We start from the raw sequence: 53,149 nt of genomic DNA, 5'->3' as shown, positions 1-53,149 counted from the left end.
ACCGCGGTGATCACCAATGCGGTGCCGCCGAAGCCGAGACCGGAATCGTCGGCGAGGAAGTCCCCGAGCGATGTGCCAAGGGTGTTGGAGAGCAGGATCGCCGTCCAGTACAGCAGTTCGCCCTTGAAGGTAGCGATGGTCTGCACGTCGAACGAGTATCCGGTGGACTTCCAGATCGCGAACACGGTCAGCGACGCGGTCACCAGGACGACCGCGCCGGCGGCGTAACCGAGGCCGGCGGTCCGGTTCATGAAGTCGGACATCGTCGTTCCGGCGGTGCTGGTCGCGAGGATGACCGTCCAGTAGAGCGCCGGGCGGAAGGTCTTCACTGCCAGCTGTGTCGCCAGGCTGGCGACGAAGACCGTGACGAGGATGGCCGAGCTTGCCAGGTAGCCGACCCGCAGGGTCTGGGCGAGCAGATCGCCCGCGGTCTCGCCCAGCGTCGTGGCCGCGATCTTCATGATCCAGAAGACCGCGGTGATGGGGGGAAGCTTGTTCATGATCTTCAGTGAAGCGTGCCGCCGACCGGTTGTGCCGGTGCGTCAGCCCATCTGATGAAGGGTCCGGCGCGAGATTTTGCCGTGGTCTAACGAAATTCCGACACTAAGGCCGACTGCGCGGGACGCGGTGTCAGAGTTCGCGGAGCACCGCGATCGGGGACCGCCGGGCGATTCTGACCGTGACGGCGGCGACCGCGGCGAGCGCCGCGACCGTGGTCGCGCCGACCGCGGCGAGGTAGCTCCACGGCACCGTGAGTGCGGCCGGAGGCGGGTCGAACACCCCGGTCAGCACTGTCACCAGCATGTGCGAAAGGGCCCAGCCGGCGAGGCCGCCGGTGACGAGACCGCCGGCACCGAGTACGAGCACTTCGCCGAGCACGAACGAGCGCAGTTGGCGAGGAGTCGCGCCGAGTGCGCCCGCGATCGCGAAGGAGCGGCGTCGTTCGGCGAGCCCGAGCGCGAGGACCAGGCCGCCCGCGGCGGCGGCGAGCACGAGCGCGAAGCCGAGTTCGACTCGGGTCAGGCCGGCGAGGTCGACCGCGGTCAGGCTGGAGCCGACGGTGGCGCGCGTATGCGCGATGTCGGTCACGGTCGTGGCCGGACCGAGCCGGGCCTGGAGCCGGCTGGCCACCGCGGTGGTGTTCTGTCCGCCGGTGTCGACCAGGAACGCTCCCACGGCGTCGCTGCCGGTGCGCTGGGCGACATAGGCGGCGTTGGCGACGAAGAAGCTGTCCTTGGGCGCGGTCGGGAATTCCTTGACCACGCCCGCGTAGTGGAAGGCCACCGTGGTGAACTGCTTGGTTCGTCCGTCCTGCAGCCGGAGGTTGAGCAGATCGCCGGGGCTCAGCTGGAAGTCCTTGACGGTCTCGGCGCTCACGAGGATGGCGTCGGGCTGCGCGGCGAGCCGCTGCATCAGTGCGCGGGCGGTGCCGCCCTGGAAGTAGGCGTCCTGGAGGGCGGTCGCGCTGGTGATGCTGTCCGGTCGTACGCCGTAGAGGTCTTGCAGGTCTGCTCCGACATAGGCGAAGCGATGTTGGACGGGTTCGACGCTGCGAACGCCGGGGGTGGCGGCGATCGTGCCGGCCGCGGCGGGACCGACCGAAGTTCCGGGCGATTCGGTGACGGTGACGTCGGCGCCATTGGTCAGTTGTGCGTCGGCCTCGGCCTGCGTCCGGTAGGTCGCGTTGAACGTGGCGGTGGACGCGGCGAACGAGAGCGCCAGCGCCAGCAGCACGATGGCGTGCGCGAGCAGCCGTCGCTGGCGCGACAGCGAGCCGGCCACGACGTTCGCCAGCGAGCCGGCGAAGGGCCGGAGACCGCGGCCAAGGAGGCGGCGGCCGGGGCCGAGCAGGAGATCGGCCAATCGCCACGCGAGCAGCCCGGAGCCGAGCCAGAACAGCGCTGGTGAGGCGAACGCCCAGTACGACACCGAAATGGCAGGCACGCCTTCCGGTGCCAGCACCAGTTGGTAGCCGGTACGGCTCGTCAGCCAGAACACGACCGCGGCGGCGGCAAGGAGGAGCACATCGAGGCCGTACCGGCTCCAGGCCGGCCGCGCGCGGCGCGTCAGGGCGGCCCGTCCCGAGGCCACTGTGGTCCCGCGCAGGTCACGCCAGGCCGGAGCAAGCACCGTCAGTCCGGCGATCGCCAGCCCGGCGAGAACGGCGGCGACGGTCCAGCCGGTCGCGTCCGCCCCGCTCGCCCCGAACCGCGCCGACCCGAACGCCGTGACCCCGATCAAGGCGGCAGCGACGGCGCCGACGATTGTGCCGGCGGCGCCGACGAGGAGGGCCTCCGCCGCGGCCAAGCGCAGCAGTTGGCGGCCGGTAGCGCCACGAGCACGCAGAAGAGCCTGTTCGCGTCGGCGGCGAGGGGCGCCTGCGGCTACCGCCACGGCCGTCAGCAGGCTGGCGAGGACTGCCCCCGGCAGCCCGAGAAACAGGAACAGCACCCGGGCATAGGCGGCGTCGGAGCGCGCCGCGTCCAGGGCGGCGCCGAGGTTGTTGCCTACTACGGCAGTGCCAGCGGAGCGGGCCTCGACATTGTGCGCCGCGCCCACGACCTGGGTGTAGGCGGTCGCCGGGTCTGCCGGGAGCGAGCGGTTCAGCGCGGCGTGGATCTGGGTGGTTACCAGGTCCGGGCGGGCCGCGGAGAGCGGGTCGAACAGGGCGTGCCAGGCTCGGCTGTCGAGGATGAGGACGTTGTCCGGGGGCGCGGAGGGCTGCGCACCGGCCGGGGCGCCGACCTTCTGGAACAACGAGTCCGCTTGCGGCAGGTCGACGACCTCGGTGACGCGGACGCTGACCGGGGGCAGTCCCGCCCGTCCGATCTGGACGAGGTCGCCTGGTTTCGCGTGCAGGTTCGCGGCGGTTTGCTGGGCCAGTGCGACGCCGTGATCGGATCCGGCCAGCGTGCGCACCGCACCGGGGAAGTCGCCGCGGTAGGTGCTGGGCAGCCCGAGCACCACCCCGGGGCCGGTCGTCTGAGCGCTGCCGCCGCCGGATGCCGACATGCCGGTTGTCCGCGCGAATCCCACCGCGTCCGAACGCAGCACCCCCGGCCCGTTCCGGACGAGGTCGCGGACGGACGCCGGCTTCGCGCCGGGTTGCACCTCGACCTGCCAGTCCACGGCGACGCTGCGGGCCGCGCGGGCGGTCATCGAACCTTGTGCGGCGGCAAGGAAACTGCCGAGAGACACCAGGAGGGCGACGGCGATCGCGATGCCGCCTGCTGTCGCGCCGAGCCGGACCCCTCGGTGGCGCACCAAGCCGGAAATCCAGCGCCAGATCATTTCGCCTCTCCGTTTCGCTCTGCCCGGTCGGGATCAGCCGCGCCGTGGAGCCGGCCGTCGCGCATCGTCCATTCCTGCCCGAGCCGGGCGGCCACGAACGGGTCGTGCGTCGCGACGACCAGCGCGGCGCCCAGTTCGTCGGCCGTGGCGGTCAGGACCGTCATGACCCGTTCGGCGGACTCGTGATCGAGCTGGCCGGTGGGTTCGTCGGCGACGATCAGCAGCGGGCGGGCAGCCAGCACCCGCGCGACCGCGACCCGCTGCGCCTGCCCGCCGGACAGCTCGTCCGGCAGCTTGCCTGCCAGGTCGTCGATCGCCAGCCGGCTCAACGCGGACCGGGCCCGGCGGAAGGCCTCGTCCTCGGGCTCTCCGGCCAGCAGCAGTGGCAGCGCCACGTTCTCGGTCACGTCCAGCGCGGGCAGCAAACTGGGACCCTGGAAGACGACGCCGACCTCGGTGGCCCGGTCGCGCAGATCCGGCCACTCCACGGTGCCCGCGGTGGGCCGGTCGATCCCGGCGAGCAGGTGCAGCAGGGTGGATTTGCCAGATCCGGACGGTCCGGTGACCGCCAGCCGTATGCCCCGACGGATCCGGCACGTGACGCCGTGCACCGCCACGACGGCGGTCGGTCCCCTTCCGTAGGTGCGGGCGACATCCCGGCATTCGGCCAGCATGCCCGGTTCGTGTTCGGCGCGGCCGAGTCGCACTGCGGGTGCGGTGTCGCCGGTCATTCGCATACCTTTCCGTCGTCGAGCCGGACCGTCCGGTGCGCGAACGCGCTCACCGCTGGGCTGTGACTGGCGACCACCACCGCCGTCCCCTCGCGTGCCGTCTCGGCAAGCAGTTCGAGGATCCGGTGTTCCGTCGTGCTGTCCAGTTCGCCGGTGGGCTCGTCGGCCAGCACCACGGCCGGCGTGTTGGCCAGCGCGACCGCGAGGCCCGCCCGGGCGAGTTCGCCGCCGGAAAGCTGGCTGGGGTAGGCACTGTCCCGATCCGCGATGCCCAATGCGGACAGCAGGTTGCCCGGGTCGCGCGCGGCGCGCTGGCCGGCGAGGCGCTGTGCCACCACCACGTTGCCTATTACGGTGAGGTGCTCCAGGAGATTGCCGTTCTGGAACAGCATCCCGATCCGGCGGGATCGCAGTCTGGCCCGTACCGGCTCCGGCTGGTGGCTGATCCGGCTGCCGTCGACGTGGACGCTGCCGCCGTCCGGATCGTCCATGCCGGCCAGGCAGGAAAGCAGGGTGGACTTTCCTGATCCGGACGGACCCGTCACCGCGACGATCTCGCCGCTTTCGACGGCGAGGGAAACCCCTTTGAGGGCGAGGGTTTCCTCCTCGCCCGAGCGGTAGAAGCGATACAACTGGCGCGCGTGCAGCGGCGCTGTCATCACATCCACCGCACTGAGTCGGTGATCGTGCGCCACGGGTCGACGTTGTCCGCCCCTTTGGGGCCGCTCAGGGTGAGGATCAATTCCTCGCCGTTGTTCCAGAATTCGTATCGCTCCACCGAGTCGACGACCGTTTTACCGGTGACCGGGTCGGGCGGCGAGTCGGCTTGATAGGTGATCAGGACCGCGTTCCCCGCCTTGCGCGCGACGGCGCTGACTGATCCCGCGACGTAGCCACGGCTGCCGGTCCGGATGGCGGGCAAGTCCTTCGCGGTCGCCGACCCAGTGGTGGGGGCTTGCGGGCGGGCTGTGGTTTCGACGCGGACGCTGTTGAATTTGTCGGTGAACAACGAGGCGTTTCCTGCTGCGCTTCGTGCCCAGCCCTCCGGAACGGACACGGTGAAACGGCGGTCGGGCGTGGTGAACGGTACGTATACCTGGTTGTCGGGAATGTCGCCCGCCGGATTGACTTCCGGGGCGTTCGGGGCGGCGGGCGAAGCGCCCTGGGATGTCGGGCTGTTCGATGCGGAGCAGGCACTCAGTCCCAGCGCCACGGCGACCGACGCGACAACGATTCCGGCGGGACCGGTCGTGCGTTTCATTGCGGTGTCCCTCCCACGGCGACTGGTGCAAAGACGACGCTAGAGAGAGGCGCGAAAAGCCTTCGGCTCGTTTCGGCCAGCGCACGGCAAATTCCACGGGGCGGCGGACTCCCGTTTCCCGCCGGAGCGGCCGACGGTTAGCAGACGGCAAACGAACCGCTTCGCGAACGCACGATGGCCGGGGCGGCTGCACACTGGACGCCGAGGGCGCGAGCCCGCCGCCGAAGGAGCCGTTGTGCGCAAACGAATCATCCTGTTGACCGTGCTGGCCGGCGTGCTGGCGATCAGCTTGTTCGGCTTGCCGCTCGCTATCGGCGTCGCCCGCTACTACCTCGACGACGAGCGCGCCGAGCTGGAACGGCTGGCCGACTCGGCGGCTTTGTCCGTGTCGGCGCAGGTGATCCGGCACGATCTGCCTGACCGGCTTCCGGCCGCCGAGGCGAATACCTCGCTGGCTCTCTACAACCCGGCTGGCAGCCTTTTGACCGGCAGCGGACCCGCGCGGCTGGAGGCGGCGGGCGCGGCGATCCGGGCGAACGAGGTGATCGCCGACGACACCGGGACGGACCTGGTCGCCACCGTTCCGATCACCGATGCCGGGGCGGTCGTCGGCATGGTGCGCGCCGCGACCCCGCACAGCGAGGTGGACCGGCGCACGGCACTGACCTGGCTGGGCATGGGCGGCCTGGCGGTGGTGGCGCTGGCTGCCACCTGGCTCGTTGCGCACCGCCTGTCGGTCCGGCTGGCCGCGCCGCTCGAAGAGCTGTCCACCAGCGCCGCGCGGCTCGGCGAAGGGGACTTCACCGTGCGGACTCGTCGTTCCCGCATTCCCGAGATCGACCGGGCGGGCATCGCACTGGACACGACTGCCGGGCGAATCGGGGAAGTCCTCGCCCGTGAGCGGGCGTTCTCCGCGGACGCTTCGCACCAGCTGCGGACCCCGCTCGCCGGTCTGCAGCTGCAACTCGAGGTTGCGCTGGAGAGCCCGGACACGGCGTTGCGTCCGGCCGTCACTGCTGCGCTGGAGACGACCTACCGGCTCGACCGCACCATCCGCGACCTCCTGGCCCTCGCCCGCGACGCGCATCCCGGCACCGAACTTGTCGAGGTGAAGACTGTGCTCGCCGAGATCCGGCAGGACTGGCACGGTCTGCTCGCCGCGCAAGGCCGGGTCTTGCTGTTACCGGATCCGCTCGACGTCGCGGAGACCCGCGTCTCGGCTCTCGCGACCCGTCAAGCCATGACCGTGTTGCTGGACAACGCTTCTCGGCACGGCCGTGGCACGGTCACGGTCACGGTCCGCGACATGGGCGACACGGCCGCCTTTGACGTGACCGACGAAGGACCAGGTCTTGCCTCGGATGCTGATCCGTTCCGGCGCCGGTCCGATTCCGCCGCCGGGCACGGGATCGGCCTCGCTCTCGCACGCAGCCTGGCGGAAGCTGAGGGGGGCCGGCTTCGGCTGGGGCGGTCGGTGCCGCCAACCTTCACCCTGCTGCTGCCGATACGGCAGGACGATGCGCGCGGTGTGCAGGACGACGACCGGCATGGCCGCGCCGCCGTGGACGAGGACCGCTGACGCTGGCAACACGGAGAAATCCCTGCCGCTGCCGCCGCATTCGGCTGGACCCCGTCCCGGCCCGCCACCTTGCCAGGCAACGGTTCGTCACGGCCTGGCGGCTCGCTCCACGCCCGGAGGCTTGTCCTTCAGCCAAAGATCCGCAATTGCTCGTCATCGGTGACCAGACCGATTCGCCGCAGGCGCCGACCGCACCGCTGCGCTCGGCGAACCGGACCGGTCGAGCAGGCTGCTGAACTGCGGTCAAGGGCTCGGCGGCCGCACCGGGATCCGCTTCGTGCGTCGAGGGGCTACCCGGTTCCGATGTCCAGGGTGAGTTGCCGGACGTGGTGGTCGAAGTGCTGGGTCGGGAAGCGGTAGACGTCGGCGAGGTCATGCGGTCGTGGAAGAAGGGGTCCCAGCGGGTCGGAAAATGCATCGCCCGGGCGAGGTCGGCGTCCGTTTCGCGGTCGAGGCTCCGGTGCAGGCGCGCTATCGCCCGGTCCGCCAGCGCCGCCATCCGCCGCGGGCTCAGGAGAGCGCCGCCGAGGCGGGAGCCGGCGTAGTTGACGGCGTCGAATGGCACTGTCGCTGCGTTCAGGATTCGCGCGTAGCACTGGCTCGCCCTGTCGGGCAGCCGGCTGAGCAGCCGGACCAGGTTCCGCAATGCCCACACGATCAGGTAGCCGAGCAGCAGGTGGAACAACAGTTCGCGATTGGTCCAGCGGGTTCCGTCGCTCGCGCGGCGCAGGTCGGCGTCAGTCGCCTGGTCGAGGAATTGGTGAAACCGAGCGCGAGCGAGTTCCATCTCGTCGTGAACCGCCTGTCTGTCCACCTTCCCAGTGTCCGTCACGGCGGGCGCGAAAACCAGACGCCGGCGGTGCCGGGCTTGAACCGGGCGCTGGCGAAAAAGCGGACGCGGCTGCGGAACACGGCGCAGGCCGACGGCACGCATGGCCGGGACGCTAGTCGTGGTCAGGGATGCTGTGCAGGTGGTGGTCGGCTGCGTTCATGACCTCGGTCAGGAGGCGTCGCACGTGGCCGCCGCGGGCGCGGTAGAGGGCGCGTCGCCCGTCCCGGCGCAGGCTGACGAGCCCGGCCAAGCGGAGCTTGGCCAGGTGCTGGGAAACCGACGGCCGGGCAATGCCGACTGCCGCGGCCAGCGACGCGACGTCGTACTCCTCGCCGCTGAGCAACCACAGCATCCGCAGCCGGCCGGGCTCGGCGAGCATCCGCAGCGCGGTCGACGCGGTTTCGACCAGGTCGGGCGGCGGCAGCTGGGCCCACTGGGCACCTTGTTCGTCATGTGCGTACATATGCACCTATCATGGAGGCAGTCCTCGTCGGGTAGTAGGAGTGTGCCGCTGTGTTGTCGTTGTTCGGCCGCCGGGACTATCGGCACCTGTTCGGGGCGCAGCTGGTGGCGTTGTTCGGGACCGGGTTGACCACGGTCGCGCTCGGGCTGCTGGCGTATGAACTGGCGGGTGCGGACGCGGGCGCGGTGCTGGGCACCGCGCTGACGATCAAGATGGTCGCCTATGTGACGGTGGCGCCGGTCGCTGGCGCGTATGCGGACCGGGTCCCGCGGCGGGTGCTGCTGGTTTGCCTGGATCTGGTGCGAGCGTCGGTGGTGCTGGCGTTGCCGTTCGTCGACCAGGTATGGCAGATCTACGTGCTGATCGTCGTGCTGCAGTCCGCGTCGGCCGCGTTCACTCCGACGTTCCAGGCCGTGCTGCCGGACATCCTGCCCGACGAACGCGATTACACGCGGGCGCTGTCGGCGTCGCAGCTGGCCTCGACGATGGAAAGCCTGCTGTCTCCGGTGCTGGCCGCGGCTCTGTTGAGCGTGGTGTCGTTCCATTGGCTGTTCACTGGCACGTCGGTGGGGTTTCTGGCGTCCGCCGCGCTGGTCGTGACCACGCGGATCCCGGATGCGGCTCGCAGCCGGCGCGACGGTGTGTGGGAGCGGACCCTGGCCGGGGTGCGGATTTACGCCGCGACGCCGCGGCTGCGGGGCGTGCTCGGGCTGAATCTGGTCGTAGCGGCGGTCGGGGCGATCGTGATGGTCAACACCGTCAACTACGTCCAGAGCGAGCTCGGCCGGTCGCAGGCCGACGTGGCCTGGCTGCTGGCAGGCAACGGCGTCGGGACAATGGCGGTCGCGCTGCTGGTGCCGAGGTTGCTGGGCCGGGCCGGTGAGCGCACTGTCATGTTCGCCGGTGCCGCCGGGCTTCTGGCCGGGGTCGCCGGTGCGGTCGCGCTGTCCACCGCGGACAGCGGCGGCTGGCGCTGGCCGGCCGCACTGGTCGTGTGGGCGGTCGTCGGCGCGGGGACCGGGCTGGTTCTGACGCCGGCGGGCCGGGTGTTGCGGCGTTCGAGCGCGCCGGTTGATCGCCCGGCTGTCTTCGCCGCGCAGTTCTCGCTGTCGCACGCGTGCTGGCTGCTTGCCTATCCGATCGCGGGATGGCTGGCCACGGGCTCGGGGTTCACCGCGGCCTGGATCGTGCTCGCGGCTCTGGCCGCAGTGGGCGCGGTGGCTGCGGCCCGCGTGTGGCCGCGGAGAGATCCTGCGCTGGTCGAGCACACGCACGACGCGAGTACGGACCCCGAGCACCTCGCCGATGCGGTCGAGGGCTAGGACGGGCTGTGGCGGCACTGCCACGAGTTCGTCATCGACGGTCGGCATCGCCGCTGGCCTGTCTCGGCCGGCCGGCCGGATCGGGCGTGAACGGCGGGACGCGCCGATAGCGGCGAATGTCGATCAGCAGCGCACCAAGCGCGCCGAGGCGGGGCGAACGCGGAGCCCGGTTCGGCGCGGCGGGGTGCCGCGCACTACGGGCTGGACATCGCCGAAGTGGCGGCGACCCCCGGTGCGGGAACCGATGGGCGGCGTCGTGATCGAGGGCGCACCAGCGAGCAGATCCGTGCTTGTGGGTACGGATTCGTGATGAGGACGGGACGATCGCCGGCTACGGCCGCGGCAACAGCGTTTCCGTTGGCGCGGGGGGACCGGTCGCGGCGGGGGAGTTGATCGCCGAGATCGGCAACCGGGGGATCCAGACCGGGCCGCACCTGCACTTCGCGGGTGTGGTCGGAAGGTGAATCCGCTGGCGTGGTTGCGGGCGCGCGGAGCAGACGTCGAGAACTGCTTCACTGAACGCAGTCGTTCAGTGAAGTGCGCTGCCGGCTTGCCATTGCGGCCAGGACGCGGCCCAGTCGCCGTAAGTGTCCCAGACGGGCAATGCCGAGCCGCCGGAGTTGGTGATCTCGACGACGTCGCCGAGTCCGAAGCGGTCGTAGAACCACTGGGCGTCGGCCGGGGCGAGGTTCACGCAGCCGTGCGACACGTTGCTGTTTCCCTGCTGTCCGACTGACCATGGTGCGGAGTGGACGAACTCGCCGTCGTTGGAGATCCGCTCGTCGAGGGCGACTTGCTCCCGGTAGTAGCCGGATTGTCCTTTGCAGACGCCGTAGGTGCAGGAATCCATGATGATGCTGGGCTGCTTGTCCGAGACGACGTGCGTGCCCTCGTGCGTCGGGAAGCCCGGCGAGCCCAGGCTCATCGGCATCGTGTTGACCAGCTGTCCATTGTGGAATATCTGCAGCTTCTCGGTCTTGCCGTCGGCCTTGGCGATCCAGGAGTCGTGGATCTTCAGCGTCTCGGTGCGGTCGGTCTGGCCGTACACCCCGTTGCCGAGGTTCACGCCGTACACCTTGGCGGTCAGGGTGACGGTGCTGCCGGGCCGCCAGTAGTTTTGCGGCCGGTAGTGGACTTCCCGCTTGGAAAGCCAGTACCAGCCACCGGCCTGGGGCGGGTTCGCGTTGACCTGCAACGCTTTCTCGGCGGCTGCTTTGTCGGCGACGTCCTGGTCGAATTTCACCACCAGAGGCTGGCCGACGCCGACGTCCGGGACGTTCGGGGCCGGGATGAAGGACGGGAACGCCTGGACCCTGGGCTGAAGGGTGCGCACCGAACCGGTCTGCTCCACCGGCTTGCCGTCCGGGGTGGTTGCGTATGCCTTTACCTGGTAGGAGATGCCGTAGGCGAGCGGTTCGGACGCGGTCCAGGTTCGCTTGTCCGGCGTCATGCGGCCGGACACTTGCTTGCCGGTCGTGGTGTTGGTCACCGTGACACCCGTCAGCGCCGCGTCCGTCGCGCGCACGACGACCGGAGTCGCCGGGCTCACCGGATCCGCGCTGACTGGCTCGATGGCGATCGACGCCGCTTTGGCCGGAGCGGCCGACGTTCCGGCCGTCGCGGGTTGCCGGTCTGTCGCGGAGGTACATGCGGCTGCGCCGAGGGCCGCCACTGCCAGGAGCGCCGCAATGCGGTGCCGCCGGGCCGCGTCCCGCTGCTGTGCAGTGACTCGTGCCACGGCTGCTCCCTCGCTCCGAAACGGACCCGCTCATCTCTACGAAGAAGGATAGTAGCCCCGCCTCGGGTGTGCGGCGTCTTGACCTAAGGCAGATCGGTCGGGTCCAGGCATGCCCGAGGCGGGGAAGCGACTGCGCGTTCCCCGATCGCGCGGCGCGGCAAGGCGGATCTGCCGAGCGACGGGCAGTCGGCGACCGCTCGCTCGAATCGTTGCCCCGTCGTTGTCGACACGGCTGACGCGCGTCGCGTTCGCGGCCGCGTCCGGATTTCCGCTCTTCCTCGGTTTGCGCCGCGCCCCCTGCTGCCAGCTGCTCGATGGCGCGGCACGGGTGCCGCGAAGCGGGCGGTCATCAACTAAGAGAGGTAGTACTATTGTTTTTAGTTGATAGTGCGGCAGGGAGCGTGACGTGGGAAAGAAGGCACACAGGAGCGCGGCCGGCGCGGGAACCGGAAGTGCTTCTGCGACCCGGAAGCCGGCCGGAGCCGCGGCGGGCGGCCCGGCGTCGGCGGGGAAGCGGCAGGCGCACGGCGGTGTCCCGCCTGCCCTCGCCGGCCGGCCGAGGCCGGAGGCGAACGTCCGCGCGCCGACGCCGACGAGTGCCGGGGCTGAGGAGGAGCTGCAGGTCGAGCAGGGCCGCAGGGAATCCCTGGGGTGTCTTGACCGCGTCACGGCCGACACCGGACCGCAGGTCGTGGCTGCGACGTACTGGTTCGATGCCGCCCCGGCCGGGCAGCCCTACTCGGTCGACATCCGCTTCACCGGGGTACGCGACGGCGTGCGCGGCAAGCGCACCTCGCAGGACCGGTTCGACGTCGTCGAGCGTGTGGCCGACGTCCTGCCCGGCAGCGGCCGGATCGGGGTCACGTCGCGGGTCGAGGGGCTGAATCCGGGCGCGTGGCGGGTCACCGCCGGGCCGGCGCCGCGGGGCGGCTCGCCCGGCGTGCGGCTGCCGCGACGGGCCAGCACGGCGAACAGCCGGTTCGGGGTGCTGGCGCAGGGACCGAACGTCAGCCTGCTCTCCTGGCCGGTGCTGGTCGGGCTCGGTGCGGTGCTGGCGCTGGTCCTCCAGGCGGTGCTGTCCGCGCGCTGGGGGATGAACTTCGGCGTTGTGCTGGCGATTTCCGCGATCGGCTGCCTGCTCGGTTTCGTCGGCGGCAAGGTCTGGTACCTCGTGCTCCACCGCAAACATCCGCGGGAACTGCTCACTTCGGGCGCGTGCATCCAGGGTTTTCTGCTCGTCGCGCTCGGCGTGGTGGCGGGCGGATCGCTGCTGGCGGGCTATCCCGTCGGGACAGTGCTGGACGCCACGGCTCCGGGGATCTTCCTGGGCATGGCCGTGGGCAGGCCGGGGTGTTTCCTCACCGGGTGCTGTGCGGGCAGGCCGACGTCGTCGCGGTGGGGCCTGGTCTCTTCCGACCGCCGCCTGACCCTTCGCCGGTTCCCGGTCCAGCTGGCCGAAGCGGCCGCAGCGCTGGTGATCGGCGTGGTGTCGCTGGTGCTGGTTCTCTCTGCCGAACCGTCGGTGCACGGCGCGATCTTCGCGGGCGCGCTCGCCGCGTACACCTTCGCTCGGCAACTGCTGTTCCCGTTGCGCCGTGACCCGCACACCGCCACGGGCCGCGCGGTGACGATGGCAGGGTGCGGGCTGGTCCTGATCGGCGCGGTGGCGGTGCAGGCGTTCGGCTAGGGCTCCGCCCCCGTTCATCGCTGCTGGTGCGCGTTGTCCTTGTCGTCACCGGAGACGTCCACGAGCCTCTGCGACGGGGCCGCGACGTGCTTGGCCTTGCCGAAGAAGCCGATCTCGCCTTCCGCGTGGAGGCGTTCGACCATGTGCGGGTAGTGCAGCTCGAACGCGGGCCGCTCGGAGCGGATCCGGGGCAGCTCGGTGAAGTTGTGCCGCGGCGGCGGGCAGGACGTGGCCCACTCGAGCGAGTTGCCGTAGCCCCACGGGTCGTCGACCGTGACGATCTCGCCGTACCGGTAGCTCTTGAACACGTTCCAGATGAACGGCAGCGTGGACGCCCCGAGGATGTACGCGCCGATCGTGGAAATCGTGTTCAGCGTGGTGAACCCGTCGCTGGCCAGGTAGTCCGCGTAACGCCGCGGCATGCCTTCCGCGCCCAGCCAGTGCTGCACCAGGAACGTGGTGTGGAAGCCGATGAACGTGGTCCAGAAGTGCCACTTCCCGAGCTTCTCGTCCATCATCCGGCCGGTGATCTTCGGGAACCAGAAGTAGATCCCGGCGAAGGTCGCGAACACGATCGTGCCGTAGAGGACGTAGTGGAAGTGCGCCACCACGAAGTAGCTGTCCGACACCTGGAAGTCCAGTGCCGGGGCGGCGAGCAGGACTCCCGAAAGGCCGCCGAAAAGGAAGGTCACCATGAAGCCCATGCAAAAAATCATCGGCGTTTCGAACGTCAGGCGGCCCTTCCACATCGTGCCGATCCAGTTGAAGAACTTCACGCCGGTCGGGACCGCGATGAGGAACGTCATGAAGGAGAAGAACGGCAGCAGTACCGCGCCGGTCGCGTACATGTGGTGCGCCCACACCGCCACCGACAATGCGGCGATCGACAGTGTCGCGAAGACCAGGCCTTTGTAGCCGAAGACCGGTTTGCGGCTGAACACGGGAATGATCTCGGAGACGATCCCGAAGAACGGCAGGGCGAGGATGTACACCTCCGGGTGGCCGAAGAACCAGAACAGGTGCTGCCACAGGATCACCCCGCCGTTGGCCGGGTCGAACACGTGGGCGCCGAGCTGACGGTCGGCGAGCAGGCCGAACAGCGCGGCGGTGAGGATGGGGAACGCGATCAGGACGAGGATACTGGTGACCAGGATGTTCCAGGTGAAGATCGGCATCCGGTACATGGTCATGCCGGGAGCGCGGAGGCAGACCACGGTGGTGACCATGTTGACCGCGCCGAGGATCGTGCCCAGGCCGGAGATCAGGAGCCCGGTGATCCACAGGTCGGCGCCAGCGCCGGGTGAGTGGATGGCGTCCGACAGCGGGGTGTAGGCGAACCAGCCGAAGTCGGCCGCGCCTCCGGGTGTCACGAACCCTGACACGACCAGCAGGCTGCCGAACAGGTAGAGCCAGTACGACAGCGCGTTCAGCCGCGGGAACGCCACGTCGGGCGAGCCGATCTGCAGCGGCAGGATGAAGTTCGCGAACCCGAACACGCTGGGCGTCGCGTACAACAGCAGCATGATCGTTCCGTGCATGGTGAACATCTGGTTGTACTGCTCCTGCGACAGGAACTGCTGCCCCGGCTGGGCCAGTTCCGTACGCATCAGCATCGCCAGCGCGCCGCCGATCATGAAGAAGCCGAACGAGGTGACCAGGTACATCACCCCGATCTGCTTGTGGTCCGTCGTCCGGAACAACCGCAGCAGGAGCGACCCTCTGGCCGGCGGCGGGGAGGCCGGTGACGGTCGGACCTCGACCGGGCTGGGGGTGACGACCATGGACGACTCCGTTCGGCTTGTCCGCGCCGCGCAAGGAACCTCGGCACTGTCTACTATTGCCGATAGTACAATGGCCGATCGGTGCACTCGGAGGTTCTCGCGCGCGGCGCGGCAAGGCAGGCGACGGGAGGGTACGACGGCACTGTCGCAGTAATCCGCAAAACAGCGCGGTGAATTCTCGTCGGCGGGGCCGCGGTCAGGAGTGCGGGGAAGCAGATGGACCGCGGAGGCGGGGAATCGCGCGGGAGCGTGCCGTCAGCTCGGGATCGGGCGCTCGCCGTGCGGCGACGAGATAGCCGGTGCCGAGCCATCCGCGGCGGCCGCGGCTCGTGGTGGTCTCCAAATGGCTGCGCCACCGCCGGGTCCATCGCCGGGCAACCTTGTCGAACGGCGGCACCAAGGCGGTGATGTCATAGAACACGACGTCCTCGGGCCGCAGTCGCGCGGTGCGCAAGGCTCCGCTGAGCCGGCGGGAGGTCAAGGCGCGGATTCCGGATCTGCGCACACCGTGGCGCCGATCGGGCCGGATGCCCAGCAGCCGCTCGGCCCGGCCCAGCAGCCGTAATGCGGGCCAGTAGAGGAACCATTCGAAGGCGCGATACGGGCTCAGCGGGTTGAGCATTGTCGCCACGACCAGTCCGCCCGGCCGGGTCACCCGCGCGATCTCGTCCAGCGCCCGGCGCACGTCCACGTACTCGAGAACTCCGGTCGCGAGGACGACATCGAAGCTCGCGTCCGGAAACGGCAGCTCTTCGATGCGTGCCACCGAGAGACGCAGATCGCGGTGCCGTCCGGTCTGCCGGCCGACAGCGTCGATCATGGCCGGCGACCGGTCGCAGGCGGTGATCCGGAAGTCGCCCGGCCGCGCGTCGAGCAGGTGGCGTACCAGCATGCCCGGCCCGCAGCCGACATCCAGCAGATCGCCGCCGCGGCACTGTCCGAGCACCTCGTCGACGACATGGAGACGCGAGCGGAAATACCGGGCCGGCGGACCCCACCCGTCGTGCGAGGTGGCATATCCGGACACCAGGGCGGTATCGGCATATTGTGCCCCGACGCGATCGTTGCGTGCCTCGTGCCTGGTTTGCTTGACCTGGCCGCTGGTGCCGGCGAGCGCCATCCTTGCCTCCGTAGTCCTGTGGTCTGGTCGCGAGTGGCGACTACGCCGTCTAAGACTATTTTGGATAGTAGATCGTTACAGTCATGTCGCGGGATGCCGGGAATGCGCGGATATTCCGCGGTGTCCGCTGCCTGCGGCCGGGTGTTCGCGGAGGCTGGACGGCAGGGCCGTCGCGACCGTCGGCGGCACCGCGTGTTTCGGTTTTGGCTGTCGCGCGGAGATCTTGGCATGTGTACCCTACGGGGGTAATGTAATTCGGTGGGCGGACTGGTTCACCGCAAGGCAACAGTCAACGGAAGGATCCAGGGATGGCTACCACTGTCTTCACGGTGAAGGGCATGACGTGCTCGGGTTGCTCGGCCAAGGTGACGTCTGCGGTTCAGGGCGTCGAGGGCGTTTCGGAAGTCGCCACCGACGTCTCCAGCGGAGAGCTGACCGTGGTGAGCGACGGGCTCGTCGACGCCGCCGTGGTGCGGTCCGCGGTGGCTGAGGCGGGGTACGAAGTGGCCTGAGCCGTGAAAACAGGTTCAGACGGCCGGTTGCGCGTGCGGAAGGGGAGACCCGTGACGGCGTCAGGTTCGAATCGGATGCGGCAGGTGTTCGCCTCGGAGGTCGGCCGCGCTGTGCTGGTGTGCCTGCTGGGTTGTGCGGTGCGCGCGCTCAGACACAACGGCGAGGCGGCAGCGGCGCAGCGCGGCCGGCCCCTCGCGGCTCACTCGCCGGACGGGAAGTCGTAGCGCGACGGCACGTTCTCGCCGGGCTGCGGGGTGCCGTAAAGCACTGCGACCTCGTCGTGTGCGGAGAACGTGACGGCGGCGGGATTTCCGTTCTGCTGCTTGCCGTTGACGAATACGCGCACCGTTTTGCCGTCTCCGGAGCGGAGGCTGCCGATGTTGTTCGCGGACAGGCTGAGGTCCCATTCGCTGAACAGTTCGCCGAGGCTGAAGCGGCGGGCGACCGGTGATTCGATGTGCACGACGCCGCTGGGGTCGTGGGTGTGCAGCGGGCTGATGCTGGCCCGGTTCTGGTCGATGCCCAGGAACGCCGGAACCTCGATTGCCCGGCCGTCGACGCGGACGTCGAGATGGGCGTGGATGTGCTCGACGGCGCCTTCCTCGGTGAGCATCGGCAGCCCGGCCGCGCGTACGGCGGCAGTCGCGTCGGCGGGTGCGGGCCACGGCGGCGGGGTGGCGCGGCCCACCGCCGTGGTCGCCGGCGGGCTGTTCAGATTGGTCGCGGTGGCGTTGTCCTGAGGCTTGGATGTGTTCGCCACCACGACAATGACGACGACCAGCAGCGCGACGACCGCCACGACGCCGCCGATCAGCAAGGGGGTGCTGCGTCCCTGGCCTTTCCGTGCTCGAAGCACCGGGTTGCGGTCGGTCTTCTTGCCTGCCATGAGCACTCCTAGCGTCAAAGGGGAACGGAGAATCCGGCGATCGGGCCGCGCAGCCAGGCGATGATCTCGCCCCACAGGCCGGTGACCAGTGCGATGCCGACGAGGAGGAGAAGCGCGCCGCCGACCTGCTGGACGCGGCGGATGTGGCGGCGCACCCACGCGGTCGCGTGGACTGCCCAGCGGGCGCCGAGCGCGAGCAGGATGAACGGAAGGCCGAGCCCGAGGCAGTACGCGGCGATCAGCAGCAGGCCGCGGCCGGTGGTCGGCCCCGCCTCGGTTCCGCTGGCGAGCGCGATGACGCCGGCCAGCGTCGGGCCGAGGCACGGGGTCCAGCCAAGGCCGTACACCGCGCCCAGCAACGGGGCGCCCCAGAGTCCGTCGCGGGGCTTGTGCCGAAGCTTCATCCCGCGCTGCAGCGGCGGGAACAATCCGAGGAAGACCAGTCCCATGGCGATGGTGACGACACCGCCGAGCCGTTGCAGGACTTCCTCGTTGGCCAGCAAGGCATCCGAGACCCCGAGCACCGCCACGGTCGTCGCGGCGAAGACGACGGTGAACCCCAGTACGAACAGCAGCGCCGCCCCGGCGACGCGCCACCGCCCGTGGGCGGGCAGCGACGTCTCGCCCGGCCCGGCCAGCGGTGGTTCGGCGCCGACGAGGCCGGCGAGGTAGCCGAGATACCCGGGCACCAGGGGCAGGCAGCACGGCGACGCGAAGGACACCGCTCCGGCGGCCAGGGCGAGGAGGGCGGCAAGGAGCAGCGGGCCGGAGACGGCGAGGTCGGTGAGGTTCACGCGCCCGGACCTCCGTCGGCGGGTTCGGCGGCCAGCCGCTGGACGACCGGGCGGAGGTCGGTGTCCAGCAGGGAGGTGAGGAAGACCGCGGCGACGCGGTGGCGGCGGTCGAGCACGATGGTGGACGGCACGACGTTGCGCGGGTATCCCTTCAGCGCCAGCAGGGACCGGCCCGGCGGGTCGTAGATCGAGGGGTAGGTGACGTGCCGGTCGCGGACGAAGTCCTGCGGCGCGGTCCGCGGCTCGTCGCGTACGTCGATGCCGAGGAACTGGACGCCGGACGCTTTGGTCTCGTCGTAGACCTGCTGCAACTGCGGCATTTCGGCGCGGCACGGCCCGCACCAGGATCCCCAGATGTTCAGGACGACGACAGTGCCCGGATATCCGGAGACGCGGAGCTGTTTTCCCGGATCGGCCAGGTCGTCCCCGGCCAGTTCCGGGCTGGTGCCGCGGGTGTGCGGCGGGTCGTAGAAGATCGAGGTCCGGCCGCCGGGGGAGACGAACTCGAACGTGCCGCCCTGCGCCACCGCGTCCTTCCCGGTGCCGCACGCGGTCAGCAGCACCAGTCCGGCGACGGCGAGCGTGCACCAGCGGCTGCGCGTTGCCCGCATCGTCCCACCTCCTACGTATCTACTTCGTAGGTTAGTAGGTGGGGGCGGTCACGGGTGCATCGGGCCCATGTTGCCCATCATCGACCCCATGAGGACGACTGCGAGCACGCCTAAAGCGATGAGGGCGACAATGGCGACGAGTGCGACGATCAGGACGGTGTTCGGCTTGCGCGCGGGTGAACGAGGCGGCGAGGGGCGGGGCAGGTCGCCGGTCAGCGCGGTCAGTTCGCCTGCTGTCTTCGCGTCGTACGCGCGGGCGGCGCGTTCGGAGAACTCGTCCATGGAGAGGCGGCCCGCGGCGACCTGGTGGCTCAGGCGCTCCACGGTCTCCTCTCGGTCTGCGTCAGACGCGCGGATTTTCGGGTCCGCCATTGTCATCTCCCGGGCGAGTGTTGCGGCGTAGATGCGGCCGTAGGCAAGAAAAGTACGTCGCGGTGACGGCGCACACGGCGAACAGTGCGGCGAGCCAGACCGGCATCAGCGGCCGGTGTGGGCGCGGTCGGCTTTGAGCTGGTCGATTTCCGCTCGCAACTGCTCGACCTGGTGCGTGCTGTCGTCGCGGTCCTTGTGCTGGCCGCGCGACATCATCCACATCATGAAGCCCATCCCGACCGGGCAGGCCAGTGCTGCGATGCCCAGGAACAGTGACTGCATGAGAACCTCCAGGGCTGGTATCTACGTACTTTGATAGTAGACGACGATCCGGTCGGGCGCACACTCGTCGATTACGGTGTAATGACAACGGTTTCACGCCTTTCGTGCCAAGGTCGGCGGATGGTGATGCGAGTCGAGTGGAGCGTCCGCGACTCACAGCGGCCATGGACGCTCTCCGCTGTCGTGGCGAGTGCTGCGGCGGCTGGCTTGCGCGTGGCGGGGCTTCCGCCGGTCGACGTCCACGGCCCGTTGCACTACCTCGGCGTCATGGACCCGTTCTGCGGCGGGACGCGGGCAGCGTTTCTTCTGCTGTCCGGCGATGTTGCCGGGGCCGCGCGGTACAACCCGATGGTGTTTCCGCTCGCGGCGATCGTGGCCGGTCTGCTGCTCCGCGCGGGAATCGGCATCGCCCGCCGGCGGTGGCTGAAGGTCCGGTTGCCGACCGGCTGGCGACGGGCGCTGCTGGTCGCGCTCGCGGTGGCCGTCGCCATTCTGTGGATTCGCCAGCAGGCTGAGGCCGGTTTGCTCGCTCGCGGGTGGACAGGCGCCGGGGTCAGCTGAACGACAGGTCGCACACGCCGAGGCCGCTGGCCGCCAGCAGCCCGGTCAGGACGGGACCGCCGGCCGCCGCGAGCGTGACGAGCGCGAGGACGAGGCGGGACTGCCACCGCGTCCACGGCGCCGCGGGAAGGGTCAGGCGTTCGGCGCGGGCCAGCACGCTCGCACCGGTGGCGCCCATGGCTCTGGCCGGGAGCGGAGGCTGGCCGGTGAGCGCCAGCAGGGCGTCCAGGAGAGCGTCCGGTCCGTGCCTGCGCGCGGCCGCGTCGTCGGCGCACATCTCCAGCGTCCGGGCGACTTCGGCGGCGCCGATCGTGAACAAGGCGGCCCGCGGCAGGATCGCCGCCAGCCCGCGGGTGAACGCGAGGATCTGGTGATGCCGGCCGTCGAGATGGGCGTGTTCGTGGGCCAGGACGGCGGCGAGGTTCCGCCGGTCGAGGACGTCGAGCGCGGAGCTCGTGACGACGATGGTGCCCGGGCGTCCGGCGACGCAGTAGGCGGCACGCTCGGGGGCGTCCAAGACGACCGCGTCCACGCCCTCGACCCGATGGCCGACGATGCGAGCGGTGGAGGCGTGCTCGTGAGTGCGGGCGCGCGCCGTGCACAAGGCGCGTCCGAGCCGGCAGGCCAGCGCGACGAGAGCGGCTGCGGCGGCCGTGGCCAGCGCGATGAGCCCGATCTGCAGGAATATGCCGTAGCGACCGGTGGCCACGGCCTGCACAGCGGCGAAACACGTGCTGGCCAGCTGGGCAGGGCGTCCCCAGTCGTCGACGGCCTCGACGGCGAGCGACCCGGCCGCGGTCGCCCACGAGCCCACCACGCTGACCATGACCGCCAGCCATGCCAGCACGCCGAGCCGGGGAGCGGTTCCGCGGCGGGTCAGCCGGCGCAGGGGGCGCGGCGCGAGCACCGCGACGGCGAAGCTGTAGAGCAGGAGGCAGGCGGCGACGCTCATCGGGCGCCTCGCGTCCGCTTCAGCCGCCGCAGGGCCTGGCCCAGTTCGGTCGACTCCTGGTCGGTGAGCTGTTCGACCAGGTGCGTGAGTACGGCGCCGGGGTCGCCGCCCGCGTCGAGCGCGTCCCGCATCAGCCGGGCGCTGTACTCGTCTCGGCTCAAGGTGGCCCAGTACACGAAGGCTTTTCCCCGGCGTTCGCGGGAGAGCCAGCCCTTGCCGTGCAGATTGTCCATCGTGGACATCACGGTGGTGTAGGCGATTTCCCGCTCCTGCAGCAGGTCCTCGAAAACGGCGCGGACCGTCATCGTTCCGCCGCGGCGCCAGACGCGGTCCATGATCACCGCTTCCAGATCCCCGAATCCGCGCATCCGACCTCCTCCGCCGTCATCTCCAGGGTAGCCGGGGCCGCTACGCGGACCTCACGCCAGCTAAGTACTATCTCCGTACGTAGATCGTAGGATGCAGGGAGGCGGCCGTGGGCGAGGTGCTGTTCGGCTCGACGCTGCTCGCGTCGTTCCTCGGCGGCGTAGTGGCGCTGCTCGCGCCCTGCTGCGTGTCGGTGATGCTGCCCGCCTACCTGGCGACCGGGTTCCGCCATCGGGGCGGAGTGGTCCCCGCGACGCTGGTGTTCGGCGCGGGCGTAGCGACGGTCATCTTGCCGATCGGTCTTGGCGCGACGTTCCTGAGCAGCCTGTTGCTCACCCAGCACGGCTGGATCTTCTCGATCGGCGGTGCGCTGATGATCGCCGGCGGGCTCGCGACGCTGGCGGGCTGGAAGCCGCGGCTGCCGATGCCCGGAGGCCGCGCGGTGCGCGAGGGCAGCTTCGGCTCGGCGTACGTGCTCGGTGCCTTCTCCGGTGCGGCCAGCGCCTGCTGCGCGCCGGTGCTGGCCGGAGTGGCGGTGCTGTCCGGCGCGGCCGCGTCGTTCCCGGCGGCGCTGGCGATCGGCGCGGCCTACGTCGCGGGCATGGTGGTCCCGCTCGCGGTCGTGGCGTTGCTGTGGGACAAGCGCCGCGAACACGCGACCCGGCTGCTCACCGACCGGAAGGTGCGCCTGCGGCAGCGAGAGATCGCGCTCGGCACGCTGGTCAGCGGGGCGTTGATGATGCTCATGGGCGTCCTCGCGGTGGTGCTGGCGTTCACCGGGCCGGGCATGAGCGGCGGCGGGTGGCAGGTCGAACTGTCCGCCTGGCTGCAGCACCTGAGCAGCGTCGCGGCCGGCCGGCTGTCCTGGCTTCCCGGATGGGGCCTCGCGGTGCTGCTCGCACTCGGCTTCGCGCTGCTCCTGCGCCGTGTCCTGCGAACGAGATCCGCCGACCGTACTCGACCTTCCGAGGAGAATTCCCGTGAGCAGCAGCGTTAAGACCCGGCGGACGACGATCATCGGCGTGGCGGCGGTCGTGGTGGTCGCAGTCGTCGTGTTGTTCGTCGTTTACCGGAACTCGCAGGGCGGCAGTTCGGCCGATGCCGCCGGCTCCGGCTACAAGCACGTTTCGGGTGCGCCCGGAGCCGGGGCCGCGGCGCCCGCGTTCACTCTCGCGTCCGACCGCGGCGCCCGGGTCGGCCTGGCGGACTTCCGCGGCAAGAACGTGCTGCTGTACTTCCAGGAAGGGCTGTCCTGCCAGCCGTGCTGGGACCAGATCAAAGACCTCGAAAAGAACCAGGCCGCGCTCAAGACGGCAGGCGTCGACAGCGTCGTGTCCATCACCACCGACCCGGCGGAACTCATCGGGCAGAAGGCCGCCGACGAGAAGCTGGCCACTCCGGTGCTGTCCGATCCGGACCTGCGGGTGTCGCAGGCCTACCACGCCAACAAGTACGGCATGATGGGCGAAACGCGCGACGGGCACACCTTCGTCCTGGTCGGTCCGGACGGCACGATCCGCTGGCGCGCGGACTACGGCGGCGCGCCGGACTACACGATGTTCCTGCCGACCGAGAAGCTGCTCACCGACCTGAAGGCCGAGCGCGCCTCGTGACCGACCGGTTCGACATCACCCTGCTGACCCAGGACGACTGCGCCTTCTGCGCCGACGCCCAACGCGTGCTCGATCGAGTCGGCGCTGAATTCCCGTTACAGGTCAAGGAAATCGCTCTCGCGACCGACGAGGGCCGCGCACTTGCCACGACAGCGGGCGTCCTGTTCGCCCCGGGAGTCCTGATCGACGGGGAACCGTTCTCCTACGGCCGGCTGTCGGAGCGGAAGTTGCGCCGTGCGCTGGAAAAGCGCCGGACGAACGGATGACCGCCGCGCGCTCTGCGCGGCGGTCGGCCGCACGGGCCGCGGTGCTGCTGGTGCTCTCGCTCGGCGCCTTGCTCGCCGCCGTGACTCCGGCCAGCGCGCATCCGACACTGCTGTTCACCGATCCGGCCCCGGACACCGCGGTGCCCACGGCGCCGACTCTGATCACGTTGGCGTTCAACGAACCCGTGACCGTCGGCCAGCGGGCCGTCACCCTCCTCGACGGCTCCGGCCGGGAGGTTCCGCTCGGCGCGCCGACGCTCGCGCGTGGCGGGCAGAACCTCAGCGCACGCCCGGCCGGGCCTCTCGCGCCCGGTGTCTACAGCGTGCGCTGGCGGGTCACCGGATCCGACGGCGACCAGGTCGAGGAGGAATTCCGGTTCGCGATCGGCACCACGATCACCGGGTCGGGGACGAGCGGCAGCAGCTCGATCTCCTGGCTCGAAGCCGCGCTTCGCTGGCTGCTGTTCGCGGGAGTGGCCGTCGCGCTCGGCGGACTCGTCGGCGAACGCTTCACCGCGTCGGCGCGCGCGGAGAATCCGGCGTTGCGCGCGCCCAGGTCCCAGCTGGCACCCGGGACGCTCGTCGCGCTCGCCGGGTCTGCCGGACTGGTGGCGGTGTTGCTCGCCGGAACCGGGGCAGATGCGTGGCGCAGCCGGGTCGGGCTGCTGCTGCTTGCGGAATCCGCCGGGCTGGTCGTCGCGCTCGCGCTCGGAATTGCCGCGAGCGGACGGTTCCGCCGAACGAGCGTGCTACCGCTGCTGGCCGTGGTGGTCGCCGACGGCCTCCGCTCGCACGCGAACCAGGCGATCCCCGGCTGGGGGGCAGCGCTGACCACCGTGCACTTGGCCGCGGTCGCGGTCTGGGCCGGCACGCTGGTGTACGTGGTGCGGACGGCGTTCGCCTGGCGTGCGCGGCCTCCTGCGGTCCGGTGGGTGCTGGCGGGATACTTGCGGCTCGCGGGATGGGTGTTCGCCGCGGTGGTCGCGACGGGCGCGCTGAGCGCCGTGGTCCTGATTCCGCTGTCGGACCTCTTCGACACGGCCTACGGCCAGGTCCTGCTGGTCAAAATCGGTCTCGTCGCGGTCGCCGCCGCAGCCGCGCTGGCCGGCCGGTTCGCGGCGCGCGGGAACCGGCTCGGCGGCGTCCGGGCGGTGGCCCGGGTCGAGGCCGTCGTGCTGATCGGCGTGCTCGCGGCGAGCGCGGTCCTGGTCTCCACTCCGCCTGCCGGGTCCCAGCAGTCCGGCCCGCCGCCGGCGAGGGGCCCGGTCGTGCCGCTCGGTACCTTGGCCGGGCAGGTCGGCGTGGGCGCCGCGGCCAGCGAGGGGCAGCTCGTGGTGCGCCTGAGCACGCCACGACGCGGCGACTACTACAGTCCGCGAGCGGCGCAGGACTTCTCGCTTTCGGGCCGGCTCAGCGCAGGCGACTCCGATCTGTCCTTCCGCGGCTGCGGGGAAGGCTGCTTCGTGTCCACTGTGGACTGGCGGAGCGGGGACAATGTCCTGACCCTGAATGCCGGGGCGGCCGGGTGGCACGGCGGCGCGGTCAGCCTGATCGTGCCCTGGCTCGCCCGTCCCGGGAACGGAGATCTTTCCCGAGCGGTCGAGAAGCTGCAGTCCGCGGGAAAACTGACAGTCTACGAATCCGTCACGAGCGACACGTCCGCGGCCGCCCCGCCGCCGCAGCGGCTGGATTTGACCGGGTCGTTCTTCGCCGCGCAGGAGCCCTACGCCTCCGGGGTCGCGCCGCTCGCCGCCCGGATCTCCCCGGACGGCCGCCCGGTGCGGCTGGCGCTCGGGTACCCGGCGGCGTCCACCGATGTCGTCCTCGCTCTCGACGGCCGGGGGCGGATCAGCGAGGAAACGCTCTCCGACGACACCCACCTGATCCACCGGCGGTTCGTCTATCCCGGCTGACGCAGCCCGGCGAGCGTGACGGCGACCAGCCGCTCTGCGGCGGCCTCCGACGGCAGGCCGCCGAGCAGTCCGGACCAGCTCTACGCGCGCCGGCCGCCCTGGGACATCGGCCGGCCGCAGGCGGCGTTCCGCCAGCTCGCCGACGCCGGGAAGATCCAGGGCCGGATCCTCGACGTCGGCTGCGGGACCGGCGAACACGTGCTGATGGCTGCTTCGCTCGGCCTGGACGCCACGGGGGTCGACCTGGCTGAGACGGCGCTGCGCGCGGCCGAGGAGAAGGCTCGCGCCCGCGAGCTGACCGCCGAGTTCCGGCAGCACGATGCACGCCGTCTCGGCGACCTCGGCCGGACGTTCGACACGGTGCTCGACTGCGGGCTGTTCCACATCTTCGGCGCCGACGACCGCGCCGCCTTCGCCCAGAGCCTTCGCGCCGCAGTGGCGCCGGGCGGGCGGTACTTCATGCTGTGCTTCAGCGACCGGGAAACCGGCGACGACTGGTCGCACGTGCATCGGGTCCGCCGCAACGAGATCGTCGCCGCCTTCGCCGAGGGCTGGCGGATCGACGCGATCGAACCGGCCGCCATCGAGATCGTTCCCGACCCGGACGGCATTCGCGCCTGGCTGTCCGCCCTGACGAGGATCTGACCGATGCCGGTGTCCGAAGCCCGCATCCGGACCTCGCGCGCGAGCCGGTACCTCGTCCAGCTCTGCCGGCACGCCAAGGCGATGGGCGGGAAGGCGCATGGACTGCATGCCCGCGGTGCACGGCCCGAGGTCGGCGCCGTCGAATGGACCGGCACCGCCGGGAAGATCGAGTTCAGCTGGGGGCGGTGCATTCTGCGTGCGACCGAGGACACGTTGATTGTCCGGCTCGACATCGACGACGAGGACCGCCTGCGCGCGGCCGAAAAAGTCCTCGCCGCCACCCTCGAGCGGTTCGGGCGGCGGGACGGCCTGCGCGTCGCCTGGGATCGCGTCGACTCCGTCGGGCCCGTGTCCCAGAACCCCGGACGTCCGCGGAAACGGCGGACCACCGCGGCGCTCGCTGTCGCAGTCGTGCTGGCGGTGGCCGCGCACCTGGTGGTCGGCGGGCTCGCGCTGGCGTCCTGGGAATGGACGAGCGTACTCGCCGACATTCTGCTCGGCCTGGTCGTCCTGAAGATCGTCGTGGTGGCGGTGCTCTCCCGGCATCGGCTCCGCAACGGCCACGCGCGTCTGCGGGCGCTACACCGCCGACAGCGGGCAGGTCGCGATCGCGACGCCGAACAAGAGCGTCGCGCCCATCAGCACCGGTAGCGAGGTCGCCGCCGTCGCGGCGAAACCGCAGGACAGCGCTCGGCGCAGCCGACCGGGCGGCGCCGTGCCCGCGTCCAGCCGTGCCAGCCGGACGGCCACGCCGTCCCGTGCCATCGCCAGAGACCCGTCAGGCGCACCGTGCCCAGCGACGGCGAGCAAGGCCGCGCGCACCGCTTCGGCGCCGTGACGGCGGACGGCGGCCGCGTCCGCGGTCAGCTCGACCAGCTCGCGGACGGCGGCCGGAGCCCGGCGGAACAGGGGAACGAACGGCAGCGCCTGGCCCATCGCCTCGACCCAGCCGGCCAGGAGATGATGCCGGCCGCGAAGATGCGCCTTCTCGTGGGTCAACACGGCGGCCACCTCGCGGGCGGGCAGCTGCCGGCGCAGTCCTTCGGTGGCGACGATGACACCGCGGCCGCGGGCCACGCTGAACGCCAGCGGCCGGTCGTGGTCGAGCCACCAGATCGCCGGTGCACCGCCTTCGCACCGCGCGGCGATCCGCAGCAGCGCCAGATGCTCGCGTCGTGTTCGGGCTCGGCGGCGGGCGATCCGCAGCCCGATCACCGCGAACCGGACTGCCAGCGCGGCCATCAGCACGGCACCGGCCAGCCCCGCGAGTTCCTCGGCCCGCGGAGACGTGCCGTGCGAGATCGCCGCCAGGCAGCCGTGGACGGCGGACACCACGCTCGTTCCGGTGCCGTGGCCGGGAAACAGCAGCAGCACGATGCCGGACACCGCCGCCGCCAGCACGCCCGCCGTGGCCAGGAGCCACGCGGTGAGCAGGGCGGACGGATCGGTGCGGGTCAAGTCGGCCCGGCCGAGCAGCCCGGGAACGGCGCGGCCCGCGAGGAAAGCGCCCAGCAGCAACGCGAGGGCTGCCGTCATCGGGGCGGTCGCAGACCCTGCCGGAGCGCTTCGGACTCCTCGGCCGACGCGGAGCGGGCGAAGTGCAGCAGGACCGCCTCCGCGTCCCCGGACTCGGCGAGAACCTCGCGCAGAGACCGCGCCGCCGCCTCCGCGCGGCTGATCGACGGCCGGTACAGGTACGCCTTCCCGGCGCGCTCGCGGACCGCCCAGTCCTTGCGGTGCAGGTTGTCCAGCACCGTCATCACCGTGGTGTAGGCGAGATCCTTGCCGGTGTCGAGCCGGTCGAGCACGTCGCGCACCTTCACCGGGCAACCGGTCTCCCACAGGACGTCCATCACCGCCCGTTCCAGCTCACCGAGACCGCGCACCGGACCTCCAACGGGCAGCTCGCCGCCGACTACTATGACTTCTAGTATAGCTGGCCGGAGCCGCCCCCTCGCGCCACGCCAATCACGCGCCCACCCGGGTCAAAGACGGGGAGAAGTCCATGCTGAGCCCATTGAGGAGCCCCAAGCAGATTTCCCCAAGGGGTCTTCACGGTTCGAGCCCGGCGACGAGGTTGAAGGCGCCGGTGAGGTGGTTGAGCGACACCAGGCCGACGACGTCGGCGAGCGCCCGGTCGGTCCAGCCGTGCGCACGCAGATCCGCGATGTCTCCGTGGGAGATCGAGGCCGGTTCGGCGAGCACGCGGACCGCGTAGGTGATCAGTGCCGCCTCTCGGGCGTCGGCCGACGTGCCTTGCCGGGCTAGGGAGATGTCCAGGTCAGACAGTCCCGCGGCGCGCGCCGCCTCGGTGTGCGCGGCGAGGCACAGCGCGCAGCCGAGCCATTCCTGGACGGCGAGGGAGATCTTCTCGCTGAGCGCTCGGGGGAGCTTGACCCGTTTGATCGCCCGGGAGAGTTCGAGATAACCCTGCAGCAGCGCGGGCGAGTGCGCCATCGTCGCGACCATCGCCCCGGCCTCGCCGGTGCGGGCGGTGATCTCGTCGAGCAGTTGCCGGGATTTCTCCGGTGCGGCGGACGTCGCGGGCGGGGTGAGGCGGGTCATGTCGGCTCCTGTCGTCGGGTCCTTTGACTACGGTACCCCCCTAGGGTATAAAGGTGCCATGAGCGAGTCACCCGCGGCCACCGGGCCCCACGGCTACAGCGAAGGCAAAGAGGACTACCTCAGGCGGCTGCGCCGGATCGAGGGCCAGATCCGGGGGCTGCAGAGGATGGTCGAGGACGACAAGTACTGCATCGACATCCTGACTCAGGTGTCGGCGGCCACGAAGGCGCTGCAGGCGGTGTCGCTCGGGCTGATGGACGAGCACCTGCACCACTGCGTCGCCGACGCGGTCGCCGAGGGCGGAGCGGCCGCCGACGACAAGATCCGCGAGGCGAGCGACGCCATCGCCCGTCTCGTCCGTTCCTGAAAACCGTTGTCCCAGAAGGAGAGAACCGTGAGCGAGCAGACCTACACCGTGACCGGCATGACCTGCGAGCACTGCGTGCGTTCGGTCACCGAGGAGGTCAGCGGGATCGACGGCGTCACCGGCGTCGACGTCGACCTGCCGACCGGCAAGGTGACTGTGCGCACCGTCAAGGACATCGACGTCGCGGACGTGCGCGGCGCGGTCGAAGAAGCCGGTTACCAGCTGACCGCCTGAGCGGCGGCTCTTCGGACTGCGGGCCAAGCCCGCGGTGAGGACTGAGGACATGAACACAGCAGCGAAGCTCTCCGCCTACGGTGTGGCGCTTGCTCTGGTCGCCGGCGGCGGCTGGGGCATCGGCACCGCTGTCGGTCCCTTCTCCGGTGCGGCCGGGGTGCACGGCGAAGAGGACGCCGGGCACGGGGACGCTCACAGCGGCACCGTCGCGGAGGCCGCGAACACCGACCAGCCCGGCGGGCTGGCGTCGTCCAGGGGCGCTTACACCCTCACGCCCACCAGCACGACGCTCACCCCCGGCACGACGAACCCCTTCGCGTTCCGGATCACCGGGCCCGACGGCGCGGCAGTGACCGCGTTCGACGTCGAGCACGAGAAACGCATGCACTTCATCGTGGTGCGCCGCGACACCGCCGGATATCAGCACCTGCATCCGCAACTCGGGCCGGACGGCACCTGGACGGTGCCGTTGCCGGTCAAGGAGGCGGGCAGCTACCGCGCGTTCGCCGACTACACCCCGGCGGGCGGGAGCGGGACGACGCTCGGCGTCGATCTGGTGGCCCCCGGCGACTTCCGGCCGGTGGCGCATCCCGGATCGCGACTGGCCACTGTGGACGGTTATCAGGTCCGGCTGACCGGGGACCTGGTTCCCGGCCGCGCGTCGAAGGTGACTGCGACGGTCACGCGCAACGGCGCGGAGATCACCGACCTGCAGCCCTATCTGGGCGCCTACGGCCATCTGGTGGCGTTGCGGCAGGGCGATCTCGCCTACTTGCACGTCCACCCGGACGGCGCTCCCGGCGACGGGAAGACCGCGGCCGGACCGGCGGTGAACTTCTTCGCGGAAGTTCCGTCCGCAGGCGGCTACCGGTTGTTCCTGGACTTCCGGCACGGCGGCGCCGTGCACACCGCGGAGTTCACCGTCAGCACCACCGCACAGGAAAGGAACGGGTCATGACCGCCGAAGTGGAAAACCTGCCCGCGACCGGCGAGGTCGAGCTGGCCATCACCGGGATGACGTGCGCGTCGTGCGCGATGCGGATCGAGCGGAAGCTGAACAAGCTCGACGGCGTCACCGCCACCGTCAATTACGCGACGGAGAAGGCAAAAGTCGTCTACTCCGGTGACGTGGCGCCGGAGCAGCTGGTCGAGCAGGTCGAGGCGGCCGGTTACGGCGCGACCGTGCCCAAGGCGGCGAAGGCGGCGAGCGAAGACGGCGCCGAGGAGGAGGACGCCACTCGCCCGTTGCGGCAGCGGCTGATCGTTTCGACGACGCTGTCGGTGCCGGTGATCCTGCTCGCGATGGTGCCTGCGCTGCAGTTCACGTATTGGCAGTGGATCTCGCTGGTGCTGGCCGCGCCGGTGATCGTGTGGGGCGCGTTGCCGTTCCACCGTGCCGCGTGGGCGAATCTGCGCCACGGTGCGGCCACAATGGACACTCTGATCTCGATGGGGACCATCGCGGCGGCACTGTGGTCGCTCTACGCGCTGCTGTTCGGCACCGCGGGCGTGCCGGGGATGACGCACGCGTTCGAGCTGACCGTGCAGCGGATGTCCGGCGACGGGAACATCTACCTCGAGGTCGCGGCCGGGGTGACGACGTTCATTCTCGCCGGTCGCTACTTCGAGGCGAAATCGAAGCGGCGCGCCGGTGCCGCGTTGCGGGCGCTGCTGGAACTGGGCGCGAAGGACGTCGCGGTGCTGCGGGACGGCCGGGAGCAGCGGATCCCGGTCGAGCAGCTGCAGGTCGGCGACCTGTTCGTCGTGCGGCCGGGGGAGAAGGTGGCCACCGACGGCGTGATCGAAGAGGGCAGCTCGGCGGTCGACGCGAGCATGCTCACCGGCGAGAGCGTCCCGGTCGAGGTGGGTTCAGGCGACTCGGTGGTCGGGGCCACGGTGAACGCCGGGGGACGGCTGGTCGTGCGGGCCACCCGGGTCGGCTCGGACACCCAGCTGGCGCAGATGGCGAAGCTGGTCGAGGACGCGCAAACCGGCAAGGCGCAGGTGCAGCGGCTGGCGGACCGGGTCTCGGCGGTGTTCGTGCCGATCGTGATCGCGCTCGCCGTCGGGACGTTGGCGTTCTGGCTCGGTGCCGGGGACACCGCTTCGGCGGCGTTCACCGCGGCGGTGGCGGTGCTGATCATCGCCTGCCCCTGCGCGCTGGGCCTGGCGACGCCGACCGCGCTGCTGGTCGGCACCGGCCGGGGCGCGCAGCTCGGCATCCTGATCAAGGGCCCGGAGGTGCTGGAGTCGACCCGGCGCGTGGACACCGTGGTGCTGGACAAGACCGGCACGGTCACCAGCGGGCAGATGGCGCTGGTCGAGGTGCACACCGCGGACGGCGTCGAAGCCGAAGAGGTGCTGCGGCTGGCCGGTGCGCTGGAGGACGCTTCCGAGCACCCGATCGCGAAGGCGATCGCACGGGGCGCCCGGGAGAAAGTCGGCGAGCTGCCCGCGGTCGAGGATTTCACCAATGTCGAGGGACTCGGCGTGCAGGGCGTCGTGGCCGGGGCTGCGGTGCTCGTCGGCCGTGCGGCCTTGCTGGCGGAGTGGAGCCAGCACCTGCCTGCCGAGCTGGTTTCGGCCAAAGCCGAGGCCGAGCGGCACGGCCGGACCGCGGTCGGGGTCGGCTGGGACGGGCAGGCTCGCGCGGTGCTGGTCGTCGCGGACACGGTCAAGCCCACCTCGGCCGAGGCGATCGCCCGGTTGCGGGCGCTCGGCCTGACCCCGGTCCTGCTCACCGGCGACAACGAGGCGGTCGCCCGCTCGGTGGCCGCCGAGGTCGGCATCGAGGAGGTCATCGCCGAGGTCATGCCCAAGGACAAGGTCGACGTGGTCCGGCGGCTGCAGGACGAGGGCAAGGTCGTCACGATGGTCGGCGACGGCGTGAACGACGCCGCCGCCCTGGCTCAGGCCGACCTGGGCCTGGCCATGGGCACCGGCACCGACGCGGCGATCGAGGCGGCCGATCTCACCCTGGTCCGCGGTGACCTGCGGGCCGCTGTGGACGCGATCCGGTTGTCGCGGCGCACTTTGCGGACGATCAAGGGCAACCTGTTCTGGGCGTTCGCCTACAACGTGGCGGCGCTCCCGCTGGCCGCGGCGGGACTGCTGAACCCGATGATCGCCGGTGCGGCGATGGCGTTCAGCTCGGTCTTCGTGGTCAGCAACAGCCTGCGGCTGCGCGGATTCCGGGCGGCCGGCTGAGCGCAGCGTCCCGGGACCCGCTCCCGTAGTCGTCCGTGAAGGACTCCTTGAGGGAATCAGATTCCCTCAAGGAGTCCTTCACGGACATCGTGCGACAGTCCTCAGTGGACGGCCTCAGGCGAGGGTACGGCTGGTGCCGAGAAACTCGTTGAGCGCGGTGCAGGGCGGCAACCTCCGTCACGAGCAGGACACCAGGCTGGTGAGGAGCACCAGCGCGCCCGCGACCAGCGGCGGGGCCAGGAACGCGGTAAGCCCGCCGGCTGCGGCGGCGAGGCGGGCAGCCGCCCGGTTGGTGCGGGGCGGCGGTTCCCGCAGCCGGTCGAGCCGGATGGCGGTGTCGCCGCCGGCCATGGCCAGCGCACGCCGGGGACCGCCCTCGGCGCGGATCGAGAGCAGTGCCGAGCGCAGCGGTCCGGCGCCGCACTGGGCGGCTGCCGCGTGGTCGGCTGACAGTTCGGCGAGCAGCCGGACGGCGGCGGGCAGCTCACGCATCAGCGGGATGAACCGTGCTGTGCGGCCGAGAATGTCCGCACCGGCGGTGAGCAGGTGGTGATGGCCGCGGACGTGGGCACGCTCGTGGGCCAGGACGGCGTCGAGTTCCGGTGCCGACAGCCGGGCGGCGAGCCCTTCGCTGGCCACGATCATCGCGCGCCGCCCGCCGAGGCTGTAGGCGACCGGTTCGTCGTGCGGCAGCCAGAGCGTCGGCACCGGCCGGGCGTCGGCCGGACCGCACACCCGCAGCGCGGCCAGATGGCGGCGGTACTGGCGGTTGCGATGGCGGTGCCGCCCGGCCGACGCCACGGCCAGCCGGACGGCGCCGACGAGGGCGAAGGCTCCGGCGCTCCCGCCGACGACCGGGTCCAGCAGCGGCACTTCGCCGTGGCTGAGCGCGGCCCAGCAGTCGTGCAGTGCCCGCAGCACGGCGTCGGCCGGGCCGTGCCCGGGCAGCACGAGGAGCAGCACTCCCGCGGCAGCGCCCGCCAGGACCCCGGCGGCGCTCAGCAGCCACCAGGCGATCGCCGTGCCCGGGGAGATCCGCCCGGCGGTCAGCCTGCTCAGCGGGCGCGGCGACCACCAGCCCACGATCAGGGCCCCGAACAGGAGCGCCGCCGCGACGATCACCGCTTCCGCGACTTCCGGCGCAGCGCCCGGCGGAGGATGTCCGACTCCTCCTCGGACGCCGTCTGGACGAAGTGCAGCAGGACCGATTCCCGGTCGTCGGTGGAGTCCAGCAGCTCGCGCACCGTCTGCGCGGTCGCTTCCTCGCGGGAGGTGACCGCCTGGTAGTGGTACGCGCGGTTCTGCATCTCGCGCTCGACCCAGCCCTTACGGTGCAGGTTGTCCAGCACCGTCATGACCGTGGTGTAGGCGAGATTGCGGTCCTGGTTGAGCTCGTCGAGCACTTCCCGGACCCGCATGGGTTCCGCCGCGTTCCAGAGCACGTCCATCACCGACGCCTCGAGCTCGCCCAGTTTCAGCATGGCACCTCCGGGGCACAGGATACTTGCTCCGCCGGGGTCACCCGACGATGCGCCGCGCTCCCGTCAAGTGCCCGTCCCCGCGGATCGGCCTCACGTCGACCAGCTGGCCTTCGGTGGGCGCGTCGACCATCTTGCCGCTGCCGACGTACATGCCGACATGATGGATCGCACCTGCGTCGCCGGAGCCGTCGTCGTAGAACAGCAGATCGCCCGGGACGAGCTGGTCCAGGGACACGGCTTTGCCTGAGGAGAACTGCTGCCGGCTCGTGCGCGGCAGGGTGATGCCGGCTTGTTTGTAGGCCCACGACGTCAGCCCGGAGCAGTCGAATTGGCTGGGACCGGTGGCGCCCCACTGGTATTCGGAGCCGCGTTTGGACAGCGCCGCCTGCAGCGCGTCGTTCGCCGCGCCAGGAGGGCCGAGATAGGAACCGTCGTCCTGCACCTGCCCGAGCTTCGTGCGGTCGGCCGACGGCAGCTGGGTCAGCGCCTTGCGGACCTCGGAGATCTGCTTGTCGAGGTCGGCCTTGCGGCCCTGGACTTCTTCCAGCGCGGTGGCGGCGTCGTCCGCGGCCAGCTGCGCCGACTTCTGCGCGTTCACCGCCGCTGCCTTGGCCTTGCCCGCGGCGGCGACCGCCCGCTGCAGACCGGCCACGGTTTCGTTCTTGCGCTCCGCGAGCAGGGAAAGGACGGCGGCCCGGTCGAGGAACTCCTGCCGGTTCCGGCTGTCGAGCAGCATCGCCGCGTTGTTCAGAGAACCGCCTTCGAGCGCCGCGTTCGCGACCTGGTTCGCTTGCGGACGGAGCCGGTCGATCGCCGATTGCGCGCCGGAGACCTCGCCGTTGGCCTTGGCTACGGCCGCGTCGGCAGCGGCGCGGTCGTTCTGCCGGGCGGTGAGCTGTTCCTGGGCACCTAGGAGATCCTCGTCGGCCTTGGCCGCCTGCGCGCCGAGTTCCTGGTAGCGCTGCATCGGGTCCTGGCTGCCGCTCGGGGGCGGTGCTGCCTGCGCGGCCGCGGGCAAGGTGGCCAGCCCGAGGACGACGAGTGCGGCGGTGGCGGCTATCGGATGTCGGAAGGCACGACGCCGTTGCGGTGTCACGGGTACGGAATCTCCTGTCGTGGGGACCTGCGTTCGGGGTTGGACCGCCCCGCCGGCCCGCGGTCACCGTAAGGTAACGCGCGGATCTTGTCCACTATCGCATCTAGTACTAGCGAAGTAGTTGTCGGTATCCCGTGAACAGGAAGGGAAACGGCGTGCGGGAACGCACGAACCCGGTGGAGATCCGAAGAACGGGAAGCGGTGCGCCGGGGCCACGGCGGCCGTGACCCCGGCGGCCCGGATCAGCCCTGCGAGAGCAGTCCCTGCATTTCGGCGATCTCGGCCTGCTGGCCGTCGATGATCTTCTGCGCGAGCGCCTTGGCGTCGGCGTTGCCGCCCTTGGCGAGTTCCGTCTTGGCCATGTCGACCGCGCCCTGGTGGTGCTTGATCATCATGCCGAGCCACATCTTGTCGAACTCGGCGCCCTTCATCGTGTCGAGCTTGGCCATGTCCGCGTCGGACATCATGCCGGGCATCGATCCGCCCGGCATCGGCATCGAGGACGAGCCCATGCCCGGCATGGACGACGGGCTCATGCCCGGCATGTTGTGGCCGCTCATGTCCGGCATGGCCGAGGAGGAGGCGACGCCCCACGTGTTCAGCCAGCCCTGCATCTGCTGGATTTCCGGGTCCTGGGCCTTGTCGATCCGGTTCGCGAGGTCGACGACCTTCGGGTTGGTGCTGCGCGAGGACACCATCTTCGCCATGTCCAGCGCCTGCTTGTGGTGCGGGATCATCTGCTGGGCGAAGGCGACGTCGTCGTTGTTGTGGCCCGCGGCCTGCTGGTTCGACGCGGGCGCGGGGGCGGACGACGAGCCCGGCTGCGTCCCGGACGGCTGATCGCCGCTGTTGCACGCGCTGAGCGCGAGGGCCGAAGCCACCGCGATGCCGCTGATCACCAGAGTTTTGCGCACGACAAATCCTTCTCTCGAAAAGTGGTTGCTGAGACGACCGGCGGGGACCAGGCAGGTCCGGCCGGTCAGATCCGCAGCACGCAGAGAGAAGCGAGGACCAGACGGCCGCGTCTGTCCGGCGGCCGCCCGGGCGAGGGCGAGCCGCGCGGACCGGCGGGGACCGGGAGCTGTGCGGCGGTACGCCGGCGGAAAGCCAGCAGCGCCAGGAACAGCGCGCCGACCGCGTACAGCACGGCCAGGCAGAGGTGCAGCATCGTGTGCGCGCCGTCCGGCATACCGGGGTGTTCCTCGCCCGAGCCGGCGGCGGCCGCGCTTGCCATCGCGGTGTGCGCGGCGCCTGCCTCCGCCATCGCGGCGGGCACGGCGGCCGGAGCCATCGGGTCCGCGGAACCGCCGGGGAGGCTGACGTGATGCATGACGGCGACGCACAGCGCCAGCGCACCCAGCAGAAGGATCTGCCGGATGCTGCCGAGCCGGTTCGCCGCCATGCCCCAACCGTACTCAAGCGCCGGGCCGCCGACGCCCCGAGCCCATCTGAGCGCTACGTCACCCAGTACGAGCCCGGGTAGTCGACGGCCCTGTCCTAGGCTGCCGCCGGGACCAGCCGGTTCGCCGCGCCGAGGGTCCGGATGCCCCAGGCGCAGGCCGCGCCGAGCAGGGCCAGGATCAGCCACGGCGCGGCGGGGACCCCGGCATCCCGGGCCAGGTCCAGCACCGTCCCGGTGAAGAGGTTGCCGAGCAGGATCCCGACGCCCACCACCGTGTTGTACAGCCCGTAGTGGGTGGCGACGAGCCGGTTGCCCGACAGCGCGACGATGGTGTCCATTTCGAACGGGAACACCACCAGCGTGCCCAGGGCCAGCAGCGCCGCGGACAGGATCAGCGGGAGCCACGTCAGGACGGCGGGGCCCCCGGCGACTCCGGCGGTCATGGCGGGCGGCAGGAACGCCGCGGCCATGAGCAGCAGGCCGGTGGCCAGGCAGCGGCCCGGGCTCCACCGCTCGCGGCACCAGGCGGTGATCCGGAGCTGCCCGGCGATCGCGAGGGCCCCGGACAGGCCGAAGAGGATCGCGACCAGTGCCGTGCCGGAGAAGCCGGGTCCGGCGATCCGGCGTGCCTCGAGCGGGAGCGCGAGGTACACCTGGAACGACAGCACGTACGAGCCGATCATGGCGAGCGAGAACAGCACGAACGAACGGTTCCGGAACACCCCGGCCCAGTCCTGCCGGATCGAGCGCGGTTGCGCGGGACGTTCCGCCGAGTGCGCCGGCAGCGCGCGGATCTGCAGGACCGTGAGCACCGCGAAGACCGCCGCGGCGGCCAGGCAGGTGAGCTTGAACGCCACACTGGTCAGTACGAGCCCGACGACCGGGCCCAGCAGGATGCCGGTCTGGTAGAAGACGTTGAACAGCGCGAACGCCTCGACCCGCCGTTCGCCGGCGTCCGCGGCCAGGTATGCCCGCACGGCCGGATTGAACAGCGCGCCGGCGAACCCGGTGGCGGCCGAGGCGATGATCAGCGCCGGGACCGAATCGACCAGGCCCAGCAAGGCAAAACCGCCCGTGCGCAGGGCACAGCCGGCGATGATGAGCGGTTTGTAGCCCAGCCGGTCGGCCAGCGTGCCGCCGATGAGGAACATGCCCTGCTGCGAGAAGTTCCGCACGCCCATCACCAGCCCGACGACCCAGCCTGCCAGCGCGAGGTCCGCCGACAGGTGCGAAGCCAGATACGGCATCAGCATGTAGAAGCCGAGGTTGATGGTCAGCTGGTTGAGCATGAGCAGCCGGGCGGGCCGGTCGAAGGACCGGTACCGGGCGATGAGCGACGTCACCGGGCCACCGCCAGGGTCGGGTCGACGACCTGCGCGCACCGGGTCCAGCGCCGCACGACCCGGTCGGCGGGCGTGCCGATGCGGTCGGGTTCCGCGGCGGGCGGCGTGTCGAGGAGACCGTGCTGCCGGCAGTAGTCGTCGTTGTAGACGGTGTCGAAGTAGCGGTGCGGTCCGTCCGGGAACACGGCGGCGATCCGAGCGTCGGCGGGTTCGGTGCGGGCCAGCCAGCCGGCGACGTGCGCGACCGCGCCGACGCTCCAGCCACCGGTGGCGTGATGCGACGCGGCGAGCCTGCGGCAGGTCCAGGCCGCCTCCGCCGGGGAGACCCAGTGAACCTCGTCGAACCCTGCGTAGTCGACGTTGCGCGGGTAGATGCTGGAGCCGAGCCCGCGCATCAGCCGCGGTGCCGCCGGCTGGCCGAAGATGGTCGAGCCCACCGTGTCCACGCCGACGACCTTCAGCTGCGGGAAGTAGTCGCGCAGCACTCGCGAGACCCCGGCGGAATGGCCGCCGGTGCCGACCGAGCAGACGAGAACGTCGACCCGGCCGAGCTGGGCGACCAGTTCCAGGGCGAGCGGTGCGTAGGCCGCGACGTTGTCAGGGTTGTGGTACTGGTCCGGGCAGTAGGCGCCCGGCTGCTCGCCGAGCAGCTGCCGCACTCGTTCCCGCCGGGCTTCCTGCCAGCCGCCGGCCGGGTGCGGTTCGGTGACGAGCTCGACCCGGGCGCCGTAGGCGGAGAGCATCCGGTGCACGATCGGCTCGAGACCCGGGTCGGTCACCACCGTGACGGGGTGGCCGTGCACGATGCCCGCCAGCGCGAGGCCGAGGCCCAGCGTGCCGCTCGTCGATTCGACGATCGGGGCGCCGGGCGCCAGCTCGCCGCGGGCGCGGGCCTGCTCCACCATGTGCAGCGCAGGCCGGTCCTTCATGCCGCCGGGGTTGAATCCTTCGAGCTTCGCCCAGAAACCGCGTCCTCCGGCGGCGAAGGGCTGATCGACCCAGAGCACCGGGGTGTTGCCGACCGCGCGGGCCGGGTTGTGGCACCGCGGTGCGGCGGTGAGCAGTTGCGGGGGAGAATTCGTTGCAGCGTCGGTCAATGCGGTGTTCATCGAGTCTCTCTTTTCGCGTGGGCGCGGCGGAACGGGGTGACGGCCGGGGGTTTCCGGCGCCTGTCAGGTCCGCGAGACGCAGAGCTCGATCATGAGTGCCGGGCCGGAGGGTCTCCGGGGCGGCGGCCGGACTGCCCACCGGCGCGAGAGCGGCCGGGCCGCGAGGACCAGGAAGGCCAGGGCGGCTGCAGCGAGCATGGCGAGCCACAGGAAGTCGTTGGCGCTGCGAAGGAATCGACAGAGCGTGTCGCTGCCGGCGTGGCCGTGGTGTCCTGATCCGCATCCGGGGTCGCTCGGTGCGGCGGCGTCGCTCCCGGCCGCGGCATGCACGACGGCCGACTCGGCATGTCCGGTCTCGCAGCAGCGTTCCGCGTGCAGGAACAGGAAACCGAAGAGCACGGCGAAGACAGCCAGAGTGCGCCAGTACGCGCGACGCTTCGTGGCGGAATGACACCTCACAGTCAGCGGACCGTATCAGTGATGATCTTGATCTCGCCATGTTCTGGGGTGCCGATCACCGTGCCATGCCTGGGTTTCACTCGTTCGATGCGACTACTACGGACCGTAGTTGAAATCCGCGTGACGGGAATCCGACGAACGGCCGGAGCCGGTCGGGTCAGCGGCAGGCCGCCGACTGGCGCAGGTGACTACTACTCTACTAAGTAGAGAAGTAGCAGTCGGCCCCATTGCGACTTTCGTAGCTGTGCCGCCGGATCGCGCCGGGCTACCTTCATGCGCACTGTCCGCACTCCCGGACGGGTCCCCACGGAAATCGCAAGGAGTTTGCCATGCGCAAATGGCGGCTGCTTTTCCTCACGTCGTTCGCGGTCGCGGCTCTCGCGGCCACGACAGCGGAGGCCTCGGCAAGCAACAGCTGGAACGGATACCACTGGGCTCGTTCGTCCCCCTCCAGCACGGTGCGGCTCACCGTGCTGGACAGCGTCACGTCGAGCTGGGACGCCAACCTCAGCAAGGCCAACGCGGACTGGAACCGGTCGCCGGTGTTCGAGAACACCCTGTCCTCGAGCGACAGCAGTGCGACGACCCGGCGCAGCTGCCCGGCCGCGGCCGGGAAAGTCCGGGTGTGCAACTACGCCTACGGCAGCACCGGCTGGCTCGGCGTCGCCGAAATCGATCTGTCGAGCGGCACGCACATCGCGTGGGGAACCACGAAAGTCAACGATTCCTATTCGATGGGCACCTACGCCAAACAGCACGTGATGTGCCAGGAGGTGGGCCACGACTTCGGCCTTGACCACCAGTTCACCAACGCGGGTTCGTGCATGGACTACGCCGGGCAGAGCGACCCGGCCTACGTTTCCCCGAACTCGCACGACTACAGCGAACTGCTCTCCATTTACAACCACGGAGACGGTTCGGCCGCGGCTTCGAACGGCTCGCAGTCGAAGATCGTCGCCGGGGGCGTCGTGACCTCGATCTTCTGGAAGGACTGACCGTCCGCACCGGCCGGCCCGGCACGTCCGGACCGGCCGGCGCCCGCTGTGCGAGGAGATTCCATGAAACGGTCAGTGCCGGCGGCGTTGCTGGGAATGCTGGCGGTCGCGGTGGGCGGCTGCAGTTCGGCGGCGCCTCAGGGCGGCTCGATCCCTTCGCATCAGCCGTCCGTGGTCAAGGGCCCGTCCGGGACGGTCGACATCGTCGTGGCGGAGCCGGCGAGCCGCGCGGACCGCGCCGTCCGCTATTTCCGGCTCGAAGACGACCAAGGAAAAACGTTGCTGGAGCGCGAATTCCGGACCGCCCCGGCAGAGTTGTCCGCGCCGTTGGCGGTCGGCCGCTACCGGACGGTCACCTGGACCAGGGACTGCGCCGGCGCCTGCCGGGGCGTCACGGACGCGACCCTCGGCCGGGCGACCGGCATCTGCGGAACCCGCATCACCATCTCGAATGCCGCGGCTACACGGGTTTCCGTCAGTGCACCGTCCGGCGTGGACTGTTCGATGCGGGCAGGCTAGGACGCCGCCGCGGTCCGGCCAGGCTGGCCGAGCAGGACCACGAGCACCGAAACCAGCGCGGAGACAGCGACGACTCCGCCGACCAGTTCGGCAGACCAGCGAACACCGTAGGACAGCTGCACCGCGGTGAGCACCCCCGGCCACAACAGGACCGGCACAATCCCCGCGGCCGCCAGTGATTGCGCGCGGCGCGACGCTCCCGCTCGTCGCAAACCGTAGAGCGCGGCATCGGCCACGAGGCCGGCTACGGCGGCGGCGAGAACGACCCGCCCGCCGGTGAAGCCGAAGTCGACGAGCGTGGACGCGAGAGCCGCGTGTGCGGTCAGGAACAGCGTGGCGGTGCCGAACGGCAGCCGCCACGTCCGGGCGAGGTAGGCCAACGGGGCGACGATCACCAGCGAGGTCAGCACGTAACTGCCCAGTCCGGCCTCGGCCCTGGTCTCCGCTGCGATGTGGGCCGGGGTGCCTTCGGGGAAGTGGCCGACCGCGTAGACCGGAGCATCGCTGAAGAATCCGGACAGGAAACTCAACGCGAACGCCGCGACCGCGGACAACGCCAGCAGCGCCAGCACTGTCGCCGCCAGCGACGGTTCGCCTTTCACTCGAGCGGAGAGGACCGGCCCTGACAACAGGAACCCGGCGCCGACGAACAGCAGCAGATGAGAGGGGCTCAGCAAGGCGTCGATCCCTGCCTCGACGCCGAACACCTCGTGCCACGCCAGGTCGGCAGCGCCTCCCGCGGCGAAGATCCCGGCGCCCACGAGCGACCAGCCGTATCCCGTCGGAGGGGCGAGGGCCGCCCTCCATGGCGGTGCCGTTCCGCGCCGCCGCCAGCCCATCGCCAGCAACCAGAGACCGAGCAGGAGCAAGCCGCCGTAGAGCAATCCGTGCCACGGCGTGAAGAACGAGTCCGGCAGGCCCAGCCAGTGCGCCCGCCCGTCGAGGAACACCGCGACGACGATCCACAGGCCCAGCAGCGCGGCTCCGACGTCCTCCCAGCGGGTGCTGAACGCGCGACCTGCCGGTGCGGGGTCGAACCGGCTCGCGGTCGTTGCTGCTTCCCGATGCGTGACCATTACGCCCTCCTATACCGCTCAGGGGTATCGAATAGACTGAATTTATACCCCCTGAGGGTATCAGGCAAGAGGGGTGCGCGCCGCCGCGACGAACAGGGGGACCGCGACGAACATGCGGTCACGGGCGGCTCGCTGTTCCTGTTCGGCGAGCCAGGCGTCCAGCGCTTCCGGAGGGACCGTCGCAGGGGCCGCGTGGACCGTCCTGGCGAGCATCGGGAACAGGGCCGCGTCCGTGAAGACCGCGGTCTGGACTTCGACCGACACGCCGGTGAATCCCGCGTCCAGGAGAAGGGACCGGTAGGCGCGCGCGGCACGCGGACTCGCCAAGGTGTCGGCTCGGGCCTGGGCGAGGGTGCGGGTGAGCGCGGGATCGCCGGAGTCGATCACGACCGTGTCCCAGTCCTGTCCGAGGAGCACGATCCGGCCGCCGGGGGCGAGGACGCGGCGGGCTTCGGCGAGAGCGGCGGCCGGGTCGGCGAGCGCGTGGAAGACTTTGTCCGCGCGGTACCCGCCCAGCGCGCCGGCGCCGAAGGGCAGTCTGGCGGCGTTGCCTTCGCGGAACCGTTGGCCGGGATGCCGCTGCCGCGCTGCCGCGACCATGAGCGGATCGAGGTCGACACCGACCGCGGACGCGCCGCGCCCGGCCAGCTCGGCGACGGCTCGCCCGGAACCGCTGCCGACATCGACGACGACAGATCCTGGTCGCACGTCGAGCAATTCGTAGGTGCGGGTGCGCAGTTCGGCGGCCCCGGGCAGGGCGTCGGCGGCGTCGAGCAGGGCGAGAAGATCGGCGGTTTCCGCGGAGTTCGTGGACATGGCCGCCATCGTGGGACTTAATGTCGGCATGAAGTCAACTCTTCTGCCCATCGGGGAGGTCGCCGACCGCTTCGGCCTGCCGGCGCATGTGCTGCGCCACTGGGAATCCGTCGGCCTTCTGGCTCCTTCGCGCGTCGAGGGGCGTCAGCGCCGCTACGGCGCAGACGATCTGTATCGGGTGGCGGTTATCCTGCGCGCCAAAGAGGCTGGGCTCGGCCTGGACGACATCCGGTCGATGATCGCGACCTCGAACCCGGGCGAGCGCCGATCCGTGCTGCTGCGGCAGCGGGAGGAACTTCGGCTCCGGATGGCCGGCTTGAGCGCGTCGCTGGAACTGATCGAGTGCGCGTTGGACTGCGATCACGAGGATTTCACGCAGTGCGCCCGTTTCCGTGCGGTCGTGGCCGACCGGCTCGGGATCGAGGCGGGTGCGGCTCCGCCGGCGGGCACGGACGCGGGCCTCGGCGGAACGAGGCCCGCGTCCGCGTTACGCGCCGGCCGAGGGGGAGGGGACCGGCGCGGCCGCGAGACAGCATGCGGGAAGCTCGCGACATAACCGACATACTAGGCAACTTAGTAATTAATGGCAAGACGAGATTCCGGGAAGTCCCTTCTCGTACTACGATCCATATTAGTAGAGATGACGGGTGCGAGGAGCTGGTGGCATGCCGAAGGTGTCGGCGAGGGGGCGTGACCGCCGTGCGCGGCAGCGCAAGCACGAGGCCGGGGTCCGCCGTGCAGCCGTCAAGCCCGGGAAGGCCGGCTACACCGGCGCGTACCGGACGTGGCTCGTCGTGCGGGTCGCCGGTTTCGTGCTGATGGGTGCCGGGGTCGTGATGGCGATCGTCCACATCGGAGCGCACCTGGGGAAGTTCTCCTTGCTGCCGACGGTCGGCTTGCAGGACCTGCTGATCGGCTGGCCGATGGCTGGTGTGCTGTTCCTCATCGGCGGCGTGTTCGCGGGCCGGCGGTTTCGCGCCTGACCGTCCCGCGCCGCAGGAGCACCGAGCCGAGCAGGGCTCCGGCGAGCGCGCCCGCGACGTTGGCGAGCACGTCCGCGAGGCTGCACCATCTGCCGGGGATCTGCGATTGGGCCAGTTCGATCGCCGGCGGCAGCGCGAGGGCGAGCACGACTGCCGGTGCGGTGCGGCCGATCGTGAGCACTGCCGACGCGGTCAGCGGCAGGAAAAGGAGCAGGTTGAGCACGTTGCCGGCGACCCCGCCGCCGGAGTTCAGCACCGTGCGCACCAGGTCGGGGAAGTCCTCGGGCAGGCAGGCGTGCAGGCCGTTGGTGTGCCGCTCGCTGCCGGGTGGCAGAGTGAGCGCGAGAACCGACGACAACAGCACGACGGCGACCAGGATTCCGCGCGCCGGCCACCCGGTCCGCTTGGCCAGCCGGCGGGCCGCAGAGAGGCCGACGAGCGCGCCGACGGCCGGCACGGCGATGGTCCAGGCGGACACGGGCACGACGGCGCCGAACACCAGCACGGCTGCTCCTTGCTGCGGTCCGGCCGGGAAGCCGGGCGGGACACCGGGCCCGGCATCGTACTAAGTGACATAGTATCAACGAGGTGAGTTCATTGCGTCGATCATGCTGTGGAACGGATCCGCTGCCGCCGCGGCGGTGCGGAGGGAGCACGGCCGGCCGGGTGGTGCCGTCCCGGGAACCGGTGTGACCGAGACAGCGGAGGAAACCGCTCCGGTCCGGACGCGCTCGCGGGTGCGGCTGCACCCGGTGCTGGTGGCCGTCCCGATCGGGTGCTGGTTCGCGAGCACGGTGCTGGACCTGGCGGCGCGCTCGCACGATCCGCGGGAATTCACTACGGCGGCGACCTGGCTGGTCGGGATCGGGCTGCTCGGCGCGGCGGTCGCCGGGTTCGCGGGTTTTGTCGACGGGTTGCCGATCCGCCCGGGCACTGCCGCCTACCGGAGCCTGCTGGTGCATCTGAGCCTGGCGATGGCGCTCATCCTGGCTTACCTGGTCGAGTACGTGCTCCGGCTGGGCACTCCGCCCGACCGGACGGTTCCGGTGGGCGTGCTGGTCTTCGCGCTCGCCAACGCGGCGGCGCTCGTGGCGACAGTGGTGTGGGGCGCGTTGGTCGCGCACCGGCTCGGGGACGCGGAAGCGAGCTGACCGCCGGGGGTCAGCGGCTCTGGCCGGGTGCGGGCTGGACGGAGCCGTCGGTGCGGGACTGCGGTTTTCGCCCGGCGACGATGTCGTCGAGGGCGGACTTCAGCAGCGGCGGGTCCACCGGGCCGGTGACCTTGGCGACGATGGTTCCGGAGCGGTCGAGGAAGAAGGTTTCCGGGATGCCGTAGATCCCGAATTCCATGGCCGCGCGGGAGCCGGGGTCGGTGACGTACTGGTAGCCCTTGCCGCGGCCGAGTTCGTTGAGGAACCCGACGGCGGACTGCGGCTGATCCTGGTAGCTGACGCCGACGAAGGTCACGCCCGCCGTGCGGTAGGCGTCCGCGGCGGCGGTCAGCGTGGGCTGTTCCTCGCGGCACGGGACGCACCAGGAGGCCCAGAAGTTGACCACGACGACCTGCCCGCGCAGCGAACGCAGCGCGAGGCCGCCGTCCCGTTCGAGATAGGCCAGGGTGAGCTCGGGTGCGGGTTTGCCGATCAGCGGGGTGTCGACCAGGTTCGGGTCGTCGCCGATCCGGGTGCTGATGAGCACGCCGACGGCGACCGCGGCGACGGCGACGGCGAGCGCGATCCAGCGGAGCCATCGCATGGTGCCCCGGCGAGCGTCGGCGGTCATCGTCCCTCCTTGGCCAGTTCGCGCTGGGCGGTGGCGATCATGGCGTCGACGTCCTGGCGGGTCAGCTCGGGCAGCCCGGGCCGTTGCCCGAGCTGGTCGAGGGTGCGCAGTGCGGCGGCCGGGTCCTTTTGCGCGAAGAGCTGGAGGTTCGCCTGCATCCACAGCGCGGTGTCGGCGGCACCGGTTCCCGAGGGCAGCGGCGCGGCGGGGGTGTTGGACGGCATGACCTCGTTACCGGTCACGAAACCGTTCTGGGGACGCTGTTGCACGGCGGCGGGGAGGACGACGACGGCGGCGATCCCGGCGGCGGCGAGCGTGCCGAGGTACGCGATGGCCCTCGTCCGTGCCTCGCGGGTGCGGCGTCGCCGGGCGGCGGGCTTGGCGGGTTCGTCGAGTCGGTTGATCGCGTCGGCGGCGGCCTGCTCGTACTCGGCGCGCAGGCGTCGTGCGGCGTTGGGCGGGATTTCCCCGGCGTCGACTTGTGCTTCGAGCGCGAGGATGTCGCGCAGCGCCTGGTCGCGTTCTTCGGCGGCGGTCACGACAGCTCTCCGGCGCCTTGTTCACGGGCGTGGCGCAGCGCCAGTTCGACGCGTGCGCGTTCGTCGTCGGGCAGTTCCGGGACGTCGGGCCGGTTCCGGAAGAGCCCGGCCAGCACGAGCGCACCGGCGGCGACACCGGCGAGCGGCAGCAGCCACACCCATAGCGTGCGACCGTGCGCCGGCGGGTCGAGCAGCACCCAGTCGCCGTAGCGTGCCCGGAAGAAGCCGAGGATCTGCTGGTCACTGCGGCCGGCGGCGACCTGGTCCTGTACCGCTTGCCGCATGGCGGTGGCCGTCTCGGAGGGTGATTCGGCGATGGACACGCTTTTGCACACCGGGCAGCGCAGTCGCTGATCGAGGTCGTGCGCCCGGTCCGGGGTCCCGCTCCCGCCGCTGAGGAGCAGCCCGGCGGTGATGCCGAGCAGGACGAGGATTCCGGCGAGCGCGAGCAGGCTTCTACGCATGGCTCACCGTCTCCGCCGCGGGCTCGGCTGTCGGAGAACGGCGACGGCTCCGGCCGCTCAAGGCCCACGCGCCGCCTGCGGCCATGAGGAATCCGCCTGTCCACAGCCAGGACATGAGCGGGTAGCGGTAGAGGTTCACCGTCACAGTCCCGGGGGCGATCTGTGCCAGCGCGACGTAGACGTCGCGGCCCGCGGTGCTCCACACGTCCGGGGTGCCGACCGCCTGGGGCTGGTTGGCGAAGGTCTCCAGCTTGGGCTGGGCGGTCCAGGCGAGCTGCCCGTTGTCGCGGAACTCCAGGTGCGCGTCGCGCTGGGTGCGGTCGGGTGCGGTGTGTTGCTCGCTCTTGGTGAACATGACGGTGTAGCCGGCGAATTCGGCGGGGTGCTCGGGGGTGAGGGTGACCGTCGCGCGGGTCGCGGTGGCTCCGGCCACGGAGACCGCGAGGGCGACGACCGCGACGCCGATGTGCGCGAGCTGCCCGCCCCAGTAGGCGCGCTGCCCGGACACCAGCCGCCGCAGACCGGACGGGCGCCGGTTGGGCGCGGTGGCGAACAGGTGCCGGATGCTCGCGGAGACGATCGTCGCCGAGAGGAAGGCGACCGCGACGACCCCGAGGGAGCGGATTCCCGCCACCGCGAACGCGGCGGCGGCGATGCTGCCGATCAGCATGGGGAAGCCCAGCCGTGTCCAGAGCACGCGCGCGGTCGCCCAGCGGTAGGGGGTGAACGGTCCTGCGCCCATCGCCAGCAGCAGCGCGAACGACAGCGGCACGGCCATGCGGTCGAAGAACGGGCGCCCGACCGAGACCTGCCCGCCGCCGAACGCCTCGACGAAGATCGGGTACACGGTCCCGAGCAGCACGACGAAGGCGAAGAGGCACAGCACGAGGTTGTTGATCAGGAAGAGGCCCTCCCGGCTGGCCAGCCGCATCGACCGGGTGCGGGAGGCGACGTGTTCGCCGCGCAGCGCGAACAGCGTGAACCCGCCGGCCAGGACGACCACGAAGAAGCCGAGCAGCGCGGGCCCGACCCCGGACTGGGTGAACGAATGCACCGACGCGACCACCGAGGACCGGGTGAGGAAGGTGCCCAGGATCGTCAACGCGAAGGTGGCCAGCGCGAGCACGAAGTTCCACGCCTGCAGAGTTCCGCGCTTCACCTGCACGACCGCGGAGTGAACGAACGCGGTCGCGACGAGCCACGGGATCAGCGCTGCGTTCTCGACCGGGTCCCACGCCCAGTAGCCGCCCCAGCCGAGCACCTGGTAGGACCACCACGCGCCCACGATCAGGCCCGCGGTGAGGAACGTCCAGGCGACGAGGTTCGCCCGCCGGGTCCGGACCAGCCAGTCGGTCCCGCCGCGGCGGATCATCAGCGCCGACATGGCGTAGGCGAACGACACCGTGAACCCGACGAAGCCGAGGTACAGCAGCGGGGGATGGATCGCCACCATGATGTCGTTGCGCAGCAGCGGGTTCGGGCCCGGGCCGTCGGCAGGCGGGTTCGCCACGATCTGGAACGGGTTGGCGACGGTGGTCACCAGCCCGAAGAAAAAGGCCGCCACGAGGCCCATGACGCCGAGCGCGCCGGTGCCGAGGCGGTCGCCGGGATCGGTCACCTTGCGGCCGGCGACGAAGACGTACCCGGCGAGCAGCAGCGTCCACAGGACGATGCTGCCGCCGAGCGCCGACCACGCGCTGGTGATGGTGAACAGCAGCGGCGTGGCACGCGAGTGGGTCTCGGCGACGTAGGACATCGCGAAATCGTCGGTCAGCAACGCGGTCTCGAGCGCGGCCATGGACAGCACCGCTCCGCCGAGCATCACGAACGAGGCCAGCCGCAACTGTCCGATTCGGACGGTGCCGGGCTTCCGCTGGACGCGGAATCCGTACCAGGCCAGCACGAGCGACGCGGCGAGACCGAGCAGCGCGCCGCCCCAGCCCGCGGCGGGAAGGACGACGGTCATCGGCGATCACCTCCGGGCGGGGCCGGGGTCGTGGGCGGGCGGTAGTTTTCGTCGTGTTTGACGATCATCGTGTCGGAGTCGAATTGGCCGTCCCGCCAGGAACCTTCGACGATCACGCCGATGCCGGGCTGGAACAGCTGCGCGAGCGGGCCGGTGTGCAGGACGGTGACCGCCGGACTGCCGGGTTTCACGTCGGCGGACACGACGAAGCGCAGCCCTTCCGGGGTGTGCGTGACGCTGCCGGGCTGTACGAATCCGCCGAGCTGGAACCGGCGGCCGTCGGGGTAGTCGGCGTGTTTCGCGATCGCTTCGGCCGGCGTGAGGTAGTAGACGAGGTTGCCGTTGAGATTGCCGAACATCAGCACCCCGACCAGGACGGCGACGATCCCGATGCCGGCGACGGCGAGCAGGCGGTACCGCTTCACCGCCGCACCCGTTCCCGCCGGATCGCCTCGGCCCGCAGCCGCAGTCGCAGCGTGTACCCGGCGAGCGCGCCGAAGGTGATGACGAAGCCGATCGTCACCCAGGCCCATTCAGACATCCCGCATCCGTCCTTCCAGCTGAGGCGCGGTGACGACGCCGCCCGCGACTTCGGTGTCCTCGGCCGCGCGTGCCGTGGCGAGTTCGTCCTCCAGCACGGTGAGCCGGAGCCGGGCGCGCAGCAGCATCAGCGCGAACACGGTGAACGCGACGACGTTGAGCAGCAGGACGGCCAGCATCCGGTGGTCGATGGTGGGATCGCCCGGTTTCAGTACGGTCGGCGGCTGGTGCAGTGCGCGCCACCACACCACCGACATGTGCACGACCGGCACCTGCACGACGGCTACCACGCCGAGCACCGCCGAGCGGCGTGCGCGGGCGAGCGGATCGAGCGTTGCCCGGCGCAGCGCTAGGTATCCGAGGTAGACGAAGAACATCAGCGCGGTGGTGACGAGACGGGGGTCCCAGGTCCACCACACGCCCCACACCGGTTTGCCCCACCAGGAGCCGAGCACGATCGTGAGCCCGGTGAACAGCACTCCGAGTTCCGCGCTCGCCGCGGCGAGCCGGTCGAATCGGCCGGTGCGGCGCCACAGCCACAGCGCGCTCGCGACCCCGGTGAGGCCGAAGCAGAGGTAGGCGACCCAGGCGGTGGGCACGTGTACGTACATCAGCCGCTGGTAGTCGCCCTGGAACCGGTCCGGCGGCGCGAGGACCGCGCCGACGAGACCGCCCGCGAGCAGGACGAGTGCGGCGGCGGGAAGCCGTCGGCCGAGCAGGTTCATGAGGATTCCTCCAACGCGTTCGCGCCGAGCAGGAGCGCGAGCCAGCCGATCCCGGTGACGGTGACCAGCAGCAGCAACCACAGCCACGGGACCTGTCCGTAGCCGCCTTCCTTGACCAGTTCGGTCGCGCCCAGCAGAAGCGGCAGCGCCAGCGGGCAGACCAGCAGCGGCCCGAGGGTGCCGCGTCCCGCCATCCCGTGCACCAAGGCGCCGGCGAGAGTGCCGAGAGCAGCGAGTCCGGCCGCGGTCAGCGGAAGCGCGGCCGCCAGCCACGGCCACCCGGCGAGATCTGGCTGGTACAGCGCGATCATCACCGGCAGCAGCAGCGTCTCGAACGCGAGGAGGACGACCGTCGTCGCGGCGGCGCGACCGCCGAGCCGGGCCGCGGCCGGCATCCCGGTCATCCGGAGCACGGCCAGGTGGCCGGGCGAGTCGGTGGCGGTTTGCCGGAGCGCGACCAGCACGCCGAAGAGCAGGACCACGACCCAGTACATGCCCGTGCCCAGCTGGCTGAGCAGCGGGCGGTCCGCGCCGACCGCCATCGGGGTCAGCAGCAGCGCGACGGCGCCGAACGGCGTGATGATCCAGAGCGCTTCGCCCGCGCGGGCCTCGATCCGCAGTTCGGTGCCGGCGATCGCTCGTGCCTGGCGGAGCGGAGCGGGGGACAGGACGGTCATCGCCACTCGCTTTCCGCGGCGGGCTGGCGATGCAGCGCGACGAGGCCGCCGTCGAGGAGTTCCCCGACCCGGTCGGCCAGTGCCCAGACTCGCGGCGCGTCGTGCGCGACCACGACGGCGGCACCGCCGCGCGCCCGGACGCGCTGGACCACCAGGTCGACCAGGCCGAACGAGGACCGGTCGAGTCCCGCGTGCGGTTCGTCGAGCAACAGCAGCGCCGGTTCGGTCAGCACCACGCGGGCGAGGTCGGCGCGCCGCAGCATGCCCTGCGAGCAGTGCTCGGCGCGGCGTCCGGCGGCTCGGCGCAGCCCGACAACCTCGAGCGCATCCGGCACCGCGGCACCGTCCCGTCCCGACAGCGCCGCCACGTGGCGGAGGTTCTCCTCGAGCGTCAGCCGGGGATGGAGGGCGGAATCGTGGCCTATTAAGGCGATCGACGGCCGTACGACACGGACTTCGTCGGTGCCGAGCCGCGCGCCGAGCACCGTTCCGGTGCCGGCGACAGGACGGAGCAAAGTAGCGAGCACGCGCAGGAGAGTGCTTTTCCCGGCCCCGTTCGGGCCGAGCACGCCGTAGACCTGACCGGCTCCGACCGCGAGGTCGAGCGCGCGCAGCACCGGCGTGCGGCCGACGTGCACGCCGAGCCCCGCTACTGCGATCACCGGCTCGCGTTGCTCTACTATCATCGATCGTAGAGTACAAGCCCTGGTCTGCGACCAGGTCCCGGCCCCCCGACGGCAGGTTTCTCGCTCGTGGATCTGTATGCCTCGTTGTCCCTGGCGATCGCCGCCGGGGTCATCTCGTTCACCTCGCCGTGCGCGCTGCCGCTGCTGCCGGGCTACGTGTCCTACGTCTCCGGGCTCAGCCGTGCTGCCGACGGGAACGCGACGTCGGCGCGCGCCAAGCCTCGGGTGGGTCTGGCGTCCGCGTTGTTCATCGCGGGGTTCACAGTTGTCTTCGTCGCGCTCGGGGTCACCGCGTCCGCGTTCGGGCTGTTGCTGGCCCAGCACAAGCAGTTCCTGACGATCGCAGGCGGCGTGCTGGTGATCGCCATGGGATTGGCTTCGCTGGGCGTTGTCCGGATTCCTTTGCTGCAGCGGGAGTTCCGGTTCGACCTGCACCGGGTGCGCAGCGGTCCCGGGGGCGCGGTCGTGCTCGGCGCGGCGTTCGGGCTGGGCTGGACGCCGTGCGTCGGGCCGGTGCTGGCGTCCATCCTCGCGACCGCCGCCAGCACTGCCACGCTGGGCACGGGCGCACTGCTGCTGGCGGCCTACTCGCTGGGGCTGGGCGTCCCGTTCGTGCTGGTCGCGATCGGCGTCGCCCGGGGGCAGCGCAGCCTGGCGTGGCTGCGCGCGCACACCCGGAAAATCGAAATCGCCGGCGGGGTCCTGCTGATCGCGATGGGCGTCGTGATGCTCACCGGAGGCTGGACGCAGCTGATGGGCCGGATGCTGGCGGCGTTCGCCCGGCTGGGCTGGCCTCCGTTGTGACCTCCGGCGAGCACGTATCCGCGGTGCACGCGCGCCGCCGCCACCGCAGCACGACCGCGGTGCCCAGGGCAGCCAGCGAGAACGCCGCGAGCACCGGCTGAACGGGTGCCCAGATGCCGAGCGCGCCGGAGATGCCGAGCAATCCGACCACGATCTTGTTGCACACAGGGCAGCCGACGGCGAACACCGCCGCCGTGACCGATCCGGCCACGCCGCCGCGTCCGCGCGCATCCACGCTGGGCCGAGGGATCGCGACCCACAGTCCGGTGAGGACCGCGGTCAGGACGAGCACCGGGTACTCCCACCACCGCACCGGCGTCATCCGGGTGAACAGCGGGGTGTCGATCACGTCGGTCGGCACGCCCACCGCGAGCGCGCTCACCACCGCCGCCGCGACGGCGAGCGCCCGGCGCCGCCACTTGTCATTCCACATAGGACACCACGGTCATCATTCCGGCCTCGCCGTGGTAAATGTTGTGGCAGTGGGTGAGCCATTGGCCCGGATTGTCCGCGTCGAAGTCCACCTCGACGGTGCGCCGGGGCAGGACCAGGACGGTGTCCTTGCGCGGACCGGCCGCTTTCGGTGTGCGCACTTGGAAGGTGTGGCCGTGCAGGTGCATCGGGTGGTACATGTCGGAGTCGTTCACGAACCGCAGCCGCACCCGCTGTCCCTGGCGGACCGGGAGCCCGTCGTTCGGGTTGTACGGCTTGCCGTTGATCGTCCAGTCGTACTTCGCGCCCGGCCCGGTCAGTTTGAGGTCGTGGGTGACGTCGGGGGTCTTGTCCTTCAGAGCAACTTGCTGCGCCGCGGAGAAATCGGCCGTCGTCAGGACTTTCGCGGTCTTCAGCTGTTCGGCGGCCGCGTCGTTCGCCGCGGACGCGGTGCTGCCGCCCGCGTGCACCAGGACCTGGGCGTAGCCGCCCTTGCCCTCGGCGAGCGCCAGGATCGGGACACCGCTGGAGGGAACGGTGATCAGCGCGTCGACCCGTTCGCCCATACCGAGCAGCACTGCTGCCGCGTTCCCAGGCGCGGTCGCAGGGAAGCCGTCGGTGTGGGTGATCCGCATCGGGACCCCGGGCACGCCGACGCGGAACGCGGTGTCGGCCGCCGCGTTGATCAGCCGGAGCCGGATGCGCTGTCCGGGTTTGGCGCGGAGGCTGGTCGGCGCGACCGAGCGGGCCCCGTTGGCCAGGAAGTAGGGGTAGGTCACGTCGCCAGCGTCCCCGCCGAGGGCGGCCGACTGCGGCATGCCCCCCATGCCGGACATCGGCGGCGTGGCGGATCCGCTGCCCATCCCCGGCATGTCCGGCATCGAGGACGACTGCCCGCCGCCCATGACCATGCCGTTCTGCTTGAGGTTGGCGAGCACGGCGTCCGGGTCGGTGCCGGTGCCGTCGATCCAGTCGTCGAGGACGACGACCAGCTCCGTGTCGTAGTCGCGGCCGTCCGCGGGGTCCTCGATGACGAGCGGTCCGTAGAGGCCCCGGTCGAGCTGGGTGCCGACGTGCGGGTGGAACCAGAACGTGCCCGCCTCCGGCGCGGCGAACTCGTAGGTGAAGTCCTTCCCGGCCGGGATCGCGGGCTGGGTGAGGTCGGGCACGCCGTCCATGTCGTTGCGCAACGCCAGTCCGTGCCAATGGATGGTCGTCGGCTGGGGGAGCCGGTTGGTCACCTTCGCGCGCAGCACCTCGCCCCGCTTGAGGCGGATTTCCTGGCCGGGCAGCTGCCCGAAGC

61 protein-coding genes and 1 pseudogene (2 of these 62 only partly in view) are annotated in these 53,149 nt (G+C 70.8%); 22 read left to right on the top strand and 40 right to left on the bottom strand.

Going from position 1 to position 53,149, the window contains the following annotated elements; translation table 11 throughout:
• The 5 genes from ABD793_RS18635 to ABD793_RS18615 form a co-directional block, all read right to left on the bottom strand.
• Positions 1-500, bottom strand: the 5' portion of a protein-coding gene (locus ABD793_RS18635) for a COG4705 family protein (RefSeq protein WP_344861556.1). The gene continues 250 nt to the left of window position 1, outside the view; the window shows 500 of its 750 coding nt (coding positions 1-500); it begins with the start codon at positions 498-500; its stop codon lies off the left edge, out of view.
• Between the two features lie 130 nt (positions 501-630).
• Positions 631-3,291 (bottom strand): FtsX-like permease family protein, encoded by a 2,661-nt coding sequence (locus ABD793_RS18630; protein ID WP_344861554.1) that lies wholly within the window; start codon positions 3,289-3,291, stop codon positions 631-633.
• Positions 3,288-4,022, bottom strand: coding sequence for an ABC transporter ATP-binding protein (locus ABD793_RS18625; RefSeq protein ID WP_344861552.1), 735 nt, complete (start codon positions 4,020-4,022; stop codon positions 3,288-3,290). Before ABD793_RS18625 ends, ABD793_RS18630 begins: the two co-directional genes overlap by 4 nt.
• Positions 4,019-4,681 (bottom strand): ABC transporter ATP-binding protein, encoded by a 663-nt coding sequence (locus ABD793_RS18620; RefSeq protein WP_344861550.1) that lies wholly within the window; start codon positions 4,679-4,681, stop codon positions 4,019-4,021. Before ABD793_RS18620 ends, ABD793_RS18625 begins: the two co-directional genes overlap by 4 nt.
• The gene (locus ABD793_RS18615) at positions 4,681-5,283 is read right to left on the bottom strand and encodes a hypothetical protein (RefSeq protein WP_344861548.1); all 603 of its coding nucleotides are present in this window, start codon (positions 5,281-5,283) and stop codon (positions 4,681-4,683) included. The genes ABD793_RS18620 and ABD793_RS18615 overlap by 1 nt, the downstream gene beginning before the upstream one ends.
• 235 nt (positions 5,284-5,518) lie before the next feature.
• On the opposite strand from ABD793_RS18615, the gene ABD793_RS18610 reads away from it, so the two are divergent.
• Entirely contained in the window at positions 5,519-6,862 is a 1,344-nt protein-coding gene (locus ABD793_RS18610) for a sensor histidine kinase (protein ID WP_344861546.1), read from the top strand.
• Here the strand turns inward: ABD793_RS18610 and ABD793_RS18605 are convergent.
• Together ABD793_RS18605 and ABD793_RS18600 are read right to left on the bottom strand one after the other, a co-directional pair.
• Positions 6,771-7,796: a DinB family protein gene (locus ABD793_RS18605; RefSeq protein WP_344861544.1), complete on the bottom strand. Its 1,026-nt coding sequence runs from the start codon at positions 7,794-7,796 to the stop codon at positions 6,771-6,773. The genes ABD793_RS18610 and ABD793_RS18605 overlap by 92 nt on opposite strands.
• Positions 7,797-7,806: 10 nt before the next feature.
• On the bottom strand, positions 7,807-8,157 hold the full coding sequence (locus ABD793_RS18600) for an ArsR/SmtB family transcription factor (RefSeq protein WP_344861542.1): 351 nt from the start codon (positions 8,155-8,157) through the stop codon (positions 7,807-7,809).
• Positions 8,158-8,207: 50 nt separating this feature from the next.
• Between ABD793_RS18600 and ABD793_RS18595 the strand changes: the two are divergent.
• Together ABD793_RS18595 and ABD793_RS18590 are read left to right on the top strand one after the other, a co-directional pair.
• Positions 8,208-9,569 (top strand): annotated as a pseudogene (locus tag ABD793_RS18595) (MFS transporter).
• A gap of 200 nt (positions 9,570-9,769) precedes the next feature.
• Positions 9,770-9,943 carry a M23 family metallopeptidase gene (locus tag ABD793_RS18590; protein WP_344861538.1) on the top strand — a complete coding sequence of 58 codons (174 nt, stop codon included), beginning with the start codon at positions 9,770-9,772 and terminating at the stop codon, positions 9,941-9,943.
• Between the two features lie 65 nt (positions 9,944-10,008).
• On the opposite strand, the gene ABD793_RS18585 is transcribed toward ABD793_RS18590, so the two are convergent.
• Positions 10,009-11,217, bottom strand: a complete 1,209-nt coding sequence (locus ABD793_RS18585; RefSeq protein ID WP_344861536.1) for a L,D-transpeptidase — start codon at positions 11,215-11,217, stop codon at positions 10,009-10,011.
• 406 nt (positions 11,218-11,623) lie between these two features.
• Between ABD793_RS18585 and ABD793_RS18580 the strand changes: the two genes are divergently transcribed.
• Entirely contained in the window at positions 11,624-12,904 is a 1,281-nt protein-coding gene (locus ABD793_RS18580) for a prolipoprotein diacylglyceryl transferase (RefSeq protein ID WP_344861534.1), read from the top strand.
• A 14-nt stretch (positions 12,905-12,918) separates the two neighbouring features.
• Here ABD793_RS18580 and ctaD read toward each other — a convergent pair whose 3' ends face one another.
• The gene (ctaD, locus tag ABD793_RS18575; protein WP_344861532.1) at positions 12,919-14,685 is read right to left on the bottom strand and encodes an aa3-type cytochrome oxidase subunit I; all 1,767 of its coding nucleotides are present in this window, start codon (positions 14,683-14,685) and stop codon (positions 12,919-12,921) included.
• 196 nt (positions 14,686-14,881) lie between these two features.
• Positions 14,882-15,805: a class I SAM-dependent methyltransferase gene (locus ABD793_RS18570; RefSeq protein ID WP_344861530.1), complete on the bottom strand. Its 924-nt coding sequence runs from the start codon at positions 15,803-15,805 to the stop codon at positions 14,882-14,884.
• Positions 15,806-16,113: 308 nt separating this feature from the next.
• Between ABD793_RS18570 and ABD793_RS18565 the strand changes: the two genes are divergently transcribed.
• On the top strand, positions 16,114-16,317 hold the full coding sequence (locus tag ABD793_RS18565) for a heavy-metal-associated domain-containing protein (protein ID WP_344861528.1): 204 nt from the start codon (positions 16,114-16,116) through the stop codon (positions 16,315-16,317).
• A 200-nt stretch (positions 16,318-16,517) separates the two neighbouring features.
• On the opposite strand, the gene ABD793_RS18560 is transcribed toward ABD793_RS18565, so the two are convergent.
• The 5 genes from ABD793_RS18560 to ABD793_RS18540 form a co-directional block, all read right to left on the bottom strand.
• Positions 16,518-17,204, bottom strand: a complete 687-nt coding sequence (locus ABD793_RS18560) for a hypothetical protein (protein WP_344861526.1) — start codon at positions 17,202-17,204, stop codon at positions 16,518-16,520.
• Between the two features lie 14 nt (positions 17,205-17,218).
• On the bottom strand, positions 17,219-17,998 hold the full coding sequence (locus ABD793_RS18555; protein ID WP_344861524.1) for a cytochrome c biogenesis CcdA family protein: 780 nt from the start codon (positions 17,996-17,998) through the stop codon (positions 17,219-17,221).
• Positions 17,995-18,609: a TlpA disulfide reductase family protein gene (locus ABD793_RS18550; protein ID WP_344861522.1), complete on the bottom strand. Its 615-nt coding sequence runs from the start codon at positions 18,607-18,609 to the stop codon at positions 17,995-17,997. The genes ABD793_RS18555 and ABD793_RS18550 overlap by 4 nt, the downstream gene beginning before the upstream one ends.
• A gap of 48 nt (positions 18,610-18,657) precedes the next feature.
• The gene (locus ABD793_RS18545) at positions 18,658-18,981 is read right to left on the bottom strand and encodes a DUF1707 SHOCT-like domain-containing protein (protein WP_344861520.1); all 324 of its coding nucleotides are present in this window, start codon (positions 18,979-18,981) and stop codon (positions 18,658-18,660) included.
• Positions 18,982-19,086: 105 nt separating this feature from the next.
• Entirely contained in the window at positions 19,087-19,263 is a 177-nt protein-coding gene (locus ABD793_RS18540) for a hypothetical protein (RefSeq protein ID WP_344861518.1), read from the bottom strand.
• A gap of 120 nt (positions 19,264-19,383) precedes the next feature.
• On the opposite strand from ABD793_RS18540, the gene ABD793_RS18535 reads away from it, so the two are divergent.
• Positions 19,384-19,824 carry a DUF2752 domain-containing protein gene (locus tag ABD793_RS18535; protein WP_344861516.1) on the top strand — a complete coding sequence of 147 codons (441 nt, stop codon included), beginning with the start codon at positions 19,384-19,386 and terminating at the stop codon, positions 19,822-19,824.
• Here ABD793_RS18535 and ABD793_RS18530 read toward each other — a convergent pair.
• On the bottom strand, positions 19,817-20,776 hold the full coding sequence (locus ABD793_RS18530; RefSeq protein WP_344861514.1) for a M56 family metallopeptidase: 960 nt from the start codon (positions 20,774-20,776) through the stop codon (positions 19,817-19,819). The two genes, ABD793_RS18535 and ABD793_RS18530, sit on opposite strands and share 8 nt — an antisense overlap.
• Positions 20,773-21,144 carry a BlaI/MecI/CopY family transcriptional regulator gene (locus ABD793_RS18525; RefSeq protein ID WP_344861512.1) on the bottom strand — a complete coding sequence of 124 codons (372 nt, stop codon included), beginning with the start codon at positions 21,142-21,144 and terminating at the stop codon, positions 20,773-20,775. Before ABD793_RS18525 ends, ABD793_RS18530 begins: the two co-directional genes overlap by 4 nt.
• A 107-nt stretch (positions 21,145-21,251) precedes the next feature.
• Between ABD793_RS18525 and ABD793_RS18520 the strand changes: the two genes are divergently transcribed.
• From ABD793_RS18520 to ABD793_RS18495, 6 genes are read left to right on the top strand one after another with little or no spacing between them, the layout of a single operon-like run.
• Entirely contained in the window at positions 21,252-22,139 is an 888-nt protein-coding gene (locus ABD793_RS18520; protein ID WP_344861511.1) for a cytochrome c biogenesis CcdA family protein, read from the top strand.
• The gene (locus ABD793_RS18515; RefSeq protein WP_344861509.1) at positions 22,123-22,755 is read left to right on the top strand and encodes a peroxiredoxin family protein; all 633 of its coding nucleotides are present in this window, start codon (positions 22,123-22,125) and stop codon (positions 22,753-22,755) included. The genes ABD793_RS18520 and ABD793_RS18515 overlap by 17 nt, the downstream gene beginning before the upstream one ends.
• Complete coding sequence (locus ABD793_RS18510) at positions 22,752-23,021, top strand: glutaredoxin family protein (RefSeq protein WP_344861508.1); 270 nt, start codon at positions 22,752-22,754, stop codon at positions 23,019-23,021. The genes ABD793_RS18515 and ABD793_RS18510 overlap by 4 nt, the downstream gene beginning before the upstream one ends.
• Positions 23,018-24,934: a copper resistance CopC/CopD family protein gene (locus tag ABD793_RS18505; RefSeq protein WP_344861506.1), complete on the top strand. Its 1,917-nt coding sequence runs from the start codon at positions 23,018-23,020 to the stop codon at positions 24,932-24,934. Before ABD793_RS18510 ends, ABD793_RS18505 begins: the two co-directional genes overlap by 4 nt.
• A 15-nt stretch (positions 24,935-24,949) precedes the next feature.
• A complete protein-coding gene (locus tag ABD793_RS18500; RefSeq protein WP_344861504.1) occupies positions 24,950-25,579 on the top strand; it encodes a class I SAM-dependent methyltransferase in 630 nt (209 codons plus the stop codon).
• A 3-nt stretch (positions 25,580-25,582) separates the two neighbouring features.
• Complete coding sequence (locus tag ABD793_RS18495; protein ID WP_344861502.1) at positions 25,583-26,230, top strand: DUF2218 domain-containing protein; 648 nt, start codon at positions 25,583-25,585, stop codon at positions 26,228-26,230.
• Here the strand turns inward: ABD793_RS18495 and ABD793_RS18490 are convergent.
• The 3 genes from ABD793_RS18490 to ABD793_RS18480 form a co-directional block, all read right to left on the bottom strand.
• Positions 26,159-27,115, bottom strand: coding sequence for a M56 family metallopeptidase (locus ABD793_RS18490; protein ID WP_344861500.1), 957 nt, complete (start codon positions 27,113-27,115; stop codon positions 26,159-26,161). The two genes, ABD793_RS18495 and ABD793_RS18490, sit on opposite strands and share 72 nt — an antisense overlap.
• Positions 27,112-27,465: a BlaI/MecI/CopY family transcriptional regulator gene (locus ABD793_RS18485; protein WP_344861498.1), complete on the bottom strand. Its 354-nt coding sequence runs from the start codon at positions 27,463-27,465 to the stop codon at positions 27,112-27,114. Before ABD793_RS18485 ends, ABD793_RS18490 begins: the two co-directional genes overlap by 4 nt.
• Positions 27,466-27,631: 166 nt before the next feature.
• Positions 27,632-28,144 carry a carboxymuconolactone decarboxylase family protein gene (locus tag ABD793_RS18480; protein WP_344861495.1) on the bottom strand — a complete coding sequence of 171 codons (513 nt, stop codon included), beginning with the start codon at positions 28,142-28,144 and terminating at the stop codon, positions 27,632-27,634.
• 58 nt (positions 28,145-28,202) lie between these two features.
• Here ABD793_RS18480 and ABD793_RS18475 point away from each other — a divergent pair, with 58 nt between their 5' ends.
• Genes ABD793_RS18475 through ABD793_RS18460 form a run of 4 tightly spaced genes read left to right on the top strand, consistent with a single transcriptional unit; the run spans position 28,203 to position 31,952 of the window.
• On the top strand, positions 28,203-28,511 hold the full coding sequence (locus ABD793_RS18475; protein ID WP_344861493.1) for a metal-sensitive transcriptional regulator: 309 nt from the start codon (positions 28,203-28,205) through the stop codon (positions 28,509-28,511).
• A gap of 27 nt (positions 28,512-28,538) precedes the next feature.
• Positions 28,539-28,745: a heavy-metal-associated domain-containing protein gene (locus tag ABD793_RS18470; RefSeq protein WP_344861491.1), complete on the top strand. Its 207-nt coding sequence runs from the start codon at positions 28,539-28,541 to the stop codon at positions 28,743-28,745.
• Positions 28,746-28,794: 49 nt separating this feature from the next.
• Complete coding sequence (locus ABD793_RS18465; protein ID WP_344861489.1) at positions 28,795-29,703, top strand: hypothetical protein; 909 nt, start codon at positions 28,795-28,797, stop codon at positions 29,701-29,703.
• Positions 29,700-31,952: a heavy metal translocating P-type ATPase gene (locus ABD793_RS18460; RefSeq protein WP_344861486.1), complete on the top strand. Its 2,253-nt coding sequence runs from the start codon at positions 29,700-29,702 to the stop codon at positions 31,950-31,952. Before ABD793_RS18465 ends, ABD793_RS18460 begins: the two co-directional genes overlap by 4 nt.
• A 177-nt stretch (positions 31,953-32,129) precedes the next feature.
• Here ABD793_RS18460 and ABD793_RS18455 read toward each other — a convergent pair whose 3' ends face one another.
• The 7 genes from ABD793_RS18455 to ABD793_RS18425 all read right to left on the bottom strand — a co-directional run bounded on the left by ABD793_RS18455 (position 32,130) and on the right by ABD793_RS18425 (position 38,383).
• Positions 32,130-33,074: a M56 family metallopeptidase gene (locus tag ABD793_RS18455; RefSeq protein WP_344861484.1), complete on the bottom strand. Its 945-nt coding sequence runs from the start codon at positions 33,072-33,074 to the stop codon at positions 32,130-32,132.
• Positions 33,071-33,433 carry a BlaI/MecI/CopY family transcriptional regulator gene (locus tag ABD793_RS18450; protein WP_344861482.1) on the bottom strand — a complete coding sequence of 121 codons (363 nt, stop codon included), beginning with the start codon at positions 33,431-33,433 and terminating at the stop codon, positions 33,071-33,073. The genes ABD793_RS18455 and ABD793_RS18450 overlap by 4 nt, the downstream gene beginning before the upstream one ends.
• Positions 33,434-33,470: 37 nt before the next feature.
• A complete protein-coding gene (locus ABD793_RS18445) occupies positions 33,471-34,529 on the bottom strand; it encodes a C40 family peptidase (protein WP_344861480.1) in 1,059 nt (352 codons plus the stop codon).
• Between the two features lie 242 nt (positions 34,530-34,771).
• Positions 34,772-35,443 carry a DUF305 domain-containing protein gene (locus tag ABD793_RS18440; RefSeq protein WP_344861478.1) on the bottom strand — a complete coding sequence of 224 codons (672 nt, stop codon included), beginning with the start codon at positions 35,441-35,443 and terminating at the stop codon, positions 34,772-34,774.
• A 65-nt stretch (positions 35,444-35,508) separates the two neighbouring features.
• Positions 35,509-35,931, bottom strand: coding sequence for a hypothetical protein (locus ABD793_RS18435; protein WP_344861475.1), 423 nt, complete (start codon positions 35,929-35,931; stop codon positions 35,509-35,511).
• 95 nt (positions 35,932-36,026) lie between these two features.
• Entirely contained in the window at positions 36,027-37,274 is a 1,248-nt protein-coding gene (locus ABD793_RS18430; RefSeq protein ID WP_344861473.1) for an MFS transporter, read from the bottom strand.
• Positions 37,271-38,383, bottom strand: a complete 1,113-nt coding sequence (locus ABD793_RS18425; protein WP_344861471.1) for a PLP-dependent cysteine synthase family protein — start codon at positions 38,381-38,383, stop codon at positions 37,271-37,273. Before ABD793_RS18425 ends, ABD793_RS18430 begins: the two co-directional genes overlap by 4 nt.
• A 788-nt stretch (positions 38,384-39,171) precedes the next feature.
• Here ABD793_RS18425 and ABD793_RS18420 point away from each other — a divergent pair.
• Together ABD793_RS18420 and ABD793_RS18415 are read left to right on the top strand one after the other, a co-directional pair.
• Positions 39,172-39,837 carry a zinc metalloprotease gene (locus ABD793_RS18420; RefSeq protein ID WP_344861469.1) on the top strand — a complete coding sequence of 222 codons (666 nt, stop codon included), beginning with the start codon at positions 39,172-39,174 and terminating at the stop codon, positions 39,835-39,837.
• A 63-nt stretch (positions 39,838-39,900) separates the two neighbouring features.
• Positions 39,901-40,356 carry a hypothetical protein gene (locus ABD793_RS18415; protein WP_344861467.1) on the top strand — a complete coding sequence of 152 codons (456 nt, stop codon included), beginning with the start codon at positions 39,901-39,903 and terminating at the stop codon, positions 40,354-40,356.
• Here ABD793_RS18415 and ABD793_RS18410 read toward each other — a convergent pair.
• Positions 40,353-41,432: a hypothetical protein gene (locus ABD793_RS18410; protein WP_344861465.1), complete on the bottom strand. Its 1,080-nt coding sequence runs from the start codon at positions 41,430-41,432 to the stop codon at positions 40,353-40,355. The two genes, ABD793_RS18415 and ABD793_RS18410, sit on opposite strands and share 4 nt — an antisense overlap.
• Positions 41,433-41,492: 60 nt before the next feature.
• Positions 41,493-42,248: a methyltransferase domain-containing protein gene (locus ABD793_RS18405; RefSeq protein ID WP_344861463.1), complete on the bottom strand. Its 756-nt coding sequence runs from the start codon at positions 42,246-42,248 to the stop codon at positions 41,493-41,495.
• Here ABD793_RS18405 and ABD793_RS18400 point away from each other — a divergent pair.
• Both ABD793_RS18400 and ABD793_RS18395 read left to right on the top strand, forming a co-directional pair.
• Entirely contained in the window at positions 42,247-42,804 is a 558-nt protein-coding gene (locus tag ABD793_RS18400; protein WP_344861461.1) for a helix-turn-helix domain-containing protein, read from the top strand. The two genes, ABD793_RS18405 and ABD793_RS18400, sit on opposite strands and share 2 nt — an antisense overlap.
• A 109-nt stretch (positions 42,805-42,913) precedes the next feature.
• Complete coding sequence (locus ABD793_RS18395) at positions 42,914-43,231, top strand: hypothetical protein (RefSeq protein ID WP_344861459.1); 318 nt, start codon at positions 42,914-42,916, stop codon at positions 43,229-43,231.
• Here the strand turns inward: ABD793_RS18395 and ABD793_RS18390 are convergent.
• Positions 43,191-43,736, bottom strand: a complete 546-nt coding sequence (locus ABD793_RS18390) for a VanZ family protein (protein ID WP_344861457.1) — start codon at positions 43,734-43,736, stop codon at positions 43,191-43,193. The two genes, ABD793_RS18395 and ABD793_RS18390, sit on opposite strands and share 41 nt — an antisense overlap.
• Before the next feature lie 184 nt (positions 43,737-43,920).
• Here ABD793_RS18390 and ABD793_RS18385 point away from each other — a divergent pair, with 184 nt between their 5' ends.
• Positions 43,921-44,382, top strand: coding sequence for a DUF2231 domain-containing protein (locus ABD793_RS18385; protein WP_344861455.1), 462 nt, complete (start codon positions 43,921-43,923; stop codon positions 44,380-44,382).
• Positions 44,383-44,392: 10 nt separating this feature from the next.
• Here ABD793_RS18385 and ABD793_RS18380 read toward each other — a convergent pair whose 3' ends face one another.
• The 8 genes from ABD793_RS18380 to ABD793_RS18345 form a co-directional block, all read right to left on the bottom strand.
• Positions 44,393-45,013, bottom strand: coding sequence for a TlpA family protein disulfide reductase (locus ABD793_RS18380; RefSeq protein WP_344861453.1), 621 nt, complete (start codon positions 45,011-45,013; stop codon positions 44,393-44,395).
• Entirely contained in the window at positions 45,010-45,552 is a 543-nt protein-coding gene (locus tag ABD793_RS18375; protein ID WP_344861452.1) for a hypothetical protein, read from the bottom strand. Before ABD793_RS18375 ends, ABD793_RS18380 begins: the two co-directional genes overlap by 4 nt.
• Complete coding sequence (locus tag ABD793_RS18370; protein WP_344861450.1) at positions 45,549-46,016, bottom strand: cytochrome c-type biogenesis protein; 468 nt, start codon at positions 46,014-46,016, stop codon at positions 45,549-45,551. The genes ABD793_RS18375 and ABD793_RS18370 overlap by 4 nt, the downstream gene beginning before the upstream one ends.
• A complete protein-coding gene (locus tag ABD793_RS18365) occupies positions 46,009-47,982 on the bottom strand; it encodes a heme lyase CcmF/NrfE family subunit (RefSeq protein ID WP_344861448.1) in 1,974 nt (657 codons plus the stop codon). Before ABD793_RS18365 ends, ABD793_RS18370 begins: the two co-directional genes overlap by 8 nt.
• Positions 47,979-48,407 (bottom strand): cytochrome c maturation protein CcmE, encoded by a 429-nt coding sequence (locus ABD793_RS18360; RefSeq protein ID WP_344861445.1) that lies wholly within the window; start codon positions 48,405-48,407, stop codon positions 47,979-47,981. The genes ABD793_RS18365 and ABD793_RS18360 overlap by 4 nt, the downstream gene beginning before the upstream one ends.
• A gap of 108 nt (positions 48,408-48,515) precedes the next feature.
• Positions 48,516-49,247 (bottom strand): cytochrome c biogenesis protein CcsA, encoded by a 732-nt coding sequence (gene ccsA, locus ABD793_RS18355; RefSeq protein ID WP_344861443.1) that lies wholly within the window; start codon positions 49,245-49,247, stop codon positions 48,516-48,518.
• Positions 49,244-49,924 carry a heme exporter protein CcmB gene (locus tag ABD793_RS18350; protein WP_344861441.1) on the bottom strand — a complete coding sequence of 227 codons (681 nt, stop codon included), beginning with the start codon at positions 49,922-49,924 and terminating at the stop codon, positions 49,244-49,246. Before ABD793_RS18350 ends, ccsA begins: the two co-directional genes overlap by 4 nt.
• A complete protein-coding gene (locus ABD793_RS18345) occupies positions 49,921-50,610 on the bottom strand; it encodes an ABC transporter ATP-binding protein (protein ID WP_344861439.1) in 690 nt (229 codons plus the stop codon). Before ABD793_RS18345 ends, ABD793_RS18350 begins: the two co-directional genes overlap by 4 nt.
• 66 nt (positions 50,611-50,676) lie before the next feature.
• Between ABD793_RS18345 and ABD793_RS18340 the strand changes: the two genes are divergently transcribed.
• On the top strand, positions 50,677-51,414 hold the full coding sequence (locus tag ABD793_RS18340; RefSeq protein ID WP_344861436.1) for a cytochrome c biogenesis CcdA family protein: 738 nt from the start codon (positions 50,677-50,679) through the stop codon (positions 51,412-51,414).
• On the opposite strand, the gene ABD793_RS18335 is transcribed toward ABD793_RS18340, so the two are convergent.
• Both ABD793_RS18335 and ABD793_RS18330 read right to left on the bottom strand, forming a co-directional pair.
• Entirely contained in the window at positions 51,341-51,847 is a 507-nt protein-coding gene (locus ABD793_RS18335) for a hypothetical protein (protein ID WP_344861433.1), read from the bottom strand. The genes ABD793_RS18340 and ABD793_RS18335 overlap by 74 nt on opposite strands.
• Positions 51,837-53,149: the 3' portion of a multicopper oxidase family protein gene (locus ABD793_RS18330; protein WP_344861431.1), read on the bottom strand. It continues 274 nt past the right edge of the window; the window shows 1,313 of its 1,587 coding nt (coding positions 275-1,587); its start codon lies beyond the right edge, outside the window — the gene reads right to left on this strand; its stop codon occupies positions 51,837-51,839. Before ABD793_RS18330 ends, ABD793_RS18335 begins: the two co-directional genes overlap by 11 nt.

The sequence above is a fragment of the Amycolatopsis ultiminotia genome (genome assembly GCF_039536925.1).
Lineage (GTDB): Bacteria > Actinomycetota > Actinomycetes > Mycobacteriales > Pseudonocardiaceae > Amycolatopsis > Amycolatopsis ultiminotia.
Note: the sequence above shows the minus strand (reverse complement) of the source record. Positions and strands in the feature narration are given on the sequence as shown.

Bases quoted from the DNA above. Each gene is read 5' to 3' on its own strand.
- ABD793_RS18630 (WP_344861554.1), bottom strand. From the start codon at position 3,291: ATGATCTGGCGCTGGATTTCCGGCTTGGTGCGCCACCGAGGGGTCCGG.
- ABD793_RS18625 (WP_344861552.1), bottom strand. From the start codon at position 4,022: ATGACCGGCGACACCGCACCCGCAGTGCGACTCGGCCGCGCCGAACAC.
- ABD793_RS18620 (WP_344861550.1), bottom strand. From the start codon at position 4,681: ATGACAGCGCCGCTGCACGCGCGCCAGTTGTATCGCTTCTACCGCTCG.
- ABD793_RS18615 (WP_344861548.1), bottom strand. From the start codon at position 5,283: ATGAAACGCACGACCGGTCCCGCCGGAATCGTTGTCGCGTCGGTCGCC.
- ABD793_RS18605 (WP_344861544.1), bottom strand. From the start codon at position 7,796: ATGCGTGCCGTCGGCCTGCGCCGTGTTCCGCAGCCGCGTCCGCTTTTT.
- ABD793_RS18600 (WP_344861542.1), bottom strand. From the start codon at position 8,157: ATGTACGCACATGACGAACAAGGTGCCCAGTGGGCCCAGCTGCCGCCG.
- ctaD (WP_344861532.1), bottom strand. From the start codon at position 14,685: ATGGTCGTCACCCCCAGCCCGGTCGAGGTCCGACCGTCACCGGCCTCC.
- ABD793_RS18570 (WP_344861530.1), bottom strand. From the start codon at position 15,805: ATGGCGCTCGCCGGCACCAGCGGCCAGGTCAAGCAAACCAGGCACGAG.
- ABD793_RS18565 (WP_344861528.1), top strand. From the start codon at position 16,114: ATGGCTACCACTGTCTTCACGGTGAAGGGCATGACGTGCTCGGGTTGC.
- ABD793_RS18560 (WP_344861526.1), bottom strand. From the start codon at position 17,204: ATGGCAGGCAAGAAGACCGACCGCAACCCGGTGCTTCGAGCACGGAAA.
- ABD793_RS18550 (WP_344861522.1), bottom strand. From the start codon at position 18,609: ATGCGGGCAACGCGCAGCCGCTGGTGCACGCTCGCCGTCGCCGGACTG.
- ABD793_RS18545 (WP_344861520.1), bottom strand. From the start codon at position 18,981: ATGGCGGACCCGAAAATCCGCGCGTCTGACGCAGACCGAGAGGAGACC.
- ABD793_RS18540 (WP_344861518.1), bottom strand. From the start codon at position 19,263: ATGCAGTCACTGTTCCTGGGCATCGCAGCACTGGCCTGCCCGGTCGGG.
- ABD793_RS18535 (WP_344861516.1), top strand. From the start codon at position 19,384: ATGGTGATGCGAGTCGAGTGGAGCGTCCGCGACTCACAGCGGCCATGG.
- ABD793_RS18530 (WP_344861514.1), bottom strand. From the start codon at position 20,776: ATGAGCGTCGCCGCCTGCCTCCTGCTCTACAGCTTCGCCGTCGCGGTG.
- ABD793_RS18525 (WP_344861512.1), bottom strand. From the start codon at position 21,144: ATGCGCGGATTCGGGGATCTGGAAGCGGTGATCATGGACCGCGTCTGG.
- ABD793_RS18505 (WP_344861506.1), top strand. From the start codon at position 23,018: ATGACCGCCGCGCGCTCTGCGCGGCGGTCGGCCGCACGGGCCGCGGTG.
- ABD793_RS18495 (WP_344861502.1), top strand. From the start codon at position 25,583: ATGCCGGTGTCCGAAGCCCGCATCCGGACCTCGCGCGCGAGCCGGTAC.
- ABD793_RS18490 (WP_344861500.1), bottom strand. From the start codon at position 27,115: ATGACGGCAGCCCTCGCGTTGCTGCTGGGCGCTTTCCTCGCGGGCCGC.
- ABD793_RS18480 (WP_344861495.1), bottom strand. From the start codon at position 28,144: ATGACCCGCCTCACCCCGCCCGCGACGTCCGCCGCACCGGAGAAATCC.
- ABD793_RS18475 (WP_344861493.1), top strand. From the start codon at position 28,203: ATGAGCGAGTCACCCGCGGCCACCGGGCCCCACGGCTACAGCGAAGGC.
- ABD793_RS18465 (WP_344861489.1), top strand. From the start codon at position 28,795: ATGAACACAGCAGCGAAGCTCTCCGCCTACGGTGTGGCGCTTGCTCTG.
- ABD793_RS18460 (WP_344861486.1), top strand. From the start codon at position 29,700: ATGACCGCCGAAGTGGAAAACCTGCCCGCGACCGGCGAGGTCGAGCTG.
- ABD793_RS18450 (WP_344861482.1), bottom strand. From the start codon at position 33,433: ATGCTGAAACTGGGCGAGCTCGAGGCGTCGGTGATGGACGTGCTCTGG.
- ABD793_RS18435 (WP_344861475.1), bottom strand. From the start codon at position 35,931: ATGGCGGCGAACCGGCTCGGCAGCATCCGGCAGATCCTTCTGCTGGGT.
- ABD793_RS18425 (WP_344861471.1), bottom strand. From the start codon at position 38,383: ATGAACACCGCATTGACCGACGCTGCAACGAATTCTCCCCCGCAACTG.
- ABD793_RS18420 (WP_344861469.1), top strand. From the start codon at position 39,172: ATGCGCAAATGGCGGCTGCTTTTCCTCACGTCGTTCGCGGTCGCGGCT.
- ABD793_RS18415 (WP_344861467.1), top strand. From the start codon at position 39,901: ATGAAACGGTCAGTGCCGGCGGCGTTGCTGGGAATGCTGGCGGTCGCG.
- ABD793_RS18410 (WP_344861465.1), bottom strand. From the start codon at position 41,432: ATGGTCACGCATCGGGAAGCAGCAACGACCGCGAGCCGGTTCGACCCC.
- ABD793_RS18400 (WP_344861461.1), top strand. From the start codon at position 42,247: ATGGCCGCCATCGTGGGACTTAATGTCGGCATGAAGTCAACTCTTCTG.
- ABD793_RS18405 (WP_344861463.1), bottom strand. From the start codon at position 42,248: ATGTCCACGAACTCCGCGGAAACCGCCGATCTTCTCGCCCTGCTCGAC.
- ABD793_RS18395 (WP_344861459.1), top strand. From the start codon at position 42,914: ATGCCGAAGGTGTCGGCGAGGGGGCGTGACCGCCGTGCGCGGCAGCGC.
- ABD793_RS18380 (WP_344861453.1), bottom strand. From the start codon at position 45,013: ATGACCGCCGACGCTCGCCGGGGCACCATGCGATGGCTCCGCTGGATC.
- ABD793_RS18370 (WP_344861450.1), bottom strand. From the start codon at position 46,016: ATGCGTAGAAGCCTGCTCGCGCTCGCCGGAATCCTCGTCCTGCTCGGC.
- ABD793_RS18365 (WP_344861448.1), bottom strand. From the start codon at position 47,982: ATGACCGTCGTCCTTCCCGCCGCGGGCTGGGGCGGCGCGCTGCTCGGT.
- ccsA (WP_344861443.1), bottom strand. From the start codon at position 49,247: ATGAACCTGCTCGGCCGACGGCTTCCCGCCGCCGCACTCGTCCTGCTC.
- ABD793_RS18350 (WP_344861441.1), bottom strand. From the start codon at position 49,924: ATGACCGTCCTGTCCCCCGCTCCGCTCCGCCAGGCACGAGCGATCGCC.
- ABD793_RS18345 (WP_344861439.1), bottom strand. From the start codon at position 50,610: ATGATAGTAGAGCAACGCGAGCCGGTGATCGCAGTAGCGGGGCTCGGC.
- ABD793_RS18335 (WP_344861433.1), bottom strand. From the start codon at position 51,847: ATGTGGAATGACAAGTGGCGGCGCCGGGCGCTCGCCGTCGCGGCGGCG.